Raw genomic sequence first — 57,671 nt, 5'->3', positions numbered from 1 at the left:
TTTGGGTTGATCATGTTTGATATAGACTATTTTAAAAACTATAATGATAATAATGGGCATCTGGCGGGGGATGAGCTTTTACAGACAATCGTTACGGTTGTTAAAGGGGTATTATATCCGACTGATATATTATGCAGATACGGTGGAGAAGAGTTTGCCGTTATTTGCTGCCATACCTCAGAGAAAGGGTTTGAAATAGCTGCGGAAAAGATCAGAAAGGCTGTGGAGGATTATGATTTCAGGTTTCAGGATAAACAGCCGGGTGGCAACCTGACAGTCAGCATTGGCGCAGCATACTGTTCAACCCCTAACGTTAATAAAAAGGATTTAATAACAAGATCTGATAATTATCTGTATTTAGCCAAAAGCACCGGAAGGAATAAGGTTGTTCTTAGTGAGTAAACATATGTATGGCTTTAGAAAATGCCTGAGCGATGCCCATTAGTACGGGATGTAACGTTAAGGGCTAAAGGCTATCGCTGCCTGATCGTGGAAAGCTATCTTGTTCTTTTGGTTATCAGGGGTGATACAGTTCAAATCCGCCGGATTATCTATGGCAAGGGAAACTATGAAGGATTGATAAATTAAATTGAGTGAAGCAGGAACAGACGTGGTCCTGCTTTATTTTCAAAATGAGCGGCTTGAGTGGAGTTTTCTTGCCACCTTTTTATGTGGAAAAGTGTGCTATGATAGACTTATCGACTACTGAAATTTCTGATGGTGGAGAAGTAGACTATGGATATTAACCGTATCAAACATATTTTGATCGATCAAAGCTTTCGGGGCTGCATCCAAATTTCAAATAATAAACAAATTATATTTGGAGAGGCATATGGCTACTCGGATTTTCCAAATCGAATTCCCAATACGCTTGAAACAAAATTTGCGACTGCTTCCGCAGGAAAGGTTTTTGTCGCCGTTTCAATACTCCAGCTGATTGAAAGCGGAAAATTGCGCCTTCAAGATACACTCGGCGACATTCTTCCCTTGGATTGGCATAAGATTGATACAAACATTACTATTGAGCAATTGCTTATGCACACATCCGGTATTCCAGATTACTTCGACGAAAGTGTAATGAGCGAGTACGGGGATTTGTGGAAAGACTTTCCCAATTACAGAATTCGAACGAATTCGGATGTGTTGCCGCTGTTTCTTGACAAACCAATGATGTATCCTCGCGGCACAAAGTTTCAATACAATAATACAGGATTTGTCGTGCTGGCAATGATGATTGAAGCTGTGACCAATAAACCGTTTGACAGCTACCTTCATCTGAATGTCTTTAACCCTTGCGCAATGGATTCTACCGGCTATTATGAGCTGGATTCTCTTCCCGCAAAGTGCGCCAATAACTACATTTTTGATGGAGAAAAGAACCGATTCCGTACCAATATATACAGCGTAGATGTTAAAGGGACCGGTGCAGGTGGCGCGTTTACAACAGTAGGTGATATCGGAAGATTCTGGGATGGGCTTTTGTCGTATAAGCTGATGACCCGGAAAACAACTCTGGAAATGTTATGCTGCCATAATGGGAATAAAGAAGCAGGATACTATGGTTATGGAATCTGGTTGGAACCGAGGGGGAACAACGGTCATAGCCCATATTTTCAAGGCCGCGATCCTGGTGTGAGCTTTATTTCTGCCTATGAACCAAGTGCAAATGTTGTGATTACGCTGGTGAGCAATTACGGAGATAATGTCTGGAAGCTGCTGAGAAACATTCGACAGCTATGCTAAATTATGCTCTAACCCAGGTACCCATCCTGACCTGATGACAACGTAAAGCGTTAAGGGGTTATCGGCATGTCCGATGCATGAAACGGGACAAGTTTTTTATGCTGATTATGCAAAGCCAGCTGATTTCTGTGACGAAGCCTGGAAGGTGATCTATCAATATGTTTTCGCATTGGCCCATGGGGCTGGGAGCGATGTATTCTATTACGGGGACTGGATACGTCAACCAGGTGTGGCAATTTGCAGCTGTAACGACGGGCTAAGACCAGTTATTTTTAAGCTGGAAGCGACGGATGAAGAATCACATATAGAATACGAACCGATTAAGCGGTGAACCTCCCAAGAAGGATAGGCTGATGAAGTTTTTTCATAACTAATGTGCAATCTATGCAATCTATATAATATACTTCAGTTTAAAATAATAAATCAAATGATATTTTCCTTTTGGAGGGATACATGATGGATCATCTGGAAGCAAATAGCTTTATTATGATTGATGGAGATATTGAGGCAGTGTGGGATGCTCTCACAAATGAGGATAAACTTGCGAAATGGTATGCACCGGGCTCACCTTGGAAAATTCCTAAGCTACAGGCCGGTGAAAAAATGCTTTTTACATTAATGCCTAATGTTCATAATAATCTCAAAGAGAAGCTTCCGATGTCTCTAACAATAGAAAAAGTTGCTCATTGCCGAGAGTTTTCGTTTAAAATGGATTCACACGAAATGCTCATCTCTTTTGTTTTAGAAAAGGAGAAACACGGCGTTAAAGTTTCAACGAATATGGAAGGATATGATATGTCATTAGCTAATCTGAAGGCCTTAGTTGAAGGCAAGGAAATTCCTTATAGCTAAAATTTGTCTTTCTTCTCGTAAAAAGGTGATTATAGTCACAAACATTCCCTACTTTGAGGGCTCTGACCAAACATATTGAGTATAACAGGAGCAATTCAAAATCCAATTTGGCGTTAGGATAAAAGATTTAGCTGTCTCCTTCATGCTCTTGATTTGGCGATCCCTTAAGCGAAGCAGGGGATTCTCCCTTCTTATCCATGGAAATGATCATCGTGTAGCCGAAGAGTATGCCGCAGATGATTACGCCGTGTTTTTCATAAATCCAAGGGCTTAATATCAAGGACGGATATTTCCCCAGAGATGAAAAAAATATAAACTGAGAAAACGTAAAGAACAGGGCCGGAAGCCCGACAATGAGCAATCTCTCCCATTGGATTCTCCATTTCCCGGGTTTCTTATATCTGCGGATAAATTCCGGAAGCCCAAGCATCAAGCCGATTAATACTGACAGAGCGATGTTAAAAGTCCATGCGGGATACGGATTATAGTCTTTACTGATGAAAGACTTCAGTTCGAAGCTATAGGTTATTCCCAACCGGATAAGGATAATAAAAGAGAGCGCATAGAGTAAATAAAACAAAACTCTCTTTCCCATAGGTCCTCCTTTCAAGGGGCATTCATTTTGCCTCATTCCAGAGTGCTGACGATTTGTTTCAGGCGCTTGATTTCCTCCCCGGTCAGGCACTTTCTGTTCAGGAGAGAGGTGAAAAGCAAATCCGCAGAACCATCAAAGATCTTGTTAATCAGTTCTGTCGTTTCCTGCTCCTGAACCTGTTCCTTGGGGATTAAGGCGTGGCAGAGAAAGTTTGGTTCCCTGCGTTCTATGGCGCCTTTGGCGATGCATCGTTTGATAAGGGTATAGGTGGTATTCATGTTCCAGCCCACCCGCTCTTTGAGAATGTCCGAAATCTGTTTGGCGGTCAGATCACCTTCTTTCCAAAGAACATCCATGACCTTGAGTTCTGAGTCAAAGAGTTTGATTTCCATGTCAGCAATCTCCTAACTACTGCAGTAGTTTATGTTGTCGCCCTAATACTACCGCAGTAGTTTGGTACTGTCAACTGAAATGCTCATTTATAGAAATAGAATCTATATTAGGTGGGGTTAGCCATGTCTATAGAAACAGAAAGATTAATTCTGAGGAAACCGGTGATAGAAGATTTTGCTGGATATTGGCTGATGAAAAACGATCCTATGGCGACGATGTATACAGGTGGCATTACTCCTTACACCTATGAAGAAAGATATAAGATATTTCAAGAGGAGTGGGTGGATTCCGGCCAAAACTCTGAATTTACTGTTATAGAAAAAGAGAGCACTATGTATATCGGGTATTGTGGAATTAGGTATTGTGATGTTATGGGTGAAAATGAGTTATTATATGGGCTGTGCCCGAATTCATGGAACAAGGGTTACGGTTATGAGGCGGCAAAAGCCGTATTGGATTATGGTTTTTCCGTACTGAAATTAGCATGTATAGCCGCAGCCGTTAACCCCCAAAATAGTTACTCAGAAAAAATTTTAGCTAAACTGGGGATGAATTATGCCGGTGAGCTGGCAATGCCTGGCATGGAAAAGCTTCAAAAATATGTGTTGGATGTTGAGCAATATAACCAGCGAAGAGTATAAGGATGTGACATAAGGGCAGGAACAGCATGCTCTTAGGGCAAAAGGAGAGTACGTGTGAAAAAAGTAAAGATTTCAGTTATAAGAAAAGAGTTTTATCCTGAATTTGCTGATGAATATCTGACAGATGGTGCCGAGGTAGGACCGTGTTTGCTTTTAAATGTAGGTGATGAATTCATCTATGATGGAGGTGCTGAAATGCCTCTGAATTTTTGCCCCTGGGCCTGGATTGATATTTATCGCGGCGTAAACGCGTTGTCAGCGGGTGCTTCTTATGTTCCTTGGAATAAAAAAGATGGTCTGCAGATATTATGCTGCACAGATGGTATCCGCCCTGTTATTTTTAAGGTTGAATCACTTGATGATTGATTGAGTCGGCTTATGTATATCGGCTACATTGCACGATAAACTTTTATTGAGGTGATTGCATATGGCCAGAAGTACAAAAATTGCCCTTGAAAACAGAGATAAATATATAGCTCTTGAATTGAATATTGCCTATTATCGCAAGAGGGAGGGCATGACTCAAGATCAACTTGCGGAAAAGGCCGGGATGAGCCGTTCTTATCTTGGCGAGATAGAAGCTCCCAATATGATAACAACGATGTCATTGGAAGTATTGTTCAATATTGCGAACGTGCTGCGCATAAAGCCATCTAAGTTGCTTGAATTTAGGGACTAAGGCCACTGGGGCAATTGATGGTGGCGGGAGGAATCGGAATGGCTTCGGGATGATTCTGAAAAGCTGAATATCGTGGCGACCTCTAATTTGCTTTTTAAGCCGTTGTCAGCTGTTGTCTGCTGACAACGGCTTTTTGTGTACAAATCCTCACGTTTATAAACTTGGCCACATAGTTTATAGAAAAGCATCAAAAAGGGATGGGTAAACAAAATGAATCTGATCGCTACCGAACGCACGACCTCAACTATCGCTGCGGAAATCTTGATTATAAGACAACAGACATGCAAAGTTCTGCTGATCAGCGCTGTGGAGATCGGCAAGCGCCTGAAGGAAGCCAAAGCTTTGCTGCCTCATGGGGAATGGCTGAACTGGCTGGCGGAGTCGGTGAGCTATTCCCGAAGCACAGCCGGGAATCTTACGCGTCTGTATGAGGAATATGGACCTAAGCTGCTCACCTCAGACAATGGGGATGCAAATTACCAACCGGTTGGTAATTTGACTTATACTCAGGCCCTTATCCTGCTGGGACTTCCAGAAGAGGAGCGGGAGCAATTTATGGCGGAGCATGATGTGGCCGGCATGAGCAAAGTGGAACTTCAGCAGGCTGTCCAGGAAAGAGATCAGGCCCGGGAGGAAAGGGACCGGGCTATCGGGGAAAAGTCTGAGCTCGAAAAAGAAGTGGCGGACAAAGACAGCAGGATCACCGAATTAACCACCCGGAATGCCGGCCTGGAGCAGGAAGTATCGGACTACAAGCAAAAAGATGAGGCCCGCCCGGAAAAAGCCGCCCCGCAGCCAAAGGAGCCGGTCCAGGCCAAAGAAGAGAGTCCCTCTGCCCGGAAAATTACCGATGTCCAATTCACCATTCACCGGGACAATATGCTCAACGCCTACGAAGGGCTTCTGAAGACCCTTGCCGGTTTAGCGGACACCGATCCCCAACTGAAGGAAGAATACCGGGAGACGGCCTATAAGATGATGGAAAATATGACCAAGAGGCTGAAGGTGTATCCGCCTGCCATCACTACCAATTTAAAAATAAAGAAAATTACCACCACTTTATGAGGACCTTGGGAACCATTGGATAATCCAGTGCATAGACTGGAAGGGACAGGCGAAACAAGCTCCTGTCGTCAATACGACAAGAAAGGGGGTGAGGAGGATGGCAGTTCTTGCCATTCCCCTGACGTCAACTCTGACTGTGAAATGTGAGACCGGGATCACGCCTTCCGGCAGTCCGGTGATTAGGAAAAAAAGTATCCCCGGATTGAAGTCTACGGTTACGGATGAGGATCTCCACGAAATCGCCACGGCGTTGTTCAGTTTAGTGGCGGATCAGGTAGTGGATATCACCGTAAGCAGGAACTCACAGCTCCTTGAAGAGGAGTAAGGGCCCTGGGAAAGGGTACCTGGGGAGGGATTTCAGGAAGGGGGTGAATAGATTGCCAATTTCTACGAACCGTATAATAAAATTATCTTTCCGGACCAGCGGGGGTAAAGCGGCGGGTATTACGCTCTCCAACCCTAAGCAGGGTCTGACAAAAGAAGTAGTGCAGGACGTAATGAATACTATCCTGGCGAAAAACGCTTTTATCACGGCCAGCGGAGAGCTGGTTGGAATAAAAGATATAAAGATAACCGATACGGTGACGGAGGATTTATACGATCCTCTCGAGCCGTAGCGGAACAAGCCAGGTGAAGGGAGAATAGAAGAATTTCCGCTGCCGTGGGCGGCAGCGGGATTCTTCTTTCCCATTTCCAATAATTAATTTAAGGAAAAGCAGGATTTAGCGATCGAATACAGAAAATTAGGAATAATATATAATTTGTATGATAACTCTTTCTAAATATTACAGAAGGTTAGTGAGATGAGACAAACATGAATGGCTTTATTTCGAGTGGCCTTTCTTTGCTGGACAGCCAGGAATTGATTCTCTCCTCCCTTTATCTTGATGAAGAGACCGTATTGGCTGATGCTCTGCAGATCATTTTAAAAGAGGAACGAACTCATCTGCCGGTAGTAAGCAAAGAGAAAAGATTTCTGGGTGTTTTAGGGACTGCCGATATTATGGAAAGTTTAACCCAGGGGAAGTTTGATCCCAGGGCGCCGATTTCATCCTATATACGGCCGGTAGAGTGGCTGCTTCCGGAGGAGAACAGCCTGCTTTTTAATTTCAATGTCCTGATTACCGAAGGATGGCCCACCGCCTTTGTGGTTGACAGCAAAGGTGAGTATCAAGGGGAATTCAAATTTCATGATAATCTGTTCCTGTTGTACCAGCTGCTGAACGACCTGGATTTCTATATCAGCCAAACCATCGAAGCTGTTCATAATGCCGTGGTGGCTATTGATGCCCAGGGGCGCATCGTTTTCTTTAACCCTTCTGCGGAAAAATTGCTGGGCTTTCATGCTGAAGAAGTCCTCGGCAAACCGATCAAAAACTTTTTTCCGGACTCCTTAACCTTTAAAGCGCTGGCAACAGGTGAAGAACTGCGGGGCATCCCCATGAGCTACGGTGAGCTTAACACCAAGGCAGACTTCCTGCCCATCATCCTGGGGCACAAGGTTCTGGGCGCAGTAGCCGTGTTTAAAGATATTACCGAACTGGAAGAGGTAAGCCATCGTCTGAATTCCAACGAAAAGCTGATGGCCACACTGGAGGCGGTGGTCGAGAATTCTTATGAAGGCATGGTCGTCATCGATGATCAAGAGAATATTGTCCTGATGAACCAATTCTTTTTGGATGTCATCGGGGTTAAAGTGCAGGATGTGATCGGCAAAAAGATTAATGATATCAGCCCTAATTCCAGTCTGCCCCAGACCTTGAAATCAGGGAAGGCCCAATTCGGCGAGACCTGGCATCTTAAGGGGCGTGATTTTATCATCATGCGGGTCCCCATTGAACGGGAAGGTAAAGTCGTGGGGGCCTTGGCCAAGACTCTTTTCAAAAACATGGAAATCGCCAAAATGTTTGCCAAAAAAGTCATGCGCCTGGAAGAGAACCTTGCGTACTATAAAGAAGAGTTGGGCAAATTCCATTCCTCCCAATTCGTTTTTGATGATATTATCGGGGAAAGTCCCAGAATGAAGAAAGCCAAATCTTTAGCGCATCGCGCCTCTCAAACAACCTCGACGATTCTGATCCTGGGTGAAAGCGGTACAGGGAAAGAAGTCTTTTCCCATGCTATTCATAAATCAAGTATCCGCAGCAATGGACCTTATATCAAAGTGAATTGTGCGGCATTGCCGGAAGACCTCCTGGAATCAGAACTTTTTGGCTATGAGGAGGGTGCGTTTACGGGGGCCCGCAAAGGCGGCAAACCCGGTAAATTTGAACTTGCGGACAAAGGGACGATCTTTCTTGATGAGATCGGCGATATGTCTATGGGTATGCAGGCCAAACTGCTGCGGGTGCTGCAGGAACGTGAGCTTGAGCGTTTGGGAGGGACAGAACCCATCAAAGTCGATGTGCGGATTATTGCAGCCACGAACAGGGATCTGCACAAGATGGTGATGGAGCATAAATTCCGCCTTGATCTTTATTACCGTCTCAATGTTCTGACCATCGATCTGCCCCCTTTAAGAGAACGCAAAGAGGACATCGGCTTTATTGCCAGAGGACTTATTGAAAAAATCAATAAGCGACTGGGTACGGACATCCAGGGGGTGAGACCGGAAAGCATTACCCACTTATGTGCTTATGACTGGCCGGGCAATATTCGTGAACTGGAGAATATCCTGGAACGGGCCATCGTCATTTGTGATGAAGCCTGGATTTTGCCTAAGCATTTGGCTCTGCCGGGAGTCATGGAAACCATAACCCTAGGTGGGGAACAAACCCTGGAATATGCTTTACAAGCCGCAGAACGTGAGATTCTTGATAAGACTCTCCGCCGCGTTCAGGGCAACAAGGTACAGGCTGCCCGAATCCTGGGCATTCACCGCTCCGTGCTCTATAAAAAGCTGGCTAAGTACAATATTCAAGGGTAATTGACAGATGTCTCGATTTTGAGTCACTGTAGTTTTTGGGAGACAGTGTCCTTTTTAATAGACATAGGGAGTGAAAAGGTTGGAATTCCAGCCTTTTTTTAATTTCTCGCTGATTTAAAGACAAAATGTTGTCCGCTTTTAAAGACATATGAACTTTGCGTTCACATGTACAAATAGATGAAATATTTTAAAAATTTCGAAAATATCTCAATGAATTCAAGCCTTTCCGGAGATGAGGATTAAAACTTGACGCACATTGGCACGTTATTTGCATTATAAACAGATAATTTATAATATTCCCATAGTTGTGCAGCTGCCCAAAGAGACTGCCGGCAAGGAGGTCACTTCATTGAACTTTAATCTTACCGAAGATCAAAAGATGATGCGAAAAATGGTCAGAGATTTTGTGGAAGAAGAGGTCATTCCCCAAGCGGCTCACACCGATGAGACCCATGAGTTTCCTTTGGCCCTGGTACATAAGATGAGAGAACTGGGACTGCTGGGGATCCCTATTCCGGAGGAGTATGGAGGGGCCGGCTCCGATTTTACCTCCTACACCTTAGCCCTTGAGGAAATTGCCCGGGGCTGTGCCTCCACGGCCGTCATTATGGCTGTTCACACCACCCTTGGCACCTTTCCGATTTATTATTTTGGCAATGAAGAACAAAAACAAAAGTATTTGCCGAAGCTCGCCAAAGGAGAGATGCTGGGAGCCTTTGCCCTCACGGAACCGAACTCCGGGTCCGATGCCTCCAGTTTAGTCACAACCGCCAAGCGCCGCGGTGACCACTATGTGATCAACGGCAGCAAACGCTTCATTTCCAACACCGGCTATGCCGGAATCTATACAGTTCTGGCTTCCACCGACCGCACGAAGGGTTCCCGGGGAATTACGGCCTTTCTTGTCGATGCCGATACTCCCGGTCTTATCATCGGCAAAAAGGAAAAGAAAATGGGACTCCACGGTTCATCGACCCGTGAGTTGATTTTTGAGGATATGGTGGTTCCTGTCGAGAACCGATTGGGAGAAGAGGGGCAAGGGTTTAAAATTGCCATGGCCTTGCTTGACGATGGCCGCATCGGGATTGGGGCCCAGGCCGTAGGAATTGCTCAGGCGGCTTTTGCGGCTGCCTTGGCCTATGCTCAGGAGAGGGTTCAATTCAAGCAGGAGATTATGAATTTCCAAGGCATCCAATTCATGCTTGCGGATATGGCCGCTCAACTGGAAGCAGCTCGTTTATTGGTCTATCAGGCGGCAGTCAGGCGGGTGGAGGGGGTGCCCTATAGTAAAGAGGCTTCCATGGCCAAATTATTTGCCAGTGAAATGGCGGTCAAAGTAACCAATGATGCCATGCAGATCTTCGGGGGCTATGGCTACACCCGGGAGTATCCCATCGAACGCTATCTGCGGGATGCCAAAATCACCCAAATCTATGAAGGCACCAACCAGATTCAGCGGATTGTTATTGCTAAACATTTAAGAAATAAAAATTATGACATGGAGAGGAGAACGTTATGAAAACGATTATGGTCATCGGAGCGGGGCAAATGGGCTCCGGAATTGCCCAAGTAGCGGCTCAGGCAGGGTACACGGTCATCTTAAATGATATCAAGGAGGAATATGTAGCCCGTGGTCTGAAAGGGATTGAAAAAAATCTGGACCGCAGTGTGGAAAAAGGCAAACTCTCTGCGGAAGAAAAGGCTGGCATCCTCGGACAGCTTCAAGCCAGTGTTTCTCTTCAGGATGCGGCTCTGGCTGATTTAGTCATCGAAGCGGCAGTTGAAAACATGGCGATTAAACATGACATTTTCCAAACCTTGGATAGGGTTTGCCCTGAACATACGATTCTAGCTTCCAATACGTCCTCATTGCCGATTACGGAAATCGGCGCCTGCACCAAGCGCCCGGACAAAGTGATCGGGATGCATTTTATGAATCCGGTCCCGGTGATGAAGCTTGTGGAGATTATTCGCGGCCTGGCAACCAGTGATGAAGTGTATACCGAGATTGAGAACCTGAGTGTGGCTATGGGGAAAACCCCGGTGGAGGTCAATGATGCCCCGGGATTTGTCGCCAACCGGATTCTGATTCCGATGATTAACGAAGCCATATGGACCCTTAACGAGGGCATTGCCAAACCGGAAGCTATCGACAATGTCATGAAGCTGGGAGCCAATCATCCGATGGGTCCCTTGGCCCTGGCGGATCTGATCGGTTTGGATACGGTTCTGGCCATTTGTGATGTACTCCATGAAGGACTTGGCGATAAATATCGGCCCTGCCCCCTGTTGAGAAAATATGTCAAGGCAGGCTGGCTGGGCAGAAAAACGGGCAGAGGTTTCTACACTTATTAAGGTTTCTACACCTATTCAATTAAAGGTTAGAGATATTCAGAGAAAATGAGGGGAGACGAAAACGTATGATTTTTGATTTAAGTGAAGACCATGTGATGATGAGGAAAATGGTGCGGGATTTTGCCGAGAATGAGTGTGCGGCAGGCGCCGAAGAGCGGGATGAAAAAGAAGAATTTCCCCGTGAAATATGGAATAAACTGGCGGAACTAGGCCTGGCGGGGATCACCTTTCCCGAGAAATACGGCGGTGTGGAGGCCGACTATTTATCCTATGCTATAGCGGTTGAGGAATTATCACGGGTGGATGCCTCAGTCGGGGTGACTGTGTCCGCTCATTCCAGTTTATGTGCAAATCCTATTTATCTCTTTGGTACGGAAGAACAAAAACAAAAATATCTCGTTCCTCTGGCCAGCGGCGAAAAGATGGGAGCATTTGGCTTAACGGAGCCAATGGCCGGCTCCGATGCTTCCGGAACCCGGACCACCGCAGTTAAGGATGGGGATGATTATATCATCAATGGCACCAAAATTTTTATCACCAACGCCTATGAAGCCGATACTTACGTGGTCACGGCCCAGATGGATAAGAGCAAAGGGAATAAGGGCATCGCCGCCTTTATCCTGGAAAAGGGTATGCCGGGCTTTAGCTTTGGCAAGAAGGAAAAAAAGATGGGGATCCGCTCTTCGGCCACCTATGAATTGGTCTTTGATAATGTCAGGGTCCCGGGAGAAAACCTCTTAGGTCAGGAAGGACAAGGATTTAAGATTGCCATGGTCACTCTGGACTTCGGCAGAATCGGTATTGCCTCCCAAGCTTTGGGCATCGCCCAAGGGGCTTATGAGCAAGCCAGGAAATACGCTAAAGAAAGAGTTCAATTCGGCCAGCCCATCGCCCACTTCCAAGCCAACCAATTTAAGCTGGCGGATATGGCCACCCAGATCGAAGCAGCCCGGTTATTGGTTTATCAAGCGGCTTATCTGGCCACCCAGCATAAACCTGTCTCCAAAGCTTCAGCTATGGCTAAACTTCATGCTTCAGAGACAGCCATGTGGGTGACCACTCAGGCGGTCCAAATGCACGGCGGCTACGGATATACCCGTGAGTATCCCGTAGAGCGGATGATGCGGGATGCCAAGATCACAGAGATTTATGAAGGTACCAGTGAAGTACAGCGTATCGTCATTGGCAGCCATATCTTAAAAGAGTAGGTCTTAAATAGAGTAGGAGGATACCCTATGAACATTGTGGTATGCGTTAAGCAAACGATTGATACAGAAGCTAAAATCGTTTTAAACAGTGAAGGAAAAATAGATGCCAATGGGGTCACCCTGGTGATCAATCCTTTGGATGAATACGCCATTGAAGAAGCGCTCCGCATGAAAGAGAAATTCGGCGGTGAAGTGACCGTTATTACCCTGGGTGGGGATCAGGCCACCGCAACCATTCGCAGTGCTCTGGCTATGGGCGCCGATAAAGCGATTCATATTAACGACCCTGCTCTGGGGGAAGTGGATGAAGGCATAGCTGCCGCCATCCTCGCCAAAACCATCGAGACCATCCCCTATGACATCATTTTAGCAGGGGTGATGGACACCGATCATGGCTCAGCCCAGGTAGCCGTACGCATGGCTGAGAAGCTGGGGCTTCCTTCCATCAGCAGTGTCACCAAGCTGGATATTGATGGCACTCAGGCCACCGCTCTGCGGGTGATCGACGGCGGTCTGGCAACGCTGGAGGTATCCCTTCCGGCTGTGATCACCGTAGTTCAGGGCATCAATGAGGTGCGTTATCCATCCGTAGCCGGCATTATGAAAGCGAAGAAAAAGCCCCTGACACCTCTCAAGCTGAGTGACTTGGGGCTGGATGCTTCCGGCTTGGCGCTGCAGGCCAAGGTTACCCAATATACTTTGCCTACCCCCAGACAAGGAGGAAGAATACTTCCCGGTGAAGCGGCAGAAGCCACCCATGAATTAGCACGAATCCTCCGCGAAGAAGCTAAAGTTCTCTAATCAGTAATGAACACAGTTAGGAGTGAGTTATATGCCTAAGGGAATATGGGTATTTGTCGAACAAGCTGAAGGGAAAGTTCGCAAAATATCCTTGGAAATATTAAGTCAGGGGCGAAAAATTGCCGACCAGACGGGAGAACCTCTGGCGGCGGTGATCGCCGGTGACGGCATCGCCGACTTAGCACAGGAAGCCGCCGGTTATGGAGCTGATCAGGTCTTCTTACTGAACTCCCCCCAATTGGCCCAGTATACGACCGGGGCCTATACTTCCGCACTGGCTAAGCTCATTCAGGAAAAAGAACCCCAAGCCTTCCTGTTAGGCCACACGGCAGTGGGCAAAGATTTGGCTCCCCGCCTGGCCCAACGCTTAGGAGTCGGCCTTGCATCAGACGTTATCGATATTGAAGTGGATCCGGAAAAGTTCCTTCTTTATAAACGGCCTGTCTATACGGGCAGCGCTTACAGCTTTGTGGAAATCGTGAGCAGGCCCAGTCTGGCCACGGTAAGGGCTAAATCCTTCCCGGTGGCGGAGCCGGATCCGGCCAGGCAAGCCGAGGTCATCGAAGCAGCGGTGGCCATCGACCCGGAAGATCTGAAGGTCATTGTCAAAGATGTGGCCTATTTGGTGACCAGCCGCCCGGCGCTGACTGAAGCAGATTTTGTGATCTCCGGCGGCCGGGGCATGAAAGGGAAAGAGAACTTCGCTCTGCTTGAAGAGTTAGCCGATGTGGTGGGGGGAGCGGTGGGAGCTTCCCGAGCGGCCGTGGATTCCGGGTGGATAGACAACCAGTTTCAGGTAGGGCAGACCGGGAGCATTGTCGCCCCGACGCTGTATATAGCCTGCGGTATCAGCGGCGCGATTCAGCATATCGCCGGGATGGGAGCATCCAAGGTCATCATTGCCGTCAATAAAGACCCTGAAGCGCCTATTTTCAATGTGGCCGACTATGGTATCGTGGGGGATTTGTTTGAGGTTGTCCCCCTCCTTACGGAAGAATTTAAGAAATTAGTGAACGGATAGGATAGGGTTCGGATAGGAATAGGATTCGGATAACACTCAGATAGAATGTGGATTGGATTCAGATAAACCAAGGACCGGATTTTCTGGCTTATGCAGGGGGATTCACCCTTTTAAGGCAACGTGGATGCGGGAGTTCACCGCTGTAAACAAAAGAGGGTCCTGTTTGGAGAAGGGGGGCTGCCCTGGGGCAGCACCCCCAGGGGAAAGGGGAATAGGAATATGGCGACACGGGAGCTTTATTGGAATATTGAATATCACTGGCTGATTTACCCGATGCTGGTCATAGCTCTCGGTTTTTTCTGTTATGGTTTTTATCAGCGTTATCAGCTGTGGCAGATAGGGCGGCCTGAGAACCGCAGACAGAATATCGGCAAAAGAATAGGGGATGTCCTTCTTTATGGCTTCGGACATAAAAGAATCTTAAAAGATGCTTTTCCGGGAATCATGCACCTTCTGATGTTCTGGGGGTTTGCCCTGCTGTTCTTTGCCACGATGATTGTAGCCTTGCAGGCTGACTTAGGGATCAATATGTTTAAAGGCGGGCTCTATATCTTTATTAAGATAACCGCCAATGCCTTTGGACTGTTAGCCATTATCGGCTGTCTGATGGCTATCTGGCGGCGTTATGGCCAGCGTCCGGATCGCCTCGATAATAAAAAGGATGATGCCTTTGTCTTAGCCCTTATCCTCACGATCCTGGTCACCGGTTTTGTCATTCAGGCTGTGCGTATGGCGGCAGTTGAAGATCCCTGGGGCATGTATGCCTTCATCGGCTATGCCATGGCACCCTTTTTCAAGGGTTTGAGCAATTCAACCCTGGAAGGAATTCATGCCTTTCTTTGGTGGTTCCATTTCATTTTAGTGATGGTCTTTTTCGGGTATTTTCCTTACTCCAAGCTTTCTCATATCTTCCTGGCTCCCGCCAATCAGTTTTTGCGGCACCATGGCCCCGTCGGCGTCCCGGAGAATATCGATTTTGAAGATGAGAGCCTGGAGACTTATGGCAAAAGCAAGCTCGGTGAGTTCAGCTGGAAGACGCTTTTTAATACAGATGCCTGTTTGCGCTGCGGCAGATGCCAGGATAACTGTCCGGCTTATTTAAGCGGCAAACACCTTAATCCCAAAAAGGTGATTCAGGATATGGGCGTTTATCTGGAAGAGATGGGTCAAGCACTGAAAACCTTCCGGGCGGCCAACCCGGCCCTTGCCGTGGCCGGCTCTGGAAATGAGGTCGCGGTTGCGGCTGCGGCTGAAGCTGAAGCTCCTACGGAAGAAGAGTTGGGCTTGCGCTCTCTCATCGGTGGTGTGATTACCGAAGATGATCTTTGGGACTGTACCACCTGCCGCTCCTGTGAAGAACAATGTCCTATCTTTGTCGAGCATGTGGATAAAACCATTGATATGCGCCGTAATCTGGTGCTCATGGAATCACGTTTTCCCGCTGAAGCGCAGTTGGCTTTCCGCAATATGGAAAACAACAGCAATCCCTGGGGAATCGGCTGGTCTTCACGGGGGGACTTTTTGCAGAGTGTAGGATGTTTAACTATAGAAGAAAATCCAGATGCTGAAATTCTTTACTTTCCAGGTTGCTCCGGATCCTTTGATGCACGGAATCAAAAGGTCTCGGCAGCCTTGGTGAAACTCTTGAAGGCAGCACAAGTCAATTTTGCTATTTTAGGCAGTGAGGAGAAATGTTGTGGAGACTCAGCCCGCCGCCTGGGAAATGAATATCTATTCCAGGCCTTGGCTCAGGAAAATATTGAGACTATGAATAGCTACGGGGTAAAAACCATCATTACTCAATGTCCTCACTGTTTTAATACCCTTAAGAACGAATATCCTGAGTTTGGCGGGAATTACCGAGTGCTCCACCATACCGAATATTTAAACGAACTATTAGCCTCCGGTAGATTAAAGCTTCATAAAGCAGGCAGTGGTTCGGAAAGGGGGGGAAACAGTCAATCCGTTACCTATCACGATTCCTGTTATCTGGGCCGTTATAACACGATCTATGCGGAACCCAGAACCTTGCTGCAAGCCGCCGGTTTCCGGATTACCGAAATGTCCCGTCATCATGAGAAGAGTTTTTGCTGCGGTGCCGGCGGCGGAAGAATGTGGCTGGAAGAGCATCAGGGCCAACGTATCAATGAGATGCGCACGGACGAAGCCATGGCAGCAGGCGCAGAACTGGTGAGCACAGGATGTCCGTTCTGCTTAACCATGATCAGCGACGGCATAGCTGCCCGTGAGGCCGTGGAGAGCGTGAAGGTATTGGATATTGCAGAGATCCTTGTCGAAAGAATATCGGAATAATTGACCGGGCGTCAAAGCATTTTTTGACGGACAACAGGTCAAAAAGTAAGAGGGGAGATTATATTATGTCCAATAATAATGGGGGATGGGCAAATCCTTCGCCTGCAGGTCTGGTCGCTTTAGGGGTTGCTTGCTTTACTTTTTTCGCTTTGCTGAGCGGCAGGGTTACAGCAGGGGCGATGCCTCTGCTGGGGTGCTGGTTGATCGGTGGTTTTATTACTCAAGTCATTGTTGGTGCTATTGAGTTAAAAGAAGGCCAGATTCTTGGCGGCAACGTCTTCCTCTATTTCTCAGCATTCTTCATGCTGGTCGGAGGATTGGAGTTTTTTGTTAAGTATTTTGCTGCAGCGCAACAATGGTCGATACCCTTGGATACCCGCATTGACGGCTGGGCTTGGATCGTTCTTTCCTTTTGTCTGGTGCTCTGGACTCCGGCTTACTTCAAAGCGACAAGTGTCTTAACCATGATCGTTATTCTGATCGATATCGCCGTTGTCCAGGTTGCTTTCCTCGATTTGGGAGTTCTCAGTCCTTCCTTCAAACCTTTCGCTGCCTACGCTCTGCTTTTTGCGGGAATTTTGGCCATGTATCTCTCGGCGGCCTTAATTCTCAATACCACTTACGGTAAATCGATCCTTCCTTTGTCGAAGCCTTGGATCAAAGAAAAAACCCCCGCACCTGTTGGAAATGCTAAAAAAATGTAAGGCCATTATTGTTATAATTCGTTAATTATAGAGAATTTCGGATTAGGGTGGAGGAGCGTTTATCAACTAACCAGTTGATTGTCTAAGGGCAAGAATAAGGAGGGGCTGAATTTGAATAGTATAATTGAAGAGTATCAAAAGAAACTGACTTCGCCGGAAAAAGCTGTGAGTGTGGTTAAATCAGGGGATTGGGTGGATTATGGCTCCTTTACCGGTCAGCCCGTTGTCTTGGATAAAGCTTTGGCAGCTCGCAAAGATGAGCTTGAGGATGTAAAGATCCGGGCGGTCACGGCAGTGAGGATGCCCGAGGTGGTTAAGGTTGATCCCGAGGCCAGGCATTTCGTTTATAATAACTGGCATTTCAGCGGTTTAGACCGTAAGCTGCACGATCAGGGGCTTTGCTGGTACAGCCCGATCCTCTATAATGAACTGCCCAGCTATTATCGGCGTTTTCTTGATGTGGACGTAGCCATGATACCGGTAGCACCCATGGATGAAAAAGGCTTTTTTAACTTCGGGCCTCAGGTTTCTCATACCAAAGCCATGTTGGAAAAAGCAAAAATCATTATTCTTGAGGTGAATCCGAAAATTCCCCGTTGTCTGGGCGGTCTGGAAGAGGCCATTCATATTTCTGAAGTGGACACTATCGTGGAAACAGAATGGGACCTGCCCCAGATTCAACCCGTTCCTCCTACCGAGTTGGATAACAGAATAGCCGGATTTATTATGCCTGAACTCGTCGATGGCAGCTGCATTCAGCTGGGTATTGGCGGTATGCCTAATGCTATGGGTAAGATTATTGCTCAATCCGACCTTAAAGATTTAGGAGTCCATACCGAGATGATGACGGAAGCCTTTGTGGAAATGGTGGAAGCCGGACGTGTTACCGGTGCCCGCAAACAGATTGACAGATATAAACTGACCTATACTTTTTCGATGGGAACTCAGAAAACTTATGATTTTCTTGATAACAACCCCAGCTGCGCGATTTACCCTGTAGACTATGTGAACAATCCTTGGATCATCGCCAAGAATGATCGTGTGATCGCCATCAATAATTGCGTCGAAGTCGATTTATTCGGCCAAGTATGTTCAGAATCTTCTGGCACTCGTCAAATCAGCGGCACAGGCGGACAAGTGGACTTTACTTTAGGCGCCTACCATTCCCAAGGCGGTAAATCCTTTATCTGCCTGGAGTCCACCTACAAAGCGAAAAATGGCGAGATAAAATCGCGGATTAATCCTATCCTAACTCCCGGTGCTATCGTCACAACTCATCGCGCCATGGTGAATTATGTGGTGACTGAGCACGGCATCGTCAATTTGAAAGGGAAGTCCACCTGGGAGCGTGCCGAAGCTTTGATTTCCATCGCTCACCCCAATTTCCGCGATGACCTGATTAAAGATGCAGAAAAAATGGGTATCTGGAGAAGAACCGCTAAGCTTGCTTAATAAAATTTAGGTGTCATTACCTTGAGGAGGAACGTCATGAGAGAAGTAGTGATTGTCAGTGCTGTCCGTACACCCCTGGGGTCCTTTGGGGGAGCTTTAGAGAACTTTACAGGAGCCGAACTGGGAGCTATCGTGATCAAGGAAGCGATCAAACGGGCCGGAATCCTGCCTGCACAAGTGGAAGAAGTCATTATGGGGAATGTACTCAGTGCTGCGGCAGGTCAAAACCCTGCCCGACAAGCAGCAATTAAAGCAGGAATTCCTCAAGAAGTGCCCGCCTGGACCCTGAACAAGGTCTGCGGTTCCGGACTTAAATCGGTAATCTGTGGGGCCCAGGCCATCCTGGCCGGTGATGCGGATATTATTGTCGCCGGCGGCATGGAGTGCATGTCCTCATCGGCCTATGCTCTCCCTAAAGCAAGAAAAGGCTATCGGATGGGCAATGACAGTCTGGTGGATACCATGATCACGGATGGTTTAACCGATGCTTTCCATAATATTCACATGGGATTGACAGCCGAGAATATCGCTGAGCAATTCCAGATTTCCCGGGAGGATCAGGATGCTTTGGCACTGCGCAGTCAAAACCGGGCCGAGGCCGCTATCCAATCCGGATTATTCGATGAAGAGATTGTCGCTGTGGAAATCCCCCAAAAAAGAGGAGAGCCTCTGGTGTTCAGTCAGGATGAATTTCCCCGTTTCGGCACGACTCCTGATACTTTAACCAAGCTGCGGCCGGCCTTTAAGAAAGAGGGTACGGTAACTGCGGGCAATGCTTCAGGGATCAACGACGGGGCTGCCGCAGTGGTGGTCATGTCCAAAGAGAAGGCTGAGGAGTTGGGATTAGCAGTCCTGGCCAAAATCACTTCCTGGGCTTCTGCCGGGGTGGATCCTCTGATCATGGGGACCGGACCGATCCCTGCGACACGAAAAGCCTTGGCCAAAGCCGGACTGACCATTGCCGATATTGACCTGGTGGAGGCCAATGAAGCCTTTGCCGCCCAGGCCGCTATCGTTACCCGGGAGCTGGGATTGGATGTGGAAAAGACCAATGTCAACGGCGGCTCCATCGCCTTGGGGCACCCCATCGGTGCTTCCGGCACCCGCGTCCTGGTCACCCTTCTTCATGAATTGAAACGACGGGACGGACAGCGGGGGCTGGCCACCTTATGCATCGGCGGCGGTCAGGGCGTCAGCCTGATTGTAGAGAGATAGGGGGGAGAACTATGACGTATTCAAATATCCTGGTTGACTATCAGGAGCAGATTGCCCTGGTGACGATCAATCGCCCCAAAGCCTTAAATGCGCTGAATACGCTGACCTTGCAGGAACTCAGTCAGGTCGTTGATGATTTGGCCAATAATTCCTTGGTACGGGTCGTGATTCTGACGGGAAGCGGGGAGAAGGCTTTTGTAGCCGGTGCCGATATTGCCGAAATGAACACGAAAACCCCGCTGGAAGCAAGGTTGTTCAGCCAATTAGGCCAAAAGCTGATGAATCAGATTGAAAGCCTGCCCCAACCGGTCATTGCCGCTATCAATGGTTTTGCCCTGGGGGGAGGCCTGGAATTGGCAATGGCTTGTGATATTCGCCTGGCCGGTGAGAATGCCCGCTTCGGGCAGCCGGAAGTAAACCTGGGTATACCGGCAGGCTTTGGCGGCACCCAACGGCTTCCGCGCTTGGTAGGCAGCGGGCGGGCCAGTGAAATTCTCCTCACTGCTGAGCTGTTGGATGCTCAGGAGGCATTTCGCATGGGTCTGGTTAACCGGGTTTATCCCAAAGAAGAGCTTCAGGAACAAGCTCTGGCTATGGCCAAGAAGATCGCCGCCAAAGCTCCCGTCGCCGTACAATTAACCAAAAGCGCCATTTATAAAGGGGCCAATATGGATCTGATCAGTGGACAAGATTATGAAGCAGAGGTTTTTGCTTTGGCCTTCCATACTGAAGACCGCAAGGCGGGCTTTAAGGCCTTTCTCGAGAAAAGCCAGGCTGAATTCCAGGGGCGATAAAGAATATCAGCTTAGAACCTCTTGGTTTAGAGAGGAAATGGTAAACATTCTATAGAATACTAACCCAGGACACGGCCTGGGTTTATTTTCTTTGAGAGGGTGATTGGATGTTTTCAAAATCTGAATATGAACGCCGCCTTAAAGGGTTTCAAGCTATCCTGGCGCAACAGGAAATAGACGGGGCACTCTTGGTTCAGCGGGCAGATACCCTCTATTTTACGGGGACGGCCCAAAACCTGCATCTCTATATACCCCAAGCAGGGCAGCCGCTGCTGCTGGTCTATCGGAATATGGAAAGGGTCTTGGCTGAGTCCCCTTGGGAAGCTTTTCCACTGACCGGTATGTCTAAATTGCCTGAACTGATCAGTGAACATGGGCATCCTCTTCCCCAGGTGATGGGGCTGGAATATGATGTTTTGCCTGTCGCCAACTATCTTCGCTACGCAAAAATCTTCAGCCAAACAAGGCTGGTGGATATTTCCTATCCGCTGCGGCTTTTCCGGGCTGTGAAATCTGCAGAGGAGATCGCCCGGCTTGAAGAAAATGGGCGGGTCTATGCACAGCTCTTAGAGTATGCTTCAACAGTGCTCCGTCCCGGCATGACTGAAATTGAACTGGAAGGTCTGCTGGAGGCTAAGGCGAGAATGCTGGGGCATGAAACCATGCTGCGCACCCGGGCCTTTGGCTTTGAATTTCATTTTGGCGGGGTGGTGGCTGGACCCCAAGGGGCGACTTCCGGCTACTTTGATGGGCCGGTTACCGGCCTGGGAGCATCTTATGCTCATCCCCTGGGGCCTTCCCATACCCCTATTCAGGCCGGGGATATGGTCATGATGGATTTAGTTATAGCCCAGGAAGGGTATCAGGTGGATGCCACCAGAATGCTGGTGATCGGGGAGCCTTCGCAAAAAATGGCGGAAGCCTATCAGATCAGCTGTGAAATCCAGGAACGGGCCCGTCTGGCCCTTATCCCAGGGCGCAAAACCGGGGATGTCTATGCCGAACTAGTGGACTGGGTGGAAAGGGAGACCCCTTATGCCGAGAATTTTATGGGGTATGGGCAGAATCGGGTCCGCTTCATCGGCCATGGGGTGGGGCTGGAGTTAGATGAACTTCCTACCATCAGTAAAGGAGCTCAGGAGATCCTGGCTCCGGGAATGACCATAGCCGTCGAACCCAAATTTATCTTTCCCGGGGAAGGAGCCGTGGGTGTAGAGGATACCCTCGTCATTGCCGGAGAAAAGGGGGCCCGTTTTCTTACCCATGCCCCCAAATCAATCCTCAGAGTTTAGAGATGAAAGCTTGAATTCAGGCCCTTTTCTGTCGGATTTCTTAACTTGCCAAAGCATGGGTTCGGATCTATACTCTAGTTACACAAATTGAGGGAAGGGGGATTTTCCCTGTTTTCTAAGCTTAAAACTTGGTTTGGCCCAAGAATTCTTAAGACCGGGCTGGGAGTAACCATTGCACTATTAATCTGCCAGATAGCTTCAGTAGGGCCGGCCAGCTTTGCCGCCATTACGGTGGTCATCAATATGCAGCCTTCCGTGAGCAAAGCCCTTTCTAACGCCTGGGAACAGATTGCAGTTAATATTGCGGCTGTGGTACTGGCTATTGCCGTGGGACTGACCGTGGGAAGCAACCCTTATATTATCGGCTTGGTTGTTATCTTAATGATCGCTGCTTCCAACCGTATGGGGTGGCATGGTGTGAATTTGGGGATTGTATCCATCATCTTCATCCTGGATGCCCCTCCCGACCAATTTTTGGAACATGCCATTTCCCGGGCTTTATGCATTTTTATTGGCTTGGTGGTAGCCCTTACTATTAATCGGGTGCTTGCTCCGCCGCGGTATAAAAAGCAGTTCAAAGAGAAGCTATATGCCCTTTTTTATGATTCCTCGGAGTTTTTCTTAAATAGCCTTCAACACTATGTGGGCTCAACATCACTTAATGACTATGAAAAAGCCAAGCCGACCTTGCTGGAAAAGCGGCTGGAAGAAGTGACAGAGCTTTACGAACATGCCCGGGAGGAATTCAGCTCTAAAGATAAAATGCAGCTTATGGAACGGCTCCTGGAACTTTGCCGGGGATTTATCGAGCGTGGAGAAAACATCGAAGAAATGACCCGCCAAAGAGTGAAACGGCGCCAGGCGCCTGATTCCCCTCCGCAAATGGGTCAAGGAATAAGTCAGGAGTTTCAAAGTCTTTTGGACTATATCCTGGTTGGCCAAGGGATCTTGGGAGCGCTTCGGGATAGTTTGTACCTCAGCTTCACCTTTGTCCCGGCCACGCCGTTGCGAACCCTTGATCAGGATTTTTGGAATGAGTTTGATCTAAGGATGGATCAGTGGCAAAAGCATTTCAGGGGTGTGTACTTTCTGCGGGCCACCATGGAGGTGGCTGTGGTGGCCACGGAAATGCGCTGGGCCTCCAAGCGGATGAGAAATAGTTACGAACTGAGCATTAAGAAGAAAGAGTTGCAGCCTTTGGAAGAATCCAAGCAATTCCTGAAAGAAGAGCCGGGTGTTTCCGGAGGCACTAAGGAATAAGTGGATTACAAAGGCTGACTGGGGAAGAAGATGACCATAAGCTATCGTATGCCTGCAGCGGACGAGCTGGAAAAAATCAGCGAACAGATCATGATGAGTTACCTATCAGCCTACCAAGGGCTGATGGCCGGCGAGTATTTGTCTTCGTTGCAAGCCGATCATTGGGTGTCGATTTTGCAGGAGGGTGCGGGCAAGGGAGATACTTGTCTGATTGCCGAATCTGAGGGAAAGATTATTGGCAGTACCGTGTTCAGCGTAGTCAAGGAGGGGAAGGATATCTATGGGGAATGGCATGCCTTTTATTTGCTGCCGGAATATATCGGTCTCGGTGTAGGCCATTCATTCTATCAGAGGATAGAGGAAGAAATGCTGAAGCAGGGATGTAACTATTGTCTTCTGGAGGTATTATCATCCAATCAGCGTGCCATACGATTTTATCTATCCCATGGTTTTACTAAAACAGAAACCTTTACCGTTCAGGAATACGGCATGATACTTTCCTGTGACAAAATGAGAAAAGACTTTAAAGGCTATCCTTCGGGGGGCTGTGTCAATAATCACTAATAAAGGCGTCCTGCCCCCACTATTATAGTGAAGGGAGGACGCCTTTGGCTATTTGCACCAACTTTGAGTTTTCGGAGTTAAGTTTTGACACAGCCCCTGTAAGCTTGCTTTAATTCATGCTTATTAATTCATGCTCTAAAGAGAAAGGTGCTGCCCCAACACATACATCATCAGCACATTCCATACCAGGAGCAGGGGGATTCCCAATACAAAGGTATTGTGCTTGGTTTTGTGCCGGAAAATCTGCATGCCCAGCCAAGCTCCCAGGGCCCCGCCCAGAAAAGCCAGGATAAAGAACCACTTTTCCGGAATGCGCCGGCCCCTGCTGCGGGCCCGGTTTTTATCCCATCCCATCAGAAAAAAGCAGATTGCGTTGATGATTAGGTAAGCCATCCCCAGTGGCCAAAGATTAAGTAAATCAGTCAAGAAGCTACTCCTTTTTGGCAAAGGCAGCAAAAGATGTGTTTAAGACGGAACAACCGGCAGTAAAGTAGGCCAGGCGCAATGTGTCGGCGATTTCCTGCTCCGAGATTCCTAACTGGCGGGCTTGATTGGCCAGGCTGGCCACTCCTGCCGAGGCTCCTAAGACGGTATCAAGGGCCAGCGCGATCAATGTCCTGGTCTTCTCATCAAGGCTGTTCTCCTGAAAAGCGAGAGCAGCTATGTTGCCAATTTCTTGGGCGAAGGCAGGATCATATCCTTCCAGGGACTTTAAGAAAGGGGGTAACGCCATAAAAAAACCTCCAATTCACCTTATTTACCTCTACTTTATAACTAAACGGGGAAGAAAGCAAAAGGAATTGCTGATATTATTTTTCACTTTCAGGGTATTCTAAAGAGGGTAGACCAGTAAAACTAAAAGCGGAAAAGGAGGAGTTGTATGTCCAAGCCCAAAGAAAAGAAACATGCCGTCGAGGTTATACGCAAGAAAGATCTGAACCCGGGAGATAAAATTCCTCCCTTTGCTGCTCACGACAATGACAAGATCGGTCAAGGTCATTCCAAAGAGCGGACTTAAAGGGTTGCTGAGATTATATTCTTGACAAAATTCTCCCCGGAGAGTAAACTGAGACACGAGCTGACATTGAGACGCACTTTTTTAAGTGCACGCGAACAATGGAAAAACACCTGCTTATGGACGGCAGGTGTTTTTATAATGCATTAATCTGTAGGACTTATTGCGAAACTATGCTATCATGTTTTCGTATGTTCCCTAAAGGGCAAAAGCTTTGATTTTTTTTCGAATGGGGTGGCCTATGCGTTTATTTATAGATTTGATGTGGTTTTTTAAGAAGGAAAAATTGAGTTATATTACCGGAATTATTCTGCTCATCATCCTGGCGGCCATCAATCTTTGTCCGCCTTATATTGTCGGCAGGGTCGTGGATGGAGTAACCAACCGGACCTTAACTCCGGAAACCCTTTGGTCATGGCTCTTGATCCTCTTCGGCCTGGGTATCTTATCCTACATCCTTCGCTACAGCTGGCGTATCCTGATTTTCGGAGCGGCGGCCCGTTTAAGCCGACTGCTGCGCCAACAGCTTTTTAAACATTATACCCGTATGTCACCCAGCTTTTATCAAAAGTACCGGACCGGGGATTTAATGGCCCATGCTACCAATGATATTCAAGCGATTCAAGAAACTGCCGGGATGGGTGTGCTGACTCTGGTGGACTCCCTGGTCACGGGCGGTTTTGTCGTTTTTTCCATGGCAGCCTTTCTGAGCTGGAAATTGACCCTTATTACTTTGTTGCCTATGCCGGTTATGGCCTGGGTCTCCAGTTATTACGGTACATTGCTTCATGAGCGCTTCTTCAAGGCTCAGGAGGCTTTCGGCGATCTTAATGATAAGGTTCAGGAAAATATCTCCGGAGTACGTGTCGTGAAAGCCTTTGGTCAGGAGGAAGTGGAGATTGAGTCCTTCCGCAAGCTGTCCGATGATGTGGTCAAAAAGAATCAGGCGGTGGCTGTGGTCGATTCCCTCTATGATCCGTCGATTATGCTGATTGTGGGACTATCCTTTTTTCTGGCCATCTCCTTTGGCGCTTATGAAGTGATCCATCTCCGGCTGACCCTGGGCCAGCTTACTCAGTTCACCCTTTATCTGGGACAGTTTATTTGGCCGATGCTGGCCTTTGGCTGGCTGTTCAATATTATGGAACGGGGCAGAGCTTCCTATGATCGCGTGCAGGCTTTGCTTGTGGTGGAGTCCGAAGTTCAGGATCAGGTTTCCGTACAGGGAGCCCCTGCAGGAAGCAGGGCAGAGCTTAGACAAAGTGTTAAGGGGGATATTTACTGCGCTCTTGAACAATTTACCTATCCCGGTCAGACAAAGCCCGAGCTGAAAAAGATCCATTTCACCCTTAAAGAAGGGCAGACCCTGGGCATCGTTGGCAAGACCGGCAGCGGCAAAACCACCCTTTTCCGGGTCCTCCTCCGTGAGTTTGCGGGAATGACAGGAGAAATTCGTATTGGCGGTGTCTCTATTGAGGAGATCCCTTTAGATAGCTTGCGAGGAATCTTTGGTTATGTCCCCCAGGAACACTTTCTTTTTTCCACCACCCTTGCCGAAAATATTGCCTTGGGGAAACCCCAGGCCCAGCTCTCGGAAATTGAGAAGGCTGCTAAAACGGCTTGTATTCATGAAGATATCCAGCGGTTTGAAGAGCGCTATGGGACCCTTGTCGGGGATCGGGGAGTCACTTTATCAGGAGGGCAAAAACAGCGGATTTCGATTGCCCGGGCCCTGCTGCTCGATCCTGAGGTACTGATTCTTGATGATTCTTTATCGGCTGTGGATGCCAAGACGGAAAAACAAATCCTCCTGGAGCTTAAGCGCAACCGCAGTCAAAAAACCACCTTGATCTCTGCCCACCGCCTCAGTGCTGTTGAGCATGCCGACTTGATTTTGGTCCTTCAGAATGGGGAAATAGTAGAGCGGGGCAGCCATGCCGAATTAATGGAGCATCAGGGCTGGTATGCTGAAACCTATCAGGCTCAACAACTGGAAAGTTTGATCGAAGAGGGAGGCGGACTGGCATGAGCACCCTTATCGCCGAAGAAGTGGAACACAAAGCCGGTCTTACCGGACAGGGCAGGACCATCTTCAGGCTCCTTACCTATTTAAAGCCCCATCTTAAACCCCTGGTTTTTGCCTTTGCCTTGCTCGTTGCGGGTACCGCGGCCGATGTAGCCGGACCTGTACTGATTAAGATCTTTTTGGATGACTACCTGACCCCTGGACGCCTGGAGCCTCTGGCTTTAACGATCCTGGGCGGTGGGTATCTGCTGCTGGTCATCTTGGCTTCTTTCCTTCAATATCACCAATTGGTTCGTTTCAATAAGATAGCCTTGCTGATTATTCAACAAATCAGGGTGGATATTTTCAGCAAGGTTCAATATTTGGCCATGAGTGTCTTTGACCGGACCCCGGCCGGAGCCTTAGTCTCCAGAGTCACCAATGATACAGAGGCGATTAAGGAGCTTTATATCGGTGTGCTATCAACCTATGTCCAGAACATTGTCTTTCTGCTGGGCATATTTATTGCCATGTTCAGCCTGGATGTCCGGTTGGCTGCCTTCTGCCTGGTGCTGCTCCCCATCATCGTTGCTTTGATGCAAATCTACCGCAAGATCAGCTCCAAGATATACAGGATCTCCCGGGCGGAGCTGGGCAGGTTGAATGCGATACTTAATGAGTCCATCCAAGGCATGAATATCATTCAAATCATGAGACAGGAAGAAACCTTTCAAAAGAAATTTGCCGGTATTAACGAGAAGTATTACGGTGCGGCCATTGCCAATATTAAACTGGAAAGCACGCTGATGCGTCCGGCAGTGGATCTGCTCTACACCTTGGCGCTGATTTTGGTCCTGGGTTTCTTTGGTCTGGAATCGATCATTGGTCCGGTGGAAGTGGGAGTGCTCTATGCTTTTATCAATTATTTGGATCGTTTCATCGACCCGGTGAATATGATCTTAATGCGCCTTTCCCAGCTTCAGCAGGCGATTATCGCCGCGGAAAGGGTCTTTGAAGTGCTGGATGACGGGCGGACCACCACCGCACTTGGTTTGAATGCTGTTCAGGAAGCCGGTGCACTTCCTGCTCCTGGTATAGAAAAAGGTGAGATTGAATTTCGCAATGTCAGTTTCTCCTATGATGGTGTCACTGAAGTCTTAAAAAATATTTCCTTTACGGTTCACCCTGGGGAGACTGTAGCTTTAGTAGGCCATACCGGGAGCGGGAAAAGCACGATTTCCAATCTCTTAATGAAGTTTTACCCTGTTAATCAAGGAGAAATCTTGATTGACGGCCTATCCTTGAATGACTTTTCCCAGGAAGAGCTGCGCACTCAGATTGGGCTGGTTGCCCAGGATCCTTTCCTCTTTGTCGGGGATATTGCCGGTAATATTGCTCTCAACCGGCCCCGGGTTAAGGAAGGAGAGGTGGAGGCGGCGGCAGAATTTGTGGAGGCTGATCAATTCATCACCAAGCTGGGGCAGGGGTATCAGGAACCTGTCAGTGAACGGGGCTCCACACTCTCCAGTGGTCAACGGCAGCTGATCTGCTTTGCCCGCACCATTGCCGGAGAGCCTAAAATTCTTATTCTCGATGAAGCGACTGCCAGTGTGGATACAGAGACAGAAGAGGCTATTCAAACCGCCTTAAACAAAATGCGCCAAGGGCGCAGTACCATCGCTATTGCTCACCGGCTTTCCACTATACAGGATGCCGATCTTATCCTTGTTTTGCATCAGGGACACATTGTTGAGCGGGGCAATCATAATGAACTCCTCGCTCAAAAAGGCCTGTATTACAAAATGTTCCTGCTCCAACAAGGGGCAGGCAAAGGGTATTAAAAAGTACCAGAAACAGTTAATGGTTTGGGTATGCGTAGTCCACCATGGCTTGATTGAGGGGAATAAAATCAGCACTGATTTCAGGTGCTGCCAGCCACTGGCTGGAGGGGGAAGCAGGATTAAAGTAATCCACGAATTCCCGGAAGTTTTCACCGGAGTAAGCTTCGCGAAATCCCTGCAGATTAAAATGAGCCACAAAGTTGCAGTTCAGGTTGAGATGATAGTAGAGTTCTTTATTGATAAGTCCGGCGTTTTGTTTGTCGATGACTTTCTTAAAATTGGCAAAGACTTTTTGTTGTTGTTCCTCCGACATTCTGTACATCATATTCCTCCCGATTCAACTATTCCTTAACTTTAAGATCTCATGCTTAATTTAACCCATTTGCAGCAAAGTGATTCTTGGCTTTAGTTGGAGTTTTCCGAAAAAAATGCCCGCTTGAACTTTGCATCAAGGGGCATTCTCTGCTTAGAGATAGTCTGAATCAGGAATTGAAAGGAAATCATGGGTTTAAGTATCTATGATCGGGATTCTTGGGAATAACAATCCAGGCGATCAGGTAAGCGAAGAACCCCATGCCGGCGCCAAAGATGGCAATAACAACCGCCAGCCTAATCAGGGTCGGGTCCACATCAAAATACTCACCCAAACCACCGCATACCCCGGCCAACATCTTTTCCCTTCCTGAGCGGTAAAGGCGCTTTTCCATATTAATATCCCCCTCCCGTAGTCCATAATTTTGTTTCTCTACTCTAAAGTACGTGGGAGCAAGAGAAAAGTTTCGGTGCAAAACGTTCAATGCTAAATAATTCTCCCGGAAAATACATAGTTTCCGGTTATTGGTCAACACTAGGGTTAATATTTTAGGGAGGTGTCTTCATGCAAGTTCAACTCAGTCAAAAGGAGCAAATGCTTCTTAAAGACTTAAAAGGTCACGAAGAATTATGTGTCGAAAAATATAGTAAATATGCCAAGGAAGCCGAATGTTCAAATCTCAGTCAAATGTTCCAGAACCTTGCTTCCCGCGAACAGCAGCACTATAACACCATCAGCCAGATCATGTCCGGTCAGGTTCCGTCCATGAATCAAGGCCAAGGACAGCAGGCCCAAGGGCAGCAAGCCCAGGGAATGCAACAGCAGGGGCAGGGGATGCAGTCTCAAGGGAGCAACAGCTACAGCCAAAAAGATTTTAATATGCTCAGCGATATGCTGGCTACTGAAAAATATGTCTCTGGAACCTATGACACCTCAATTTTTGAATTCCAGGACACAAATCTCAGGCAAATTCTTAATCATATTCAAAAAGAAGAGCAGGAACATGGTGAAGAAATCTTTAACTATATGCATTCCCATGGCATGTATCCTGTTCAATAAGGTTTTGTTAAGTAACGGAAAAGTAATGAAAAAGATAAGGTCAGAACCGGATAAGATGACCAGAAGAGGCTGTTGTATCAAGGAACTTTAGGGTTCATTTGGGCAACAGCCCTTTTTGCTTTTTGATGTTCTCAATTGAGTGGGACTTTGTTATAATGATAACCATGTGAAAGGTTTTCAGGATGAGGAGATGAAATCATTGGAACAACTATTGGATATCTTTCTGGCGTTTTTCCGCGCCAGTAATTTGGCCTTTGGTGGTGGTCCGGCCATCATTCCGCTGATTCAGGCAGAAGTGATCAATCATGGTTGGATGACTTTGGAGCAGTTCTCGGAAGGCCTGGCCATTGCAACCTCGTTGCCAGGCCCTATCGCCGCTCTTTTATCCGGATATGTGGGTTACCATGTGGCGGGATGGCCGGGAGTATTGGCTGCCTTGCTGGGCACCTTGGCTCTTACCTCTATTTTGGTCATTGCTTTAACGGGCTTTTTGATGAAGCATAGCAATTCTCCTGTACTTAAAGGGGCCTTAACCGGAGTTCGCCCTCTGGTGACGGTTCTGGTGGCCAAGACAGCTTTCGACATGGGCTTAAGCGCCTTTCCAAGCATCTGGAGCTGGGTCATAGCCGGTGCGGCCATGATCTGCCTTTATAAATTGAAGCTGCATCCGGGAATTGTAATTATCCTATCCATGGTCTTTGGACTTTTGGTCTTTCAGTAAGGATATTGAGGTGATGACATGATTAAAAAGTTATGGGAAGTGTTTATTGGCTGTGCCCGTGCCACCAATTTAGGTTTTGGCGGAGGTCCGGCTATGATTCCCTTAATTCAACGGGAGGCGGTTACCCGCTATAAATGGCTGACCGAAGAGGAATTTGCCGATGCCCTGGCAATTGGGAACTCATTGCCGGGTCCTATTGCCACCAAGCTGGCAAGTTATATGGGATATAAGGTTGCCGGCTGGCCCGGTGCTTTGGCCGGACTCTTGGGGACACTCCTTTCCACCTTTGTGATTGTGATTTTAGGAGACCTTTTGATCAGATACTCGCATACGCCGGCTTTAAGTGCCGCACTCACCGCGGTAAGACCGGTCGTGGTGGTTCTGATCGCTCAGTCGGCCTATGATTTAGGCAAGAAATCCTTTCCCAAAAAATACCGCAGTACCTGGGCTGTTGCCGTAGTAGCCCTGGCTATCTTATTTATGACCAGCGTTCATCCCGGTATCCTCGTGATCTGTGCTTTGGTTTTTGGCTATATTGCTTATGGGAGAAAGAAGGATTGAGATTGAGCTTTAGAAAAGCAGCTTCGCATTGAAGTTGCTTTTTTTTGTCATACTATTGTCATACCAAAATGCAAGAAAACGGTGTCAGGACAAGGTGATTAAATTGATAAAACTTTTGATCGGTTCAGCTCTGTTAGCCCTTTCACTGGCGCTGCTTATCATTTGCTTAGAAAAGAAGAATCCGGAAAAGACCGCGGCCTGGCTGTCTTTTCTGGCCCTCAATCCTCTCTTAGGGTTGTTGATCTACCTGGTTTTCGGCTGCACCCCGATTAAAAAAAGCTTATTCCGGTCCAAACATATACCCGGGGAACAATTGCCCGCTTTAGCCCATCAGCAAAAAGAGAATTTCTCTGAAAATGAGATCTATATCCAGGAGTCCATCGACGCCAAAGGCCTGTCACGGCTTTTATTAGGAAAGGCTTTCGCGCCTTTATCCCGGAATAATTCCCTTACCCTTCTCCACAACGGAGACGAAAAATTTGCGGCTCTGCTTGAGGATTTAGAAAAAGCTCAGGACCATATTCATATGGAATATTATATTTTTCATGACGACGCCATTGGCAGGACCGTCCAACAGCTGCTGATCCGCAAAGCCGCTGAGGGTATAAAGATACGTTTGATTTTTGACGGGCTGGGCAGCCGCACACTCGCTAAGAATTTTCTCAGAGAGTTGAGAGCTGCCGGAATAGAGCTGCAGTGGTTTTTACCCCTGCGCTTTCCACGGGCCTTCTTGACCTTGAACTATCGCAATCATCGCAAACTGGTGGTCATTGACGGCAGGATTGGCTATCTGGGCGGTATCAATATAGGGGATGAATACTTATCCCGAAGCGCTAAGTACGGATTTTGGCGGGATACCCATCTGCGCTTGGAAGGGACCAGCGTGCACACCATTCAGGAGATTTTTTTCAATGACTGGTATTATCTCACGGAGGAAATCCATAGGGACCCTCGTTATTTTCCCGAGGACCGGACGGACGGGGAAAAGCTGGTCCAAATTATTGGCGGAGGACCGGATTCCCATTATGAATCCATCAAGGAACTCTTCTTCACGATGTTAAGCACGGCTCAAAAAGAAATCGTGGTGACGACTCCTTACTTCATACCGGATGAAAGTATGATCATGGCCCTGAAAACCGCGGCCTCCAGAGGGGTAGCCGTTAAAATCATCGTCCAGGGAAAACCTGATCATAAGCTTCCTTACCTGGCCTCCTCCTCCTATTTCCACGATTTAATCCCCTCGGGTGTGGAGATCTATCGCTACCAAAAGGGGATCCTGCACAGCAAAGTATTGACTGTTGATCAGGAGATAGGTGTGGTCGGATCTGCCAATTTTGACATACGGAGTTTTCAAATAGATTTCGAATTGAGTGCGGTGATCTTCGGTTCTGATTTTGCAGAGAAGCTGGTTCGCGACCAAGAGCAGGATCTACGGGACAGCCTGCAGATAACCCAGCAAGATCTGCAAAGCAGAACGCCGCTTTTGTCTTTGCAAATCGCTTTAGCGCGTCTTCTTTCACCTTTGCTCTAGTGGTCTGTGACACCTGTTGCAGGCCAATGTCTGGAATTCTGCCTAATAGGCAGGATTTCTTTCTTTTCGTGGGGAATAGAAAGAGAGAATATCGTCAGATATTCAAACATACCAGCGTCTAAATTAACAGAAAGAGAGAGGAGGTTTCCTCATAGTGCAAGCGGACTCCTTTGATGAGATTTATGAAGAGCTTTTTCCTATTCTTTACCGTTTTGTACGTTTGCGGGTACCGCAAAGTGATGTTGAGGATGTAACCGCTGAAGTGATTACTAAAATCTGGCGAGCATTGCCTAATTTTGAGGGTAAAAGTACCCTGAAATCGTGGGCGCTCCGCATCGCTTATCATCATATTGCCGACTTCTACCGAACCCGCAAGGGGAAAGGGATGCAAATAGTATCGTTAAGTGAGGAAATAAAATCTACCCAGTCGACAGATGATCATAGTGACCATTTATTGACCGTGCTGAGCGTAAGCGAAACACTGGCCAAGCTTTCTGAACAACAAGTGGCAGTGATACAACTCAGGCTTATTGAAGGATTCAGTGCCATCGAAGTAGCTCAGATTCTGGGCATAACCCAGCAAGCTGTGGATAGTCTCCTGTATCGAGCAAAGAAGAGCTTCCGGAAGTATTACGAGTTGGAGAATGCAGGGGGAATTCGATGATGAAAAAGGATGCATATAACCTATGGGAGCAGGAGGGCGATTTAGAGAAGATGAAGCTTTTCTTTCATGAAACTCGCCCTGATTCAGAGCAAAAAGAACGGATTAAACAGCTCACTCTGGAGAAGATTCGCGTGGAGGAGCTGAATGCCGCTGCCGTCGGTGAATCACCGCGGAATATTCTCATTCCCGATCTCCCCCCCAAGGAGTCATGGGGAGGAAGAGCCCAGAGAAGGCTGAAATCTTTTTGGTGGAGATGGCAATGGAAGTTGGCCCTGCCGGTGGCGGCGGTAGTTATGTTCGCCTTTATCGGGATTGGCATGGAAAGCCTTAAGGATTCCTCCAAAGGATTTGGGGGAGGCTTCACGGCAAACTCCTCGGCAAACACTGCGGCACAAGATTCGGGGAGCCAGGAAAATATCAGTATGGCAGCCCCCAAAGAATCGGCTCAAAAAAGAGCTATGGATACCTATGGAGCAGGCGGAGCGCCTGAGGTTATGATCGGTATGTCGGATATGGCGGCGGAGGAAAGCGGAGCGCTTAAGGAAAGCCCTCAAAGTGCCCCAAGTATCCAAAACGCCCCCATTATGCCTATTCCCGAACCCCAGGCTCCTCCGGCCGCTGACGACCTGGCCAAGAAAATCACCTATACTCTGAATGCCAGCATCCAGGTTGAGGATGTCTCCCAAGCTCTCACCCGGGTTACTCAGGAGATCACAAGCCTGGGGGGATATGTGGTGAATTCCTCGGAAAGCAGCTATCAAAACAACAGTTCAGCTTACGCCACCTTTAAGATCCCATCCCAGCAGCTGGAGGGTTTCAAGGGCCGCCTGGCAGAGTACGGCAAGGTTTTGAATAACTCCACCGATTCTCTGGACGTTACCAATGAATACTATGATACCCAGTCAAAACTGAGGAATTTACAGGCTCAGGAAACACGCTATCTGGAGATTCTTAAAGAGGCCAAAACTGTGGATGAGATCCTGCATATCGAGAGCTATTTAAGCAGTACACGCATGCAGATCGAACAATTGCAGGGACAAGTCAAGCTTTGGGATCATCAGGTTGCCTATTCCACAGTAAGCATCAACTTTCAGAACACCCCCAACCCTGTCAGTGTGGATGAGCCCTGGCGGCCTGTTGCCTGGGCCAATACTTGGCAGGCTGCCCAGGATGCTGTGCTGAAAACCATCAGCTCTACCTGGAACGGTATCAACTACCTTGTGGTCGGCATCGCTTATGCCTTGCCTTACCTTCTGGGAGGCGCGGTTCTCTTTGGAGTGTATAAGACAGTTAAGAAAGTCAGGCGCCAAAAATAGCATGGATCAAGATAAAGAGCTTACGTATAGGTGCGTAAGCTTTTTGTTTTGTAAAGGGCGGCAGTGGATGAAGGAATAATCCCGGTACTTGTCACGTTTACGGCACCAGGGACATAGAGTATAGTGGGCGGAGGATCAAAGCGGTTATTGGTGGTAGTATCAATTATTTTGATAGCCTGGGTTTTACAAAAAAGCAGAAACCCGGTGCCGATTTAAGGCGCTGGGCTTCTGCTTTTATTCCCGGGAGTATTTGTCACACTTCGCCGGATGCAGGCATATAGTATAGTGAGTTGAGGGTTTATCAGTTGTAATAGCCATTGTTCAAACTTTTCTGTCTGAAAGCGGAAACCCGGTTCACATTGCTGGCCGGGGCTTCTGCTTTTTATTCCATAAAAATGGGCTCTAACCTTTGAAATAAGCGCTTACCTTATTAACTTCGCGGTAATATAGTGTTATTATAGGCAAAAAGGGTTATTCTAAGGAACACATGACACCTTACAGTGAGGGAGCGTCATGGCGGAACAGGGGGGAACTTTGCTTGAAACCGTGGGACGTGATCAAGAGAATTAGCAAATTTATCGGTATCGCTTTAGGGGCGAGCATGGTGGCCTATAGTGTTCAGGGTTTTATCGTGCAGGCCGGCCTTGGCGGAGGCGGCATCGGCGGCATCGCTTTGCTTTTGTTCTACACTTTAGGCTTACCCATCGGCATTGTCAACTTTGTCCTCAATCTTCCCCTGTTTGCTCTGGGTTGGAAAGAAGTCAACCGAATTTTTGTCGCTAAAACCTTTTTTGGCATCATCATCTATTCCCTAGCTTTGGATTTTTTCAAAGGAATTCAGCCTTTGGCCTTAAACGATGTCTTTCTGGGCGCACTTTATGGCGGTGTCCTGGGAGGGGTGGGTTCAGGCTTTGTCTTCCGTTTAGGTGGCAGTCTGGGGGGAACAGATATCATCGCTAAAGTGATCCAGCGCCGGTTTGGCTGGGCGATGGGCACGACGATGCTGGTTATCAATGCTTTGGTGATTATCGCTTCCTGGGCTATTTTGGGCCCTAAAATGGCCCTCTATACCTTAGTATCCATGTTCACCTTCAGCAAGACGGTGGATGTCATATCCAGCGGTCTTCCCGCCAAATCGGTAACCATTATCTCCAATCAATCGGATCGATTGATTCAGCGCATTCTCCAGGAATTAGGAAGAGGCGTGACCTTCCTGCATGGCCAAGGCGGCTATTCTGCAGCAGAAAAAAATGTTATTATCTGTGTAGTCGGTATATCTGAGCTGGGTCATTTAAAACGAATCGTCCGGGAGGAAGATCCTCAGTCGTTTATTATCGTGCAGACAGCCACAGAGGTGGTCGGGCAAGGATTCGCCCTGGAGTAGTGGAGATAGGGTTCGCTCAATTCAATGATCATGGCCGTCTATTTGCCATTGGCCATTTAATTTGATTAAGGTTGCCTTTTGTGAGATGTTTTTGCCATCATTGGTGGAATAGGTCACATCCACCACCGCTGTATTGATGTCCTCAAAAAGGCATTGGGTTACAGTTACCTTTTCGACACCAACATCATGAAAGACTAAATCATGGTAAACAAGCTCGGCAGCCTGCTTAGGGGTCAGGTCACCGGAGGCAGTGGCCGGTGGGGTAGCGCCGCACCCCGCCAGAAGGAATCCCATAACCAGCATAAGCCCTGCCCAGGTTAGCATTTTTCTTGCCTTTTTGATCATAATGGCCACTCCTTAGCTTAGGGATGCTCTCCCGTAATTTCAATAAGAGTTTGAGCATTCGTGGGTTCCCCCAGCCAACTGAGGGAGGAGAGGATAGTTCCCATGACTTTCAATTGCTCCTCATTAAAAGAAGTATCATTGGTGAGGAAGGCGATTCTCAGCACCTTTTGATTGGGTGTATACAGCCAGTATTCCTTGCCGGACAGTTTGGCCGCTTGTCCGAAGGAGGCTCCCCAACTATTCAGTATCCCTTTGAAATCTCCGATATGGGTGGCATCAAGGGAGAAAGTATAGAAATCAAAGGTGCTCATTTCCTTGCTTTTCTGAAGATAATACTCAAGATCATCGATCTGCCATAATTGAATATAGCCTCGCAATCCCAATGGTTCATCATTTAAATAAGCGCTGTAGTGCAGTTGCTGGCGATCCTCCAGCCAATGCTCCGCAATTTGGGTGGTGGCAGGCAGTTGGAGGCTGATTTCTTTATTCAGGACATGGGGATTCATGTTGGGAATCGTCGTATCTGCGAACCGGCTTGGCTGAGGATAAAAGACCAGACAGACCAAAAAGATGAAGATTGCCCAAGGGATGATTTTTTTCACATTAATCCTCCCGGAAAGGTTTTAGTACATCTTATTTGGCCTGAGCTTTTTTTATACGTAGAGAAGGGATAAGTTTTTAGATCATCCCCAATAGATCAAGCGAGAGAGGAGCACCTTGAGGTGAGTATGCGTTTTATAGTGGGTCGGGCCGGTACGGGAAAAAGCACACTTTGTCGGCAGGAAATACATAAAGAAAGCCAGGAGCATCCTGAGGGCTTACCCCTCATTCTGCTCGTTCCCGAACAAGCTACCCATCAAATGGAGATGAGCCTGGCTCATGATCCTCAATCCGGCGGCATCCTCAGAGCCCAGGTTCTGAGCTTTCGTCGTTTAGGCTGGCGGGTTTTTTCCGAAGCGGGCGGGGGAGGAAAAGCGCTGATTGGCGAAGTAGGCAAACGAATGCTCCTGCGCCGGCTGCTTTTAAACCATCGTTCCGATTTGCGGGTGTTTGCCCGTTCCGCTACCCGTCCCGGCATGGCCGACCTCTTAGCCCAGGCCATTGCGGAATTTAAGATTTACCGGATCACCCCGGACCAGCTGAGAGGAATTCAGGATGCTGATGAATTACTGCTGCAAAAGACCCATGAATTAGCCTTCCTCTATGAAGAGTTGAATAAGTCCTTAGGGACGGCGGCCCGGGATCCGGATGATGAGTTGAACCTGGTGGCCGAGAAAATCCCTCAGGCGCCCTTTCTGCAGGGGGCGAAAATCTGGGTGGACGGCTTTAAAGGATTTACTCCTCAAGAGCTTTATATTATTCAAACTATGCTGGGAACGGCTGCCGAGATCACGGTTTCCCTGCCTCTTGATCCGGAACTGCTCAAAGCAGAAACCTCCCGCTTTAAACCCGGCGAGGAGCTGTTTTATGAGCCTATGCAGACCTATCAAGGGCTTGTGGATTTAGCCCGGGATGCTAAAGCCCGGATCAGCCATGTTTTCCTTACGGAGCCCTATCGTTTTCAGAAGGCCGGCCTCAAGCATCTGGAACGATTCTATAATGCCTATCCTACTCAGACCTTTCCCGCAGGAGATGACTCCACAGCTTCCGATCCTCTGGGCATCACCCTGTTTCCCGCCGCCAATAAAAGAGCTGAGGTGGAGGGAGTGGCACGGGAGCTGCGGCGCCTGGCCAGGGAAGAGGGCAGAACATGGCGGGATTGCAGCGTCGTAACCCGCGATTTACCCGGCTATCAGGGGATCATCGAGCAGGTTTTTAAGGCTCATGATATTCCCTACTTCTTGGACCATAAACGCCCCGTGATTCATCATCCTTTGTTGGAGCTGCTTTTATCGGCGATTGAAACGGTGCAAAAAGATTGGGCCTATGAACCCCTCTTCCGCTGTTTAAAAACCGATTTTTTTCCTTGCTCCAAAGATCGCATCGACCGTTTGGAAAACTACTGCCTTGCTTATGGAATCCATGGTAGTGCCTGGAAGGGCAACCGAGCCTGGAGCTATTACCCTGATCCCAGCGACAGGGAAGAAACGGCAGGCCTTAACGAAGCCCGGCAGATCATCTATGAACTGTCCAGCCCTTTTGACCAGGCTATCCGTCCCCATCCGGAAGCCGGCGGCCCCTCGGCCACCGTCGCCCAGATCGCGGAGGCGATCTATGAGCTTCTCATCCGCCTCAAGGTTCCCGAACATCTTCAGGAGTGGGCAGAGGCAGCCCACAGCCGGGGGGATTTAGCTGAGGCCCAATTGCAAAACCAGATTTGGGATGCCGTGATCCAGGTGCTGGATGAGCTGGTGGCAGGCTTAGGGGAGGAAATCATGGACCTGCCCGACTTCGCGATGATCCTTACTTCCGGGCTGGAGAATTTGCAGCTGGGCTTAATTCCTCCCGGCTATGATCAGGTTCTGGTCGGTTCACTGGACCGTTCCCGCAACCCGGAAACAGCCGTGCTCTTTTTACTGGGAGCCAATGAGGGAATCCTGCCGGGAAAGCCCTCCGATGAAGGGGTTTTTGATGAATTGGAGCGGCTCCGCCTGGAGAGCAAAGGGATTATGCTGGCCCCTAAGGGCAAGGTGCAGGTGTATGAGGAGCAATATTTCATCTATACTGCCCTCACTCGTGCCCGGGAACAGCTGTATATCAGTTATCCCCTTACCGATGAAGAGGGCAGAGGGTTAACGGTGTCTCCGGTGATCCATCGGCTGAAGATGATTTTTCCCGGATTGCCGGAAAGGTATCTCAGTCTCGATGAGGAAGAACCGGCGGCCCTTCCTCATCCCTACGCTCTGTTGCCGGCTTATGCTTTGCACCTGCAGAAGCTCCGGCAAGGCAGTGCTCTTTCGCCCTTATGGCAAGCTATACGGTCCTGGTTTCTCAGCCAAACTGCCGCCTTTCCCCAAGTGCAGCTGCTGGAAAAAGGGCTCCGGGATCAAAATGAGGAAGAGAGGCTGCCCCAGCCTTTGGCCAGGCAGCTCTATGGCAAACGCCTGGTCACCAGTGTTTCCCGTTTGGAGCTCTTCGCCCGCTGCCCCTTTGCCCACTTTGCCCAATATGGGCTTAAGCTGAAAGAACGCGCCAATTACCGCCTTTCGCCGCCGGATATGGGACAATTCTTTCATGCCGTCCTCCATGATTATGCCGTTGCCCTGAGAGAGAGAGGGCTTGATTGGGGAGAGCTCAGCAAGGAGCAATCCTGGCAGCTGGTGAATGAGACAGCCGAGCCGATCGCCCTGCAATTGCAGAATAAAATCCTCTTGAGCAATGCCCGTTATCGCTACTTAACCCATAAGCTGAAGCGGACCGTTCATCATGCGGTCCGTGTCCTGGGAGAACATGCCCGGCAGGGAGTGTTTCTGCCGATGGAATTAGAGGTGAAATTCGGTCCCCAGGATGCACTGCCACCTTTGGAAGTACCCTTAAGCGGGGGCAACTCCCTTCTGCTCAGGGGGCAGATTGACCGCATTGACGGGGCCGTGCTCGGCAATGAAATTTACTTAAGAATCTTTGATTATAAATCCCGGGAAGCTCATGTCAGCTTAAATCAGATCTACCATGGACTGGATTTGCAGCTCTTGGCCTATCTTGATGCGGCCTTGCAGGGCGCCCAGATTTTAGTATCATCCTCCGGTCTAGCGGAGGGGGCAACGATCCATCCCGCCGGATTTTTATATTTCCCGGTTCTTGAACCTCAGCTCAAATCCAAAACACTGCTCTATCCTGAGCAATTGGAAAAGGATCGCATTAAAGCCGTCAAAGTCAAGGGCTATTTGCTGGCCGACCGTCAGGTCCTCTTGGCTATGGATCGGGATCTGGAGAATTCCAGCTTGCTGGGCATTAAACTCACGAAGAGCGGAGAATTCAAAAAAGGTTCGCCGATTCTTACGGAAGAGCAGTTCGCCCTCCTGAGGAAGCATCTCCAGCATTTCCTGCGGTGCAGCGGTGAGGCTCTCCTGGAAGGTGATATTTCCATCACTCCCTATCGGCAGGGCAAGAATACAGCCTGCCAATTCTGCTCCTATAAACCATTATGCCATTTTGATCCCTATCTGCCTGAGAATAACTATCGGAATTTGCCGGTCATCCAGGATGAAGAATTTTGGCAGCGTGTGCAAAACCAGGACTCCGGGCAGTACCCTGAGCAGCATCCTGAGCAGTACCCTCCCACCCCTGTTTCTGGGGAAACCCGCCGGGTTCCTCAGCAGGATGGGGGAAGTAGCCCAATGGTTCAGGAGAATCTAAGGCCTCAGGATAGTTCAGGGACTCAGGAGAGTCTAAGGACCCAGAATAGTTCAGGGACTCAGGTTAGTCCGAGTAGTCAGGATAGCATGAGGGGTCAAGATAACCCGAGGGGTCAGGAGCTGATCTGGTTAGGAGAAGATGAAGCAGGCGCTGGAAAGGAGGATGACGGCCATGAATAATCCCAAATGGACTCCCACCCAGCAGGCGGCCATTGACTTGAAAGGGCAGCTTCTCGTAGCGGCGGCTGCCGGTTCGGGTAAGACCGCAGTTCTTGTCCAAAGGCTCTTCAAGCAGATTACAGATGTGGATGAGAAAGTGGATGTGGATCGGTTTCTGGTGGTGACCTTTACGAAAGCGGCCGCTGCAGAAATGCGCGAACGCATCGGGAAAGCTCTGGATGAAGCCCTCTTTGGGGCGGCGGAGCCTGCTCAGGTGGAACACCTCCTGCAACAGAGGGCCTTGCTTTATCGGGCCAGTATCACTACCCTGCACTCGTTTTGTATGGAATTGATTCGTCAGTATTTTTACCTTATTGAGCTGGACCCCGCTTTCCGCGTAGCCGATGAAGCGGAAGCGGATCTGCTGCGCCAGGATACTCTTGAAGATCTGTTTGAAGCGTATTATGGGGAGGAGACCCCGGCCTTTCAAAACCTGGTCGATGCCTTCGGCACCGATCGTGATGACCAGCCTTTGATGGCCTCCATCCTCAGGCTCCACGAATTTGCCATGAGCCAGGTCGATCCTGGGGAGTGGCTGGAACACCTGCCGGAGGCTTATGATTGGCACAGCCTTGACGACCTGATGGCAAGCCCCTGGGGGCAGGTGGTGCGGCAAGGTGTCCGGGATAAGGTGGAGGAAAGCCTTATCCTTTTGGAGCGGGCTTACCGGCTGGCCGAGTTGCCGGGCGGTCCTGTTCATTATTTGCCCGTTCTGGAAGACGATCACTCCAGGCTGGATTTTCTGCGGGAAATGACGGAGCGGGGGACTTGGAGTGATATCGATACGGCTTTTAAGTCGGCGGCAACCTTTCCCAGCCTCCCCCGGGGGAGCAAAAAAAATCTGCCGGACTCCCTGATAGATGAGGAAGACAGCAAGCGCTTGCGGGAAGAAAGTAAAAAAGCCCGTGATGAGGCTAAAAAGAAGCTGGAAGAAATCAAGCATACGGTGTTTTCAGTATCCCTGACCGATCAGCTTCCCTTCCTGAACAAGATGGGGGAATTGGTCAGCACCCTGGCTCAGGTTACCCAACACTTTGCCCGGGAATATCAAAAAGCCAAGCGGCAAAGAAATTGCGTGGATTTTTCCGATCTGGAGCACTATGCCTTACAGCTCTTGGCCAAGGATAAACAGCCTACGGAAATTGCCTTAAAACTCCAGGCTTACTATGCGGAAGTCCTGGTGGATGAATATCAGGACATCAATCCCGTTCAGGAGCGTATTTTGCAGCTGGTTTCCCGTCAGGAGGAGGGGAAGGCCAATCTGTTCATGGTGGGGGATGTCAAGCAGAGCATTTATCGTTTCCGGATGGCCGATCCCGGACTTTTTCTGCGCAAATATGGGGAGTTTCCTCATTATCAGGAAGGGGAGGAAGCTGCCCCCAATTTGGTCATTGACCTCAACCAAAATTTCCGCAGCCGCTCTGAAGTGATCCAAGGGATCAATTATCTTTTCTATCAGATCATGACAGAAGGAGCAGGGGAGATTGTCTATGATGAGCAGGCTGCTCTGAGACCGGGGGCTAAATTTGTCTCCGATGGGGAGCTTAGAACTGCTGAGGGCCCCATTGAAGTTCATTTATTTGATCCTAAGGCCATCGATCTTTCCCAGGGTCAGGAAAGGGGAGCTGAAGATGCAGCCGCGGGAGCGGATTCACCGGCTCAGGGTGAGGGTGAGGAATTTGAGCAGAATCGGGAGCCGGAATCAGGCGATGATGAAGCTTCACTGGAAGAGGCGGAAACAGCCCGTATTGAAGCCCGATTAGTGGCAGCCCGCATTCAAAAAATGGTTCTGGAGAGGGAATTTCAGATTCATGATAAGGAACTGGGTGACTATCGGCCGGTACAGTATGCGGATATCGTGATTCTTATGCGCTCCCTGGCCTCGGTAGCCTCTGTGTATGCCGAAGAGTTCCAGAAGGCGGGAATCCCTGTCTATGCAGAAACCAACAGCGGTTACTTTGGAACCAATGAGGTGGACACAGTCTTATCCCTGCTCAAAATCATCGATAACCCACGTCTGGATATTCCCTTTGCGGCAGTGCTCCGTTCTCCACTGGTAGGGATGAATGGAACTGAGTTAGGGAAATTGCGCTCTCTGCTTCCCCAAGGAGATTTTTACGAAACCCTGGTCCTGACCTTTTGGGCAGGTGATGCTCGGCGACAAGAAGAGGGGCAGGAGTTTTACTCAGAAGTCAGGGAGATTTTAGGGAAGCACTGGGAGAGCTTGCCGCAACTGGAGGTTAAAGTCAGGCATATCCTGGAGACATCGCCTGAGATCAAAGAGAAGGTGGATGCCTTTTTCCCCAAACTGCAGGAGTGGCGGCACCGTTCCCGGCGGACCTCTCTGGCCGATTTGCTGTGGCATCTCTACGAAGATACCGGATATCTGGCTTATGTAGGAACCTTGCCTGCCGGTGCACAACGTCAAGCGAATCTGCGGGTTCTCTATGATCGGGCCTGTCGTTACGAAGCGACAAATTATCGGGGCTTATTCCGTTTCCTGCGTTTCCTGGAGAAATTTCAAAGCCAGGGCAAGGATCTGGGCAATGCCAGCATAGTGGGGGAAAAAGAGAACGTGGTCCGCTTCATAACAGTGCATTCCAGTAAAGGTCTGGAATTCCCGGTGGTCTTCATAGCCGGGTTAGGGAAGAAATTCAATACCCGCAGCCTCAGCAGTCAGCTCTTGCTTCATTCACACTTAGGGGTGGGTATTCCTTTAATAGATATAGAGAATCAAGTTCGTTACCCATCCATTATTCAATATGCCGTGAAAGAGCGTCTATGGCAGGAAGCCCTTGCCGAAGAGCTGCGGATCCTTTATGTAGCCCTTACCCGGGGCAAGGAGCGCCTCTTCCTCTTTGGCCATCAGCAGAAGCTTGCGGAGGCTATCAATAAATGGCGGAGCTTAGCCATGTCCTGCCCCGACACGGCCTTTCCCGACGGTCAGCTGCGGGGGGCTAAGACCTACCTGGATTGGCTCGGACCGGCTTTAGTACGTCATCCTGAGGATTTGTTCAAACTCGGCTCTTTCCCCACAGCCGGTGAGCTTCCTGACAGCTCATCCCAGTGGAAAGTGATCCTTCATGAGCAGATCACCGACAAGACGCCTTTTCAAGAGGCAACCAGCTCTCAAGATGAAATCATCCTCCCAGATCAAGAAACCCCCGGGGAAGCGGAAGCCTCTCAAGAAACGAAAATCTCTGGAGAAATAGAAGGCTCCGGAGAAAAGGAAGCCCCAGGAGAAACAGAAACCTCTGAGGAAACAGAAAACCTTGAAGCCCAAACGCCTGAAACGGCGAACTTGGATACTGAAAATTTACAGGAGGAAGTTTTCCGGCAGCTTAACTGGCAGTATCCTTACCCTGAAGGGGTCAATCAATCCGCTAAGACCAGTGTCAGTGAATTGAAGCGGCAGTCATTATGGTACATGGATAATGAATACTCGTCTCCATCTTCATCCCCATCTCCGTCCGCCTTGTCCGCGCCCAGTTTTCTGCGCCCTCAATTCATTGTGTCCCGGAAGGAATTGACTTCTGCGGAACGAGGCACAGCAGTGCATGCCGCCATTCAGCATTTACCCCTGGCTGTATGGCGGGATACTTGGGAGGGGCTGGCTCAGGAAGTCTGCGAAAGCATGCTTCAAGAGCATATTGATTCCCTAATCCGGCGGGAGATTCTCAGTGCAGAGCAGGGGGGAGTGGTATTCGTTTCCCAGCTAAAGAATCTGCTGGACTCCACCAGCGGCAAACGTCTCTGGGAGGCTGAAGAAGTGCGGAGAGAAGTTCCCTTTACCCTCTCCCTGCGTCTCAAGGCTCAAAAAGAACCGGTGCTTGTTCAGGGAATCATCGACGCAGTGCTGCTCTCTCATCAGGAACATGAGGCCCAGGTTATGGATTTTAAGACCGATAATTTAGCAGGGGTGCCCGACCCGGAGCTGGTTTTAACCCAGCGCTACGGACTTCAGCTGGGGCTGTATGCCCTGGCAGTGGAAAGGCTGCTCAAGGTCCCTGTCCGGGAATGCATCATCTATGCTACGTCGGTTCAGCGGGAGTTTGTCATGCCGAGAGAGGCTATTCAAGCTGCTTTGGAAGCGGTGGTTATAGTGTAGCTTCAGGAGAGAGGCGGGTCGCGTAGCATTACGCACAACGCGTACTCCCTAGCTCCGGGGCTGGTCAACTCGCTTTCTTAACAGCTCACGCCAAACCTCTGGGCAATACCTGATGTGAACCGTGGCTCCGCTACGTTAAGAAAGCCTCGTTGATCCGACCGCCCTCCGCTAAATCCGTCCGCTTTTGTACGTAAAGCTACGTCTTGCGGGTCTCTTTCAGTTTTCTTTAGAGCCTTGGGGGCTGCGGGTCTGAAGGTCTTGTGAGGCGTTTTTGGGGCAGTTCAGGCCTTCTCGGAGCCTTTATAGCCTTCCCCAGGGTTCGCCGACTTTGCCGCCTCAAGCGGCGTCGGTAAAGACGGAAAAAGCTGCTCAAGTCATCATACGAATTCCCTTGTAGTTCTTTCAAAGCCCTGCACGCAAAACTCCAAGAAGCAGCCCAAGGATTTTGCTTTACGAAAGGGAGCGGATTTAAGCGAGCGGAAACAAAACTTCGCGAAAAGCACGCAGCGGAGAAAGGTTGGAAACAGGACGTTTCCAACCGGCCATTGAGCAGGAGCGATTTGGCCGGGCACCTTTCGGAGCGAAGAGCTTTTCGCGTTAGTTTTGTCCGCGCAGCTTATGGAGCGACCGCTGTAAAGCAAAATCCTGGAGACCCCCTGGATAACCAACGTTCAAAGCTCCAATAAAAAATCCCGACGACGCGAGTCTCCACGCATCATCGGGAAAGAGGTGTGTTAGCACCAGAAAGCTTGCCATCCTCATTAACGAGTTCCGGCCAGCATCATCCGGTCATTGTTCATATGAACACCACTGGCTTTTTCAAACATATCCAGCAATCTGCCAATGGTCATATTCTGGCGTTCAACGCCGCGGATATCAAGAATAATTCGGCCTTCATGCATCATAATCGTCCGATTGCCTACAGCAAGAGCTTGTTCAAGATTATGAGTGATCATTAAGGTTGTTAGTTTGGAGCTTTGTGCCACTTTGCAGGTAAGCTCCATTACTTTTTCGGCAGTTTTGGGATCCAGCGCCGCAGTATGCTCATCCAGCAATAAGAGTTTAGGATTTTGAAGGGTAGCCATAAGCAAAGTTAAGGCCTGGCGTTGTCCCCCGGATAAGAGTTTAACTTTTGTGGTTAAACGCCCTTCAAGTCCTAATCCCAGCTTGGATAGCTCATTGCGAAAATAATCCCGTTTATTGACATTTAAGGCCCAGCGCAGACGGCGGGACTCGCCCCGGCGCAAAGCCATAACCAAATTTTCTTCAATAGTCATCGAGGCGGCGGTGCCTGACAAAGGATCCTGGAACACCCGGCTGATCAATCCCGACCGTTTATAGGAGGCCCATTTGGTAATGGGGGTGCCATCAATAGAAATTTCTCCATTATCGGGGATAAACACCCCGGCAATAGCGTTCATCAGGGAAGATTTGCCTGCACCATTGGAACCAATGACAGTGACAAAATCTCCAGGGGCGAGCTCAAGTGAAAGACTGTCAAGGGCTTTTTTCTCGTTAATGGTCCCTTTATTGAAGACCTTAGTTAGATTCTGAACTGTTAGCATAGGAATCCCCCTTCCTCAAAATGCCGCCATTAAACGCGGAGAATTTCGATTTTAAACTGGGCGAGACGAGGGCGATCAGAACAATGACAGCGGTGAGAAGTTTTAAATCAGTGGGCTCCAAGCCGAGCCGGAGGACGATGGCGATAATAGTCCGGTAGATAACGCCGCCGCAGATCACGGCAAGTATGGTCCGACCAATAGAGGAGGTTCCCACCAGAACCTCGCCGATAATCACGGAGGCCAGTCCGGCTACAATCATGCCTACTCCCATGCTGGCATCGGCAAATTGTTGGTGTTGAGCGACAAAGCTGCCGGAGAAAGCGACTAAACCATTGGATAAGCCCAAACCGAGAATTTTCATCACATCGGTATTTACCCCTAAACTCCGGATCATCAGTTCATTATCACCGGTAGCCCGCAAGGCCAAACCGATTTCGGTATTAAGGAAGAGGTAGATCAGGATACCGAGGATAATAATCGTTATAAGGCCCAAGATCAGGGTTCCATATTGATTCATACCGGGAAAGTTTTTAAAATCAGTAAAAATAGTCCGTGTTTTGAGCAAGGAGATATTGGCTTTGCCCATAACGCGCAAATTGATAGACCATAAAGCGGTCATGGTTAAAATTCCGGACAGGAGAGCGGTGATTTTAAATTTGGTGTGAAAGATGCCGGTGAAGATCCCGGCGATACAGCCGACAAAAAAGGCAATGGCCGTAGCTAACCAGGGATTATAGCCTTGAAAGATAAGAGTGGCTGCGGTGGCAGCTCCTAAAGTGAAGCTGCCCTCCACAGACAAGTCCGCATAATTCAGTACTCTAAAGGTTAGATAGACTCCCAGGACCATGATTGCATACATCAGCCCGAGTTCCAGAGTTCCTACTACAATTTTTAGGGAGAACATTATTAACACACCTCAATATTTTATCTCTATAGTTTAATTTAGATTATTTTATGGTAGCTTTGCTCTTAATGTCGGCAGGGACTTCAATTCCGAGCAAGTCAATCGCTTCTTGATTCAAGACGATATCAAAGTTCTTCTGACCTTCCACAGGCATATCGGCAGGCTTAGCCCCATCAAGGATGCGGAGAGCCATTTCACCGGTCTGGGCACCTAAGTTCGTGTAGTTGATACCAATGGTTCCCAGTCCGCCGGCATCGACAACGCTGCTTTCTCCGGAAATGAGGGGAATTTTATTTTCGTTGGCCACTTGAACGACGGATTGAGCGGCAGATACCACCATATTATCGGTAGGAACGTAAATGGCGTTGACTTTTCCGATCAAGGATTGGGCTGCCTGCAGAACGTCGGCACTGGAAGATACGGTGGTTTCAACAATTTCCAGGCCCAGAGCAGGGGCTTCTTCCTTGACAATGCGTACTTGAACTTCAGAGTTAACCTCAGCGGCGTTATAGATTACCCCAACAGTTTTAGCATCGGGAACCAGCTTTTTCAAAAGTTCCAATTGTTCTTTAATCGGGTTCATATCTGTTGTACCGGATATGTTCCCGCCCGGCTTATCCATACTGTCAACCAGTTTTGCTTCCACAGGGTCGGTAACGGCTGTAATCAAAATAGGGATCTCATCTGTGGCGCTGGCCATGGCTTGAGCTGAAGGTGTAGCAATAGCCAGAATGAGATCGAGATCACTGGACGCAAATTTTTGAGCGATCGAATTGAGGATGGATTGATCGTTTTGAGCGTTTTGATATTCTAACTTTAAGTTCTTGTCTACTTCATAACCGTTTGCTTTTAAGGCATCCAAAAAGCCTTGCCGAGCAGCATCAAGGGCTGGATGTTCCACGATTTGGATAATCCCAATCTTCACTTGTTTCTCTTCAGAAGAACCTTGTGCTGCCCCCTGAGGGGTTTCTTTAGTGCTTGGCGCAGTACCGCCACATCCGGCCAGACCCAGTGCCAAGACAAGACTTAAACCAATTCCCAACATTCTTCTTAAACTACCTTTTTTCATTTTCCTACAAACCTCCTCTTATTTAGGCAATAAAAAATACACCTCCGCAGGGGTGCACTTATGCCTCACACCTACTGTACTACTATTCTACAACTATTCTATTTTTTATTATCTTATAGTTTTATTGAATGAATGTCAATCCTCTTTTATAGAATTGTTTTGAAAATATCATAGTGTTATATACAGCAGTTATACACACCTTAAATCCTTCATTTTATTACCATTCTATGGTATATCATGCCCTTGGGGGCATGTTTCAAGCAAAAATAAAAAAATAGAAAGTACATACTCATTATTCCTATAATTCCATATATTGCTATTAGAAAAGTGTCAGGAAGAATGAGCTTTAATACAACCCAAATAACTATGTATTTAAATGTTTGTATAAATAGAGGAGGAAATCTTATGAATCATCCGATGAACATGCAAAATGGATATATGGGCCAGAATCAATATTTTCCTCAAGGGGGCTTTGCCACTTTAGATCCTAATTGTTGCTCTGGCCAAGTGACAATGGATGCCGGCCAGCCTTATCAATCCTGTTATGGACAGGAAAGTATGCATGGTATGCACCACAACCCTCATCATTGCTGCGTGCCGCCCTGTCCGCCCCCTTGCCCGCCGCCGGCACCGGAACCGGTCACCTATGTCGTCAGAAAAGGGGACAGCGTTTATAAGATAGCTCAGCAATTCGGCACGACGATGCAAGCTATTATCCTTGCCAACAATCTCACTAACCCCGATCTGATTTTCCCTGGTCAGGTTTTCATTATCCCTAATGCATAAACGAGACTTCATTCAGTGATTAATTTGACCAAACGGTTTCCAGGCCAATGAGGCTGGAAATCGTTTGGTCACTTTATTTTTTGGTACGTCATCCGCTAATGAAGTAGCACCGCATTATATTTTAAAGGGGAAAAGATTTTGAAAAAAACCCTTAAAACTTATATATCGCAATTTGTAGGAAGAGAATTTTATTCATATTAAAGGAGTATGGCAATTTTCCATAGATTAAGCCTTTGATTTTGAGGGCTTTAAATCTTACAATTTTGCTTTCAGACCCTTTGGTCTGGCTTTTTCTACCGGAAGAAGATTTTTGTACGAATTATGGAGGAATATTTAGGAAAATGTTGAATGCTTATTGTATAAAACTTGGAAGTTCTTTCACTATAATATGTAATGCATAACGTTATTCTATTTAAAGTATGTCCGCTTCAGCTCAAGAGAGATGCTGACAATGGAGAAAGCTGAGACGTTAGAGAAGGAAATATTAGGGCGCGTCAAATGAAAAATGCAGCATATGCAGCAGTTTTTGAATATCTTCTAGGGTAATGGTCTTTGGTCCAATTTTATTCTCTTTATCGCGCTAATTAAGGCGTTATGGGGAACCAACGTATCAGTCGGAACCGTCAGCAATCTGAACAAAAAGTATACAGGCACATCGATAACTAGCGAAGTCGCCATTACAAGGGAAGTATCCCTACATTTACATTGGCGACATTTAACTTCAAACGAAACAGGATCAAGTAACTTGAAGTAAAAGTTTTATTAAAATATATGAGTTGAGTTGAATAAGTCTTGAGGCCAAATTTATGTTTAGCAGTTGACTTGAACATATGTTTGGTCTTGCCATTATATTATGACAATAATTTGCAAGTTTACAGACTTCTTCGGGGGCCCTTCCCAGTATGAATTATTACGTTGAATGGTAACCAACTATTGGATTAAATACAAAAGGATTAACTAGATAGATAACAACTATATTTAGATAAAATCTTATAAGGAGGCATTTCTTTGGGAGTATTTTTCAAAAACAAATATAATTCGAGCTCTCCAGATAGGACTAATCTTAATGATCTTAACAATGGGGAAGAATCAAAAAATGATTATAATTTAACCCATAAAGATATTATTATGGTCAAAAACATTGAAAAACATCTTAAGTTATTTGAGATATTTAAGTTAAGAAATACACAAACAATTGTCCTGATACTAGCAGGTGCCAAGACCTTAGCTAGTGAAACAGGACGATTTTCTATGGAGGAAGCACAAAAATATTTAGGTTATATGAGCAAAACAACCCGGGATAAAGTGTTTCGGGAACTTCTGGAAAAAGGTTGGATCATATTTGATGGATTTGATTATGAAATTCCTGGCAAAGTAAGGGCCTTCTTATCCTCCATGTTTTTATCCTTTGCGAAAGAAAACCTTTCCATGTCAGAACAGATAAAAACTACTGTGATGCTGGCCGAATTCGTCGATGAATTCAATATGGATGAAGAGCAAACCGAGTCCCTTAAAAATATGGGATTTCGAGAGTTATCAGTATGGAAAGGGTACCTGGAGCGTGTAATCCAGAAGAAGTCACGGCGAGAGATATTAGAGATTGGTAAACAGACCCAAGGAATTATTAACGTGATTAAAAGCACGCAAAAAACACTTAACAATAATCGACATATTTTTTCTCGGTTACATTACGATGAGTTTTTTAATATTACCAGTAGCATATTGGACTTAACCACTCAAATTCTCTCAATGGCTATTCAGTTTCAACGGGAAAGCCAGAACGGTTTGGGTGAGTTTATTTCTCCAGAAATGATTGAAACTGCTCTCCATAATGCGCCTATAGAAGTATTAGCTGAGCTAACTGTAAAAAACTTTTCAGCACCCAAGCAAGTATATCAACTCAGAGAAGAAATTATCGAAAGCAGGGCGCGGTCATTTTTTGAAAACGAAAAAGAAGAGATCGTCGCCACGCCTCCACCCGAACCCATAGATATTATTGAAGAAGAAATGATCCTTAATCGAATGCAAAGCCCCATGGAACTTTTTTATCAGGAAATTGCCCTCAAAATGAAAGCGAAAGATGAAGTCCCAATGGAGGAACTCCTCTTTAAGGATATTAATAGCTTTGGTCAGGCAATGTACAAGACAGGTCAAATGCTTAAACTAACAGGTGATCTAAAAAGCCGTAAAGAACGGAAAGAAATGGATAAAGAAGGATTCGAACTTCAAGTGGAGGATGCCTATAAGCAGCTAACGGAAGGTCCAGTTGAAATGGTAACAGAGTGTTTTGTTAGGAGAATGAAAAATGGATCAGATTAACGAGTTAGCCATCAACCCTCACGCACAAAAAATATGTTCTATGTTTCATTATGGCTGGATTTCCAAAAAGGAAATCGGTTCAATCGAAAGAAATATCCAGCTATTTCGGGATGTTCAGACTTATCTTTCCCTCTTGGGATATGAATTGCTCAATCCCCCCGGAACCGAATGGTATGTAATACGTCTTAGAAAAGAGTACGATTCTGCTTCATTTGATTATTTTCTGAAGAGGGTCAAAGGAATAGACAAGCGACATATGGCCCTCCTTACCATTATTTATGCCAAACTCGTCCTTCCGAAGGAGCTTGGTCATGTCGATCCTGAAAACGAGCTGAGTTTGACGGTCGATGAACTTGTCTACAACTATGGAGCAAAATTTCAACAAAGAAAACAGAACCCGCGCAAGACCATCGAAACTTTGCTTGCTTCATTGAAAAAGTATCACTATATCCTATGGGAAAAAGGTAAGGCAAGTATTACTGTGGGGCCAGCAATATATATGCTCCACAGTGAGATGCTTATGGATATCTGTGATTATGTTATCCAGGGGCTAACTACAGGACTTGAAACTGTTGAAAAGCTAGAAGAAGATCCGGCTGATGACGAGGAGGACTAGGAATGATCAAAGATTTTTCCACTGTATATTGGGGATACCTTCCAATGACAAACAGGCCGTATAAGGCCCATGAAAAGGTTAATGCCTTTATTGGTCCGTCCGGTCACGGAAAAACGACGATATGGGATGGTCTTCGCCTCATGCTAGGTGCCAGCAATTTTGAAAGTAAAAGATCATTTTCATTCTATGTTCATAAGAAAAGCAACTGGTCAGTAGTAAGAGTAGCATTCTATAATCTACCAGTCAATGGGATGCGACCTTTTGAATCGATTCGAAAATTTAAAGATGAAGTTACAGCCTGCTGCAGGATTTTTAAAAATGAGCAAGGCTCATGGTCCAGAGAATATTATTTATTTGATGGTGAATTTTACGATTTACCGGATATTCATTTGAACTACAAAGCGTATAGTGAAGTTTTATATCATGTTGAAGAGTATCTTAAAGTTTTAGAACAATGCATGGGGATTACGAAGGAATTCCGTAACCTGATGGCAAGGAGCCCAGATGATATAAGAGAAGTTGTGAACTCATCTCCTCATAAGCTTTTTCAATTACTTTTTGATCTAAAAGGAACTAAAGATTATAAAAAACGCTATGATGACAGCAAGCAAAGACTTAATGAGCAAGAAGTAGCCATTGAGCGGGCTGAGGAAGAAATGGAGCAGGCAAAAGCCCGTTTTGAAGAGACCAAGCGAAAAGCACAAAATTTCCGTCTCTATCAGGCTAAAGAAAAGGAAGTTCAAGAAACGACAATTAAACTCAAAAAACTCGAATATTTTGAATCCCAGGAGACACTAAAATCAATCGAAACCGAGATGACCGGAGTCGAAGAGCAAGGAAAAATCGAGTCAGATAAAGTTAACGAGTTTAGCGTAAAAATTGATGAAATACAAAAAGAAATTGGACAATCTGAAGACGAATATCAACGTTTATACGAGATTGAGGAGCAGGCGAATGAGAACATCAATAAATATACGACTGATAAAACACGGTTAGATGTTGAATTAGAGCGCCTTAACGAGCAAATTGAAAGTCTAAAACTAATTGAACCGCAAAATCTAGAGGACTTAAACGAACTTAAGAATATTCTCACTGAGGACCTAGAGAAAAAGAGGTTGGATTATCTCCAAGCTAAGGAAGTGGTTGATCAGCTAAAGCAAAAACTTACTGATTTAGAGCAAAATGTTCTACCCTATAAAGAGGAAGCAAAAAGATTCAGAACCAAACTGGAAGAAAACAAAATTCCATATATTATGCTTGCCGATGCCATCAGTGTAAAACCAGAGATGCGGCAATGGCAAAAATCCATTGAGGCCTATATTGGGAATAATCGTTACCGGATTATTGTGGAACAGGACAAATATCTTCCTGTCAAGAGAATGCAACAAGAAGCTCGATACGGAGCTCGTGTATCTTTACCCAAAAAGGAGAAAGCGTTTCGCTCAAGAACAGATATCCCTTATCCCAGTATTCGTGATGCCATCACTGTCAATTGCAGTGAAAAAGTGGAGGGGTATCTGGAAGGTTTAAATCACATCTATCTTGTAGAAACAGTGGATGAAGGTCATGCCCTTCAACAACGCGGAATTGATAGTATTACGCTTGAAGGGTTGCTGCAGGATGGAGATGGTGCTATTCATTTAAAATATCATAGCCTATGTTGTGGAAAACTTGCTCTAGACGAAGAAAAAAAAGAGGCCCAAGAATTACTACCGAAAAAGGAATCCGCTGTTGAGGAACTACTAAAACGTGTGAACGAACTCCAAGATGAATTAGGCGAAGTGGCAAAGAGTATTGAAAATCAGCAATTGATAATGAAACTTCCGGAAATGGAAGATAAACACAAAATGCTACTAGGAGAAGTAGAAAACTTCACTTCTTTAATAGTGGAATTAATGAAGAAAAAGGACTCAACTAAAAAAGAAAAAGAAACTGTCCGGCAAAAAGAAATCAAAGCTAGGGAAGAAAAGGTAAAGTTTAGTGAAAAAATGAATCAAGCGATTCAACGGGCAGCAGACCTTTCCAAAAAATATACTGAATTACGTAATAAACTTTCATCACTTACCTTTTCTGCGGAGCGAGCATATGAAGAGGTAAAAGGGTTGGGACTCAGCGAAGATGATATTGCCTTTATTTCCTACGATATACAAGGTAGCGCTTTCATCGACGCTCAAGGAAGTCTATATACTTCAAAAGAAATAAGCAATATCCTAAACTCCTTACGCTTAGAAAAAGAAAGATTATATAATCCTTCCGTCAATGAGGAAACTATACGCTTGGTCGAAGCCCAAGAGGGGCAAATTGGGCTATTGGTCCAAAACCTTCATACCTTAAAAAAAGACAGAGAAGACCTTGAAAGGACTTGCAATGACTTGCTATTACAGTTTCGTGGACATATCAAAGAAATCATGAAAGATTATATTACCGAATTTGAAAGTTTTGCCGATCTGCTTAAAGCTTCAGCAAAGGGTAAGTTGGTCGAAGTAACTCCGGAACCAGAAACCTGGGAAATCCACCTTTTTATTGGCTACGATGGAAAAGAACCGGTTGCAGTCGATGGGCCACACCTTAGTTCAGGACAAAAGGCCAGTACCAGTTTAATGATTTTACTGGCAGCCCTAAGTGACAATAAGAATGGGAAAATAACGCCTATCATGTTTTTGGATGAGCCAAAGGCCCGAGTGGATGATGAACGTGGTAATGAAATCGGGCAACTTTTGCAAGTTACAGACATCCAGTATTTTATCACCCACCAACAGGGAGAATCTTTGAAAAGTATTGATTGGATTGATCATGCCTTTACTTGTAGTGCCTGTGAGCCCGGCAAGGAATTTGCAAATCAACTTATTCTAAAAAAACGTGCCAATCGACCTTTATATGCAAAAGAATAGGGTGGTGATACCTCAAAATGGTGCAAGGTCATATTTTTAAAATTGATGAACACCGTATTGGAATTGAAGTTGTTAAAATCGATAAGGACGGATATCGCTTTCCGGTGGCAATGTTAGTAAAGGGACAAAATTATTATGGCGTAGAGGCAACGTTACATAAACCCCATGGCAAAAAAGTGGTTATGGAAACACTGCTGAATTTCCTTTTAATAGGGCCAAAACGGTATGAGCCGCTTGTTAAACATGTGCTGCAAAGATTCACATGGCAGGAATTAAATGATAGTTTAGAGATTCTTTTATTAGACGGCGTAATTCAAGTCACTTTTAAAAACCAGAAGCCTCATAAGACGGTGGAATGGCTTCCTAAACTTATTCAGCTCGATCCGAGAGCTTTAGAATGTTTAACGGACAAAATGCCGGACTATAACTTAGAGTTTCTGCAATTAAAAGATGCAGTAACAAATTTAGTGGATAATGTGAAGAACCCGATTAAAGAATACTTATTTCAATGGATCGAGGAATCGGAAATAAAAGACCAGCTGGGAACAATTATTGCCGATTGCTTATCGTTTAAAAAATATAAGTCTATCATTCTTACAATCGCTTATTACATCAACCTAAAGGGAAAAGGTGAGAAATTACCCTTGCGCTATTTGTCAAATCAAATCTGGAGACAGCCAAAAACTTTAAGTACATACAAGAATGAAATTCTTGCTTTAACGGGGATAACTTTAGAGGAATTTGATTCAGTGCTTCTTCATGATATCAATAGCGATTTGTATGCATCGATTATCCTAATCTTACCAATAGAAGAGTTGCAAAAAATAATGGTTAAGCTTTGTGAACCGGAAATTTCACAAGATATCCTATCATTTTTTAGAATTGAAATGAATCGTTGTATCCAAAAGATTATTGAAGTTACCGAGGATGCTAATGATGAGGAGTTGAATGTTTTTTTACAGACTTATTACGCTTTGGACAAAAAGCTTGCGGTGAATAATATTTTAGAAACGCAAATGTTCAATTTAGAAGATTTTAAAAGATCAATTAATACAATGAAAAAACATATGTTAAAGACAGAATACATCAAACAACAATATGAAATGATCGTTTTAGATGAGATAGGAAGCGGTTCCTTTGCTAGAGTTTATAAAGTATTTGATCCTGAATCGAAAAAAATTGTAGCTTGTAAAGTACTCTTTCCTAGGAGTTACTTTAAACAAGTTTATGGAAACGACGGGGATGAATACCTCTTGCGTTTTAAAAGAGAGGTTAGGCTGCTTACCAAAGAGTTACAACACAAAAACATTGTAAAGGTTGAAAAAATTCAGCTTGAAGGTGCACCATTTTGGTTTACTATGCCCCTAGCCAACTACTCTTTGGATAAATGGATAAAAAGCAACCATGATGCTTCTCAAAGTCAGCGCCTTCAAATCTTTCAGCAGATAATAGCTGGTGTCAAATACTTACATGAAAATAATAAATATCATCGAGATTTGGCACCAAATAACATTTTATTATATGAAACAGAAGATAGCCTAGAAGTAAAAATTGCCGATTTCGGATTGGCAAAAGATCCGAAATCAATATCATTCTTTACCGGTCTATCTAAAAAAGGCTATGGGCAAGAGGAGTTTACTGATCCTGAGCAGCTAGAAAATTTAGCAGATTCTACTCATCTATCGGATATTTACTCCTTAGGAGCTTTGCTCTACTATTTGTTAAGCGCTAAAATGCCTAAAAAGAGATTTTATATTCAGGTTGTATGTCAGCGTGTTGTCATGAAGGCTATGGATAAACGAAAGTTACGTTACCAAACAGTAGAAGAATTTGAGAATGATCTATACGGTTGTTTAGAGGATATAATGTTTTGAATTAATTATTCCGGATAAGTACAATTAAACAGGCTAAGCGATCATCTTTTTTATGCACTCAAAGCATACAGAAGTAGTCTGCCTATTGGAATCTGGCCTGTTAACCGGAAGGAGTGAAACTGATAAACATAGTAAAATATACGTTATGCAACATGCCATAACAGATAATAGTATTATTGCTAGTTGCCTATTTTTGCTTTGTAATTTTTAAATGCCGTCTGAAAGTGATAACGTAATCTTTCAACAGAATTTATTTCACTAGGAGTTATGTTATGTTCCCACAGCTGCTTTTTATGAGATAAGGGTGTGAATCTATTTTAGTGTAAATGGAATAATCATCCAGATAATTGACAATACTATTATTGCGGCATAAATAGGGCCACGCTGAGGAGCGACC

The 57,671-nt window shown here is 46.9% G+C and carries 51 protein-coding genes and 1 pseudogene (1 of these 52 running past the window's edge); 41 read left to right on the top strand and 11 right to left on the bottom strand.

Annotated elements, in window-relative coordinates:
• The 4 genes and pseudogenes from BUA14_RS03170 to BUA14_RS03155 form a co-directional block, all read left to right on the top strand.
• Positions 1-402, top strand: the final stretch of a protein-coding gene (locus tag BUA14_RS03170; protein WP_242954531.1) for a histidine kinase N-terminal 7TM domain-containing diguanylate cyclase. It extends 1,212 nt beyond the left edge of the window; 402 of the gene's 1,614 nt are visible here — the last part of the coding sequence; the start codon falls outside the window, past its left edge; it ends in the stop codon at positions 400-402.
• Between the two features lie 333 nt (positions 403-735).
• Entirely contained in the window at positions 736-1,743 is a 1,008-nt protein-coding gene (locus BUA14_RS03165; RefSeq protein WP_072771248.1) for a serine hydrolase domain-containing protein, read from the top strand.
• Between the two features lie 52 nt (positions 1,744-1,795).
• Positions 1,796-2,074: pseudogene (locus BUA14_RS03160) on the top strand (TIGR04076 family protein); the annotation flags it as partial.
• 122 nt (positions 2,075-2,196) lie between these two features.
• On the top strand, positions 2,197-2,595 hold the full coding sequence (locus BUA14_RS03155; RefSeq protein ID WP_207649529.1) for an SRPBCC domain-containing protein: 399 nt from the start codon (positions 2,197-2,199) through the stop codon (positions 2,593-2,595).
• A gap of 127 nt (positions 2,596-2,722) precedes the next feature.
• On the opposite strand, the gene BUA14_RS03150 is transcribed toward BUA14_RS03155, so the two are convergent.
• Together BUA14_RS03150 and BUA14_RS03145 are read right to left on the bottom strand one after the other, a co-directional pair.
• Positions 2,723-3,190, bottom strand: coding sequence for a hypothetical protein (locus BUA14_RS03150; RefSeq protein WP_072771246.1), 468 nt, complete (start codon positions 3,188-3,190; stop codon positions 2,723-2,725).
• A 32-nt stretch (positions 3,191-3,222) separates the two neighbouring features.
• The gene (locus BUA14_RS03145; RefSeq protein ID WP_072771245.1) at positions 3,223-3,582 is read right to left on the bottom strand and encodes a BlaI/MecI/CopY family transcriptional regulator; all 360 of its coding nucleotides are present in this window, start codon (positions 3,580-3,582) and stop codon (positions 3,223-3,225) included.
• Positions 3,583-3,705: 123 nt separating this feature from the next.
• On the opposite strand from BUA14_RS03145, the gene BUA14_RS03140 reads away from it, so the two are divergent.
• The 20 genes from BUA14_RS03140 to BUA14_RS03045 all read left to right on the top strand — a co-directional run bounded on the left by BUA14_RS03140 (position 3,706) and on the right by BUA14_RS03045 (position 23,873).
• Positions 3,706-4,224 (top strand): GNAT family N-acetyltransferase, encoded by a 519-nt coding sequence (locus tag BUA14_RS03140; protein ID WP_072771244.1) that lies wholly within the window; start codon positions 3,706-3,708, stop codon positions 4,222-4,224.
• Positions 4,225-4,278: 54 nt separating this feature from the next.
• Positions 4,279-4,590 (top strand): TIGR04076 family protein, encoded by a 312-nt coding sequence (locus tag BUA14_RS03135; protein WP_072771243.1) that lies wholly within the window; start codon positions 4,279-4,281, stop codon positions 4,588-4,590.
• A 61-nt stretch (positions 4,591-4,651) separates the two neighbouring features.
• Positions 4,652-4,903, top strand: coding sequence for a helix-turn-helix domain-containing protein (locus tag BUA14_RS03130; protein WP_072771242.1), 252 nt, complete (start codon positions 4,652-4,654; stop codon positions 4,901-4,903).
• A gap of 210 nt (positions 4,904-5,113) precedes the next feature.
• A complete protein-coding gene (locus BUA14_RS03125; protein WP_072771241.1) occupies positions 5,114-5,968 on the top strand; it encodes a DUF3102 domain-containing protein in 855 nt (284 codons plus the stop codon).
• A gap of 97 nt (positions 5,969-6,065) precedes the next feature.
• Positions 6,066-6,293: a DUF1659 domain-containing protein gene (locus BUA14_RS03120; protein WP_005816046.1), complete on the top strand. Its 228-nt coding sequence runs from the start codon at positions 6,066-6,068 to the stop codon at positions 6,291-6,293.
• Positions 6,294-6,345: 52 nt separating this feature from the next.
• Positions 6,346-6,585, top strand: a complete 240-nt coding sequence (locus BUA14_RS03115; RefSeq protein ID WP_015944267.1) for a DUF2922 domain-containing protein — start codon at positions 6,346-6,348, stop codon at positions 6,583-6,585.
• A gap of 197 nt (positions 6,586-6,782) precedes the next feature.
• Positions 6,783-8,894, top strand: a complete 2,112-nt coding sequence (locus BUA14_RS03110) for a sigma-54-dependent Fis family transcriptional regulator (RefSeq protein ID WP_072771240.1) — start codon at positions 6,783-6,785, stop codon at positions 8,892-8,894.
• A gap of 349 nt (positions 8,895-9,243) precedes the next feature.
• A complete protein-coding gene (locus BUA14_RS03105; protein ID WP_072771708.1) occupies positions 9,244-10,413 on the top strand; it encodes an acyl-CoA dehydrogenase in 1,170 nt (389 codons plus the stop codon).
• The gene (locus BUA14_RS03100) at positions 10,410-11,249 is read left to right on the top strand and encodes a 3-hydroxybutyryl-CoA dehydrogenase (protein ID WP_072771239.1); all 840 of its coding nucleotides are present in this window, start codon (positions 10,410-10,412) and stop codon (positions 11,247-11,249) included. The genes BUA14_RS03105 and BUA14_RS03100 overlap by 4 nt, the downstream gene beginning before the upstream one ends.
• A 65-nt stretch (positions 11,250-11,314) precedes the next feature.
• Positions 11,315-12,457 (top strand): acyl-CoA dehydrogenase, encoded by a 1,143-nt coding sequence (locus BUA14_RS03095; RefSeq protein WP_072771238.1) that lies wholly within the window; start codon positions 11,315-11,317, stop codon positions 12,455-12,457.
• A 27-nt stretch (positions 12,458-12,484) separates the two neighbouring features.
• Positions 12,485-13,258: an electron transfer flavoprotein subunit beta/FixA family protein gene (locus tag BUA14_RS03090; protein ID WP_072771237.1), complete on the top strand. Its 774-nt coding sequence runs from the start codon at positions 12,485-12,487 to the stop codon at positions 13,256-13,258.
• A gap of 31 nt (positions 13,259-13,289) precedes the next feature.
• Positions 13,290-14,279: an electron transfer flavoprotein subunit alpha/FixB family protein gene (locus BUA14_RS03085; protein WP_072771236.1), complete on the top strand. Its 990-nt coding sequence runs from the start codon at positions 13,290-13,292 to the stop codon at positions 14,277-14,279.
• A 219-nt stretch (positions 14,280-14,498) separates the two neighbouring features.
• Positions 14,499-16,592, top strand: a complete 2,094-nt coding sequence (locus BUA14_RS03080) for a heterodisulfide reductase-related iron-sulfur binding cluster (protein WP_072771707.1) — start codon at positions 14,499-14,501, stop codon at positions 16,590-16,592.
• Between the two features lie 65 nt (positions 16,593-16,657).
• Positions 16,658-17,296: an acetate uptake transporter family protein gene (locus BUA14_RS03075; RefSeq protein WP_072771235.1), complete on the top strand. Its 639-nt coding sequence runs from the start codon at positions 16,658-16,660 to the stop codon at positions 17,294-17,296.
• Positions 17,297-17,407: 111 nt separating this feature from the next.
• The gene (locus tag BUA14_RS03070) at positions 17,408-18,748 is read left to right on the top strand and encodes an acetyl-CoA hydrolase/transferase family protein (protein ID WP_072771234.1); all 1,341 of its coding nucleotides are present in this window, start codon (positions 17,408-17,410) and stop codon (positions 18,746-18,748) included.
• A 36-nt stretch (positions 18,749-18,784) separates the two neighbouring features.
• Positions 18,785-19,963 (top strand): acetyl-CoA C-acetyltransferase, encoded by a 1,179-nt coding sequence (locus BUA14_RS03065; protein WP_072771233.1) that lies wholly within the window; start codon positions 18,785-18,787, stop codon positions 19,961-19,963.
• Positions 19,964-19,974: 11 nt separating this feature from the next.
• Positions 19,975-20,757 carry an enoyl-CoA hydratase-related protein gene (locus BUA14_RS03060; RefSeq protein WP_072771232.1) on the top strand — a complete coding sequence of 261 codons (783 nt, stop codon included), beginning with the start codon at positions 19,975-19,977 and terminating at the stop codon, positions 20,755-20,757.
• A gap of 107 nt (positions 20,758-20,864) precedes the next feature.
• Positions 20,865-22,049, top strand: a complete 1,185-nt coding sequence (locus tag BUA14_RS03055) for a M24 family metallopeptidase (RefSeq protein ID WP_072771231.1) — start codon at positions 20,865-20,867, stop codon at positions 22,047-22,049.
• Between the two features lie 87 nt (positions 22,050-22,136).
• Entirely contained in the window at positions 22,137-23,309 is a 1,173-nt protein-coding gene (locus tag BUA14_RS03050; protein WP_072771230.1) for an FUSC family protein, read from the top strand.
• Positions 23,310-23,339: 30 nt separating this feature from the next.
• Complete coding sequence (locus BUA14_RS03045; protein ID WP_072771229.1) at positions 23,340-23,873, top strand: GNAT family N-acetyltransferase; 534 nt, start codon at positions 23,340-23,342, stop codon at positions 23,871-23,873.
• Between the two features lie 135 nt (positions 23,874-24,008).
• Here the strand turns inward: BUA14_RS03045 and BUA14_RS03040 are convergent, their stop codons facing one another.
• The gene (locus BUA14_RS03040; protein WP_178371613.1) at positions 24,009-24,299 is read right to left on the bottom strand and encodes a DUF1294 domain-containing protein; all 291 of its coding nucleotides are present in this window, start codon (positions 24,297-24,299) and stop codon (positions 24,009-24,011) included.
• Positions 24,300-24,303: 4 nt separating this feature from the next.
• On the bottom strand, positions 24,304-24,606 hold the full coding sequence (locus tag BUA14_RS03035) for a carboxymuconolactone decarboxylase family protein (RefSeq protein WP_072771228.1): 303 nt from the start codon (positions 24,604-24,606) through the stop codon (positions 24,304-24,306).
• A 147-nt stretch (positions 24,607-24,753) separates the two neighbouring features.
• On the opposite strand from BUA14_RS03035, the gene BUA14_RS27775 reads away from it, so the two are divergent.
• From BUA14_RS27775 to BUA14_RS03025, 3 genes are all read left to right on the top strand, one after another.
• Entirely contained in the window at positions 24,754-24,891 is a 138-nt protein-coding gene (locus BUA14_RS27775; protein ID WP_178371612.1) for a hypothetical protein, read from the top strand.
• Positions 24,892-25,129: 238 nt separating this feature from the next.
• The gene (locus tag BUA14_RS03030) at positions 25,130-26,917 is read left to right on the top strand and encodes an ABC transporter transmembrane domain-containing protein (RefSeq protein WP_178371611.1); all 1,788 of its coding nucleotides are present in this window, start codon (positions 25,130-25,132) and stop codon (positions 26,915-26,917) included.
• Complete coding sequence (locus BUA14_RS03025; protein ID WP_072771226.1) at positions 26,914-28,734, top strand: ABC transporter ATP-binding protein; 1,821 nt, start codon at positions 26,914-26,916, stop codon at positions 28,732-28,734. Before BUA14_RS03030 ends, BUA14_RS03025 begins: the two co-directional genes overlap by 4 nt.
• Before the next feature lie 16 nt (positions 28,735-28,750).
• Here the strand turns inward: BUA14_RS03025 and BUA14_RS03020 are convergent, their stop codons facing one another.
• Positions 28,751-29,056, bottom strand: coding sequence for a hypothetical protein (locus BUA14_RS03020; RefSeq protein WP_072771225.1), 306 nt, complete (start codon positions 29,054-29,056; stop codon positions 28,751-28,753).
• A gap of 178 nt (positions 29,057-29,234) precedes the next feature.
• Positions 29,235-29,441 (bottom strand): PspC domain-containing protein, encoded by a 207-nt coding sequence (locus BUA14_RS03015; RefSeq protein WP_005816072.1) that lies wholly within the window; start codon positions 29,439-29,441, stop codon positions 29,235-29,237.
• A 170-nt stretch (positions 29,442-29,611) separates the two neighbouring features.
• Between BUA14_RS03015 and BUA14_RS03010 the strand changes: the two genes are divergently transcribed.
• From BUA14_RS03010 to BUA14_RS02980, 7 genes are all read left to right on the top strand, one after another.
• Entirely contained in the window at positions 29,612-30,106 is a 495-nt protein-coding gene (locus BUA14_RS03010) for a spore coat protein (protein WP_072771224.1), read from the top strand.
• 190 nt (positions 30,107-30,296) lie between these two features.
• Positions 30,297-30,827 carry a chromate transporter gene (locus BUA14_RS03005; protein WP_072771223.1) on the top strand — a complete coding sequence of 177 codons (531 nt, stop codon included), beginning with the start codon at positions 30,297-30,299 and terminating at the stop codon, positions 30,825-30,827.
• A gap of 18 nt (positions 30,828-30,845) precedes the next feature.
• Complete coding sequence (locus BUA14_RS03000) at positions 30,846-31,388, top strand: chromate transporter (RefSeq protein WP_072771222.1); 543 nt, start codon at positions 30,846-30,848, stop codon at positions 31,386-31,388.
• A 94-nt stretch (positions 31,389-31,482) separates the two neighbouring features.
• The gene (cls, locus tag BUA14_RS02995) at positions 31,483-32,919 is read left to right on the top strand and encodes a cardiolipin synthase (RefSeq protein WP_072771221.1); all 1,437 of its coding nucleotides are present in this window, start codon (positions 31,483-31,485) and stop codon (positions 32,917-32,919) included.
• Between the two features lie 154 nt (positions 32,920-33,073).
• On the top strand, positions 33,074-33,583 hold the full coding sequence (locus BUA14_RS02990) for an RNA polymerase sigma factor (protein ID WP_072771220.1): 510 nt from the start codon (positions 33,074-33,076) through the stop codon (positions 33,581-33,583).
• The gene (locus tag BUA14_RS02985; RefSeq protein ID WP_072771219.1) at positions 33,580-34,899 is read left to right on the top strand and encodes a DUF4349 domain-containing protein; all 1,320 of its coding nucleotides are present in this window, start codon (positions 33,580-33,582) and stop codon (positions 34,897-34,899) included. Before BUA14_RS02990 ends, BUA14_RS02985 begins: the two co-directional genes overlap by 4 nt.
• Positions 34,900-35,386: 487 nt before the next feature.
• The gene (locus tag BUA14_RS02980) at positions 35,387-36,283 is read left to right on the top strand and encodes a YitT family protein (protein ID WP_178371610.1); all 897 of its coding nucleotides are present in this window, start codon (positions 35,387-35,389) and stop codon (positions 36,281-36,283) included.
• A gap of 21 nt (positions 36,284-36,304) precedes the next feature.
• Here the strand turns inward: BUA14_RS02980 and BUA14_RS02975 are convergent, their stop codons facing one another.
• Positions 36,305-36,628 (bottom strand): DUF4878 domain-containing protein, encoded by a 324-nt coding sequence (locus tag BUA14_RS02975; protein ID WP_072771217.1) that lies wholly within the window; start codon positions 36,626-36,628, stop codon positions 36,305-36,307.
• 17 nt (positions 36,629-36,645) lie between these two features.
• Entirely contained in the window at positions 36,646-37,230 is a 585-nt protein-coding gene (locus BUA14_RS02970) for a hypothetical protein (protein ID WP_072771216.1), read from the bottom strand.
• Between the two features lie 126 nt (positions 37,231-37,356).
• On the opposite strand from BUA14_RS02970, the gene addB reads away from it, so the two are divergent.
• Together addB and BUA14_RS02960 are read left to right on the top strand one after the other, a co-directional pair.
• On the top strand, positions 37,357-41,103 hold the full coding sequence (gene addB, locus BUA14_RS02965; RefSeq protein WP_427846680.1) for a helicase-exonuclease AddAB subunit AddB: 3,747 nt from the start codon (positions 37,357-37,359) through the stop codon (positions 41,101-41,103).
• On the top strand, positions 41,096-45,250 hold the full coding sequence (locus tag BUA14_RS02960; protein WP_072771215.1) for a UvrD-helicase domain-containing protein: 4,155 nt from the start codon (positions 41,096-41,098) through the stop codon (positions 45,248-45,250). Before addB ends, BUA14_RS02960 begins: the two co-directional genes overlap by 8 nt.
• Positions 45,251-46,011: 761 nt before the next feature.
• Here the strand turns inward: BUA14_RS02960 and BUA14_RS02955 are convergent.
• The 3 genes from BUA14_RS02955 to BUA14_RS02945 are packed head-to-tail and all read right to left on the bottom strand — an operon-like array spanning position 46,012 to position 48,788.
• Positions 46,012-46,815: an ABC transporter ATP-binding protein gene (locus BUA14_RS02955; RefSeq protein ID WP_005811779.1), complete on the bottom strand. Its 804-nt coding sequence runs from the start codon at positions 46,813-46,815 to the stop codon at positions 46,012-46,014.
• Positions 46,790-47,719, bottom strand: coding sequence for an ABC transporter permease (locus tag BUA14_RS02950; RefSeq protein WP_072771214.1), 930 nt, complete (start codon positions 47,717-47,719; stop codon positions 46,790-46,792). The genes BUA14_RS02955 and BUA14_RS02950 overlap by 26 nt, the downstream gene beginning before the upstream one ends.
• A gap of 43 nt (positions 47,720-47,762) precedes the next feature.
• Positions 47,763-48,788 carry an ABC transporter substrate-binding protein gene (locus BUA14_RS02945; RefSeq protein ID WP_072771213.1) on the bottom strand — a complete coding sequence of 342 codons (1,026 nt, stop codon included), beginning with the start codon at positions 48,786-48,788 and terminating at the stop codon, positions 47,763-47,765.
• A gap of 405 nt (positions 48,789-49,193) precedes the next feature.
• On the opposite strand from BUA14_RS02945, the gene BUA14_RS02940 reads away from it, so the two are divergent.
• From BUA14_RS02940 to BUA14_RS02920, 5 genes are all read left to right on the top strand, one after another.
• Positions 49,194-49,574, top strand: coding sequence for a LysM peptidoglycan-binding domain-containing protein (locus BUA14_RS02940; RefSeq protein WP_072771212.1), 381 nt, complete (start codon positions 49,194-49,196; stop codon positions 49,572-49,574).
• Positions 49,575-50,582: 1,008 nt separating this feature from the next.
• Positions 50,583-51,893 carry a hypothetical protein gene (locus tag BUA14_RS02935; RefSeq protein WP_143153416.1) on the top strand — a complete coding sequence of 437 codons (1,311 nt, stop codon included), beginning with the start codon at positions 50,583-50,585 and terminating at the stop codon, positions 51,891-51,893.
• Entirely contained in the window at positions 51,880-52,509 is a 630-nt protein-coding gene (locus BUA14_RS02930; RefSeq protein ID WP_072771210.1) for a DUF4194 domain-containing protein, read from the top strand. Before BUA14_RS02935 ends, BUA14_RS02930 begins: the two co-directional genes overlap by 14 nt.
• A 2-nt stretch (positions 52,510-52,511) precedes the next feature.
• Positions 52,512-55,400 (top strand): chromosome segregation protein SMC, encoded by a 2,889-nt coding sequence (locus BUA14_RS02925; protein WP_072771209.1) that lies wholly within the window; start codon positions 52,512-52,514, stop codon positions 55,398-55,400.
• A 17-nt stretch (positions 55,401-55,417) separates the two neighbouring features.
• On the top strand, positions 55,418-57,274 hold the full coding sequence (locus BUA14_RS02920) for a serine/threonine-protein kinase (protein ID WP_072771208.1): 1,857 nt from the start codon (positions 55,418-55,420) through the stop codon (positions 57,272-57,274).
• The last annotated feature ends 397 nt before the right edge of the window (positions 57,275-57,671 follow it).

The sequence above is a fragment of the Desulfitobacterium chlororespirans DSM 11544 genome (genome assembly GCF_900143285.1).
GTDB lineage: Bacteria > Bacillota > Desulfitobacteriia > Desulfitobacteriales > Desulfitobacteriaceae > Desulfitobacterium > Desulfitobacterium chlororespirans.
Note: the sequence above shows the minus strand (reverse complement) of the source record. Positions and strands in the feature narration are given on the sequence as shown.

What these genes read in the sequence shown, in the direction of transcription:
- BUA14_RS03165 (WP_072771248.1), top strand. Translation starts at nt 736, where the DNA reads ATGGATATTAACCGTATCAAACATATTTTGATCGATCAAAGCTTTCGG.
- BUA14_RS03155 (WP_207649529.1), top strand. Translation starts at nt 2,197, where the DNA reads ATGATGGATCATCTGGAAGCAAATAGCTTTATTATGATTGATGGAGAT.
- BUA14_RS03150 (WP_072771246.1), bottom strand. Translation starts at nt 3,190, where the DNA reads ATGGGAAAGAGAGTTTTGTTTTATTTACTCTATGCGCTCTCTTTTATT.
- BUA14_RS03145 (WP_072771245.1), bottom strand. Translation starts at nt 3,582, where the DNA reads ATGGAAATCAAACTCTTTGACTCAGAACTCAAGGTCATGGATGTTCTT.
- BUA14_RS03140 (WP_072771244.1), top strand. Translation starts at nt 3,706, where the DNA reads ATGTCTATAGAAACAGAAAGATTAATTCTGAGGAAACCGGTGATAGAA.
- BUA14_RS03130 (WP_072771242.1), top strand. Translation starts at nt 4,652, where the DNA reads ATGGCCAGAAGTACAAAAATTGCCCTTGAAAACAGAGATAAATATATA.
- BUA14_RS03125 (WP_072771241.1), top strand. Translation starts at nt 5,114, where the DNA reads ATGAATCTGATCGCTACCGAACGCACGACCTCAACTATCGCTGCGGAA.
- BUA14_RS03120 (WP_005816046.1), top strand. Translation starts at nt 6,066, where the DNA reads ATGGCAGTTCTTGCCATTCCCCTGACGTCAACTCTGACTGTGAAATGT.
- BUA14_RS03110 (WP_072771240.1), top strand. Translation starts at nt 6,783, where the DNA reads ATGAATGGCTTTATTTCGAGTGGCCTTTCTTTGCTGGACAGCCAGGAA.
- BUA14_RS03100 (WP_072771239.1), top strand. Translation starts at nt 10,410, where the DNA reads ATGAAAACGATTATGGTCATCGGAGCGGGGCAAATGGGCTCCGGAATT.
- BUA14_RS03095 (WP_072771238.1), top strand. Translation starts at nt 11,315, where the DNA reads ATGATTTTTGATTTAAGTGAAGACCATGTGATGATGAGGAAAATGGTG.
- BUA14_RS03090 (WP_072771237.1), top strand. Translation starts at nt 12,485, where the DNA reads ATGAACATTGTGGTATGCGTTAAGCAAACGATTGATACAGAAGCTAAA.
- BUA14_RS03085 (WP_072771236.1), top strand. Translation starts at nt 13,290, where the DNA reads ATGCCTAAGGGAATATGGGTATTTGTCGAACAAGCTGAAGGGAAAGTT.
- BUA14_RS03080 (WP_072771707.1), top strand. Translation starts at nt 14,499, where the DNA reads ATGGCGACACGGGAGCTTTATTGGAATATTGAATATCACTGGCTGATT.
- BUA14_RS03075 (WP_072771235.1), top strand. Translation starts at nt 16,658, where the DNA reads ATGTCCAATAATAATGGGGGATGGGCAAATCCTTCGCCTGCAGGTCTG.
- BUA14_RS03065 (WP_072771233.1), top strand. Translation starts at nt 18,785, where the DNA reads ATGAGAGAAGTAGTGATTGTCAGTGCTGTCCGTACACCCCTGGGGTCC.
- BUA14_RS03060 (WP_072771232.1), top strand. Translation starts at nt 19,975, where the DNA reads ATGACGTATTCAAATATCCTGGTTGACTATCAGGAGCAGATTGCCCTG.
- BUA14_RS03055 (WP_072771231.1), top strand. Translation starts at nt 20,865, where the DNA reads ATGTTTTCAAAATCTGAATATGAACGCCGCCTTAAAGGGTTTCAAGCT.
- BUA14_RS03045 (WP_072771229.1), top strand. Translation starts at nt 23,340, where the DNA reads ATGACCATAAGCTATCGTATGCCTGCAGCGGACGAGCTGGAAAAAATC.
- BUA14_RS03035 (WP_072771228.1), bottom strand. Translation starts at nt 24,606, where the DNA reads ATGGCGTTACCCCCTTTCTTAAAGTCCCTGGAAGGATATGATCCTGCC.
- BUA14_RS27775 (WP_178371612.1), top strand. Translation starts at nt 24,754, where the DNA reads ATGTCCAAGCCCAAAGAAAAGAAACATGCCGTCGAGGTTATACGCAAG.
- BUA14_RS03030 (WP_178371611.1), top strand. Translation starts at nt 25,130, where the DNA reads ATGCGTTTATTTATAGATTTGATGTGGTTTTTTAAGAAGGAAAAATTG.
- BUA14_RS03025 (WP_072771226.1), top strand. Translation starts at nt 26,914, where the DNA reads ATGAGCACCCTTATCGCCGAAGAAGTGGAACACAAAGCCGGTCTTACC.
- BUA14_RS03020 (WP_072771225.1), bottom strand. Translation starts at nt 29,056, where the DNA reads ATGTACAGAATGTCGGAGGAACAACAACAAAAAGTCTTTGCCAATTTT.
- BUA14_RS03015 (WP_005816072.1), bottom strand. Translation starts at nt 29,441, where the DNA reads ATGGAAAAGCGCCTTTACCGCTCAGGAAGGGAAAAGATGTTGGCCGGG.
- BUA14_RS03010 (WP_072771224.1), top strand. Translation starts at nt 29,612, where the DNA reads ATGCAAGTTCAACTCAGTCAAAAGGAGCAAATGCTTCTTAAAGACTTA.
- BUA14_RS03005 (WP_072771223.1), top strand. Translation starts at nt 30,297, where the DNA reads ATGAAATCATTGGAACAACTATTGGATATCTTTCTGGCGTTTTTCCGC.
- BUA14_RS03000 (WP_072771222.1), top strand. Translation starts at nt 30,846, where the DNA reads ATGATTAAAAAGTTATGGGAAGTGTTTATTGGCTGTGCCCGTGCCACC.
- BUA14_RS02985 (WP_072771219.1), top strand. Translation starts at nt 33,580, where the DNA reads ATGATGAAAAAGGATGCATATAACCTATGGGAGCAGGAGGGCGATTTA.
- BUA14_RS02980 (WP_178371610.1), top strand. Translation starts at nt 35,387, where the DNA reads ATGACACCTTACAGTGAGGGAGCGTCATGGCGGAACAGGGGGGAACTT.
- BUA14_RS02975 (WP_072771217.1), bottom strand. Translation starts at nt 36,628, where the DNA reads ATGATCAAAAAGGCAAGAAAAATGCTAACCTGGGCAGGGCTTATGCTG.
- addB (WP_427846680.1), top strand. Translation starts at nt 37,357, where the DNA reads ATGCGTTTTATAGTGGGTCGGGCCGGTACGGGAAAAAGCACACTTTGT.
- BUA14_RS02960 (WP_072771215.1), top strand. Translation starts at nt 41,096, where the DNA reads ATGAATAATCCCAAATGGACTCCCACCCAGCAGGCGGCCATTGACTTG.
- BUA14_RS02955 (WP_005811779.1), bottom strand. Translation starts at nt 46,815, where the DNA reads ATGCTAACAGTTCAGAATCTAACTAAGGTCTTCAATAAAGGGACCATT.
- BUA14_RS02950 (WP_072771214.1), bottom strand. Translation starts at nt 47,719, where the DNA reads ATGTTCTCCCTAAAAATTGTAGTAGGAACTCTGGAACTCGGGCTGATG.
- BUA14_RS02945 (WP_072771213.1), bottom strand. Translation starts at nt 48,788, where the DNA reads ATGAAAAAAGGTAGTTTAAGAAGAATGTTGGGAATTGGTTTAAGTCTT.
- BUA14_RS02940 (WP_072771212.1), top strand. Translation starts at nt 49,194, where the DNA reads ATGAATCATCCGATGAACATGCAAAATGGATATATGGGCCAGAATCAA.
- BUA14_RS02930 (WP_072771210.1), top strand. Translation starts at nt 51,880, where the DNA reads ATGGATCAGATTAACGAGTTAGCCATCAACCCTCACGCACAAAAAATA.
- BUA14_RS02925 (WP_072771209.1), top strand. Translation starts at nt 52,512, where the DNA reads ATGATCAAAGATTTTTCCACTGTATATTGGGGATACCTTCCAATGACA.
- BUA14_RS02920 (WP_072771208.1), top strand. Translation starts at nt 55,418, where the DNA reads ATGGTGCAAGGTCATATTTTTAAAATTGATGAACACCGTATTGGAATT.